Source organism: Anaerocolumna xylanovorans DSM 12503 (genome assembly GCF_900143645.1).
Taxonomy (GTDB): Bacteria; Bacillota; Clostridia; order Lachnospirales; family Lachnospiraceae; genus Anaerocolumna; species Anaerocolumna xylanovorans.
Map to the genome: position 1 here is coordinate 143,438 of NZ_FRFD01000007.1, position 53,331 is coordinate 196,768.

78 protein-coding genes (1 of these 78 running past the window's edge) are annotated in these 53,331 nt (G+C 43.2%); 5 read left to right on the plus strand and 73 right to left on the minus strand.

Translation table 11 applies throughout. The features are described from left to right. Positions 1–274: 274 nt before the first annotated feature. Positions 275–502, minus strand: a complete 228-nt coding sequence (locus BUF11_RS12705) for a helix-turn-helix domain-containing protein (protein WP_073589236.1) — start codon at positions 500–502, stop codon at positions 275–277. Between the two features lie 175 nt (positions 503–677). Here BUF11_RS12705 and BUF11_RS12710 point away from each other — a divergent pair, with 175 nt between their 5' ends. Both BUF11_RS12710 and BUF11_RS12715 read left to right on the plus strand, forming a co-directional pair. Beyond that, a complete protein-coding gene (locus BUF11_RS12710; protein ID WP_073589237.1) occupies positions 678–1,124 on the plus strand; it encodes a hypothetical protein in 447 nt (148 codons plus the stop codon). A gap of 49 nt (positions 1,125–1,173) precedes the next feature. Continuing rightward, the gene (locus BUF11_RS12715) at positions 1,174–1,401 is read left to right on the plus strand and encodes a hypothetical protein (RefSeq protein ID WP_073589238.1); all 228 of its coding nucleotides are present in this window, start codon (positions 1,174–1,176) and stop codon (positions 1,399–1,401) included. 299 nt (positions 1,402–1,700) lie between these two features. Here the strand turns inward: BUF11_RS12715 and BUF11_RS12720 are convergent, their stop codons facing one another. The 64 genes from BUF11_RS12720 to BUF11_RS13025 form a co-directional block, all read right to left on the minus strand. Next, positions 1,701–2,468: a glucosaminidase domain-containing protein gene (locus tag BUF11_RS12720; protein ID WP_073589239.1), complete on the minus strand. Its 768-nt coding sequence runs from the start codon at positions 2,466–2,468 to the stop codon at positions 1,701–1,703. A 68-nt stretch (positions 2,469–2,536) separates the two neighbouring features. Beyond that, on the minus strand, positions 2,537–3,382 hold the full coding sequence (locus BUF11_RS12725; protein ID WP_073589240.1) for a peptidoglycan-binding domain-containing protein: 846 nt from the start codon (positions 3,380–3,382) through the stop codon (positions 2,537–2,539). A gap of 224 nt (positions 3,383–3,606) precedes the next feature. After that, positions 3,607–3,978, minus strand: coding sequence for a hypothetical protein (locus BUF11_RS12730; RefSeq protein ID WP_073589241.1), 372 nt, complete (start codon positions 3,976–3,978; stop codon positions 3,607–3,609). A 16-nt stretch (positions 3,979–3,994) separates the two neighbouring features. Then, the gene (locus BUF11_RS12735) at positions 3,995–4,312 is read right to left on the minus strand and encodes a hypothetical protein (protein WP_073589242.1); all 318 of its coding nucleotides are present in this window, start codon (positions 4,310–4,312) and stop codon (positions 3,995–3,997) included. Between the two features lie 12 nt (positions 4,313–4,324). After that, on the minus strand, positions 4,325–4,591 hold the full coding sequence (locus tag BUF11_RS12740; protein WP_073589243.1) for a hemolysin XhlA family protein: 267 nt from the start codon (positions 4,589–4,591) through the stop codon (positions 4,325–4,327). 62 nt (positions 4,592–4,653) lie between these two features. Further along, on the minus strand, positions 4,654–5,769 hold the full coding sequence (locus BUF11_RS12745; RefSeq protein ID WP_073589244.1) for a reverse transcriptase/maturase family protein: 1,116 nt from the start codon (positions 5,767–5,769) through the stop codon (positions 4,654–4,656). Between the two features lie 340 nt (positions 5,770–6,109). Continuing rightward, on the minus strand, positions 6,110–6,529 hold the full coding sequence (gene avd, locus BUF11_RS12750; RefSeq protein ID WP_073589245.1) for a diversity-generating retroelement protein Avd: 420 nt from the start codon (positions 6,527–6,529) through the stop codon (positions 6,110–6,112). An 86-nt stretch (positions 6,530–6,615) separates the two neighbouring features. Then, the gene (locus tag BUF11_RS12755; protein ID WP_073589246.1) at positions 6,616–7,662 is read right to left on the minus strand and encodes a hypothetical protein; all 1,047 of its coding nucleotides are present in this window, start codon (positions 7,660–7,662) and stop codon (positions 6,616–6,618) included. Continuing rightward, complete coding sequence (locus tag BUF11_RS12760; RefSeq protein WP_084558632.1) at positions 7,655–8,017, minus strand: hypothetical protein; 363 nt, start codon at positions 8,015–8,017, stop codon at positions 7,655–7,657. Before BUF11_RS12760 ends, BUF11_RS12755 begins: the two co-directional genes overlap by 8 nt. Then, complete coding sequence (locus BUF11_RS24355) at positions 8,014–8,184, minus strand: hypothetical protein (RefSeq protein WP_175562054.1); 171 nt, start codon at positions 8,182–8,184, stop codon at positions 8,014–8,016. Before BUF11_RS24355 ends, BUF11_RS12760 begins: the two co-directional genes overlap by 4 nt. Next, entirely contained in the window at positions 8,184–8,675 is a 492-nt protein-coding gene (locus tag BUF11_RS12765) for a hypothetical protein (RefSeq protein WP_084558633.1), read from the minus strand. The genes BUF11_RS24355 and BUF11_RS12765 overlap by 1 nt, the downstream gene beginning before the upstream one ends. A 16-nt stretch (positions 8,676–8,691) precedes the next feature. After that, positions 8,692–9,024 carry a hypothetical protein gene (locus BUF11_RS12770; RefSeq protein WP_073589247.1) on the minus strand — a complete coding sequence of 111 codons (333 nt, stop codon included), beginning with the start codon at positions 9,022–9,024 and terminating at the stop codon, positions 8,692–8,694. Positions 9,025–9,038: 14 nt separating this feature from the next. Next, a complete protein-coding gene (locus tag BUF11_RS12775; protein ID WP_073589248.1) occupies positions 9,039–10,055 on the minus strand; it encodes a phage tail protein in 1,017 nt (338 codons plus the stop codon). After that, a complete protein-coding gene (locus BUF11_RS12780; RefSeq protein ID WP_073589249.1) occupies positions 10,048–11,205 on the minus strand; it encodes a baseplate J/gp47 family protein in 1,158 nt (385 codons plus the stop codon). The genes BUF11_RS12775 and BUF11_RS12780 overlap by 8 nt, the downstream gene beginning before the upstream one ends. Then, positions 11,195–11,509 (minus strand): hypothetical protein, encoded by a 315-nt coding sequence (locus BUF11_RS12785; RefSeq protein WP_073589250.1) that lies wholly within the window; start codon positions 11,507–11,509, stop codon positions 11,195–11,197. The genes BUF11_RS12780 and BUF11_RS12785 overlap by 11 nt, the downstream gene beginning before the upstream one ends. Before the next feature lie 15 nt (positions 11,510–11,524). Beyond that, positions 11,525–11,914 carry a phage tail protein gene (locus BUF11_RS12790; RefSeq protein WP_073589251.1) on the minus strand — a complete coding sequence of 130 codons (390 nt, stop codon included), beginning with the start codon at positions 11,912–11,914 and terminating at the stop codon, positions 11,525–11,527. 18 nt (positions 11,915–11,932) lie between these two features. After that, positions 11,933–12,439: a phage baseplate assembly protein V gene (locus BUF11_RS12795; RefSeq protein WP_073589252.1), complete on the minus strand. Its 507-nt coding sequence runs from the start codon at positions 12,437–12,439 to the stop codon at positions 11,933–11,935. A gap of 12 nt (positions 12,440–12,451) precedes the next feature. After that, positions 12,452–13,717, minus strand: coding sequence for a LysM peptidoglycan-binding domain-containing protein (locus BUF11_RS24750; protein ID WP_073589253.1), 1,266 nt, complete (start codon positions 13,715–13,717; stop codon positions 12,452–12,454). A gap of 3 nt (positions 13,718–13,720) precedes the next feature. Continuing rightward, positions 13,721–13,930, minus strand: coding sequence for a tail protein X (locus tag BUF11_RS12805; protein ID WP_073589254.1), 210 nt, complete (start codon positions 13,928–13,930; stop codon positions 13,721–13,723). A gap of 14 nt (positions 13,931–13,944) precedes the next feature. Further along, complete coding sequence (locus BUF11_RS12810; RefSeq protein WP_073589255.1) at positions 13,945–17,310, minus strand: phage tail tape measure protein; 3,366 nt, start codon at positions 17,308–17,310, stop codon at positions 13,945–13,947. Positions 17,311–17,439: 129 nt separating this feature from the next. Further along, the gene (locus BUF11_RS12815) at positions 17,440–17,853 is read right to left on the minus strand and encodes a phage tail assembly protein (RefSeq protein WP_073589256.1); all 414 of its coding nucleotides are present in this window, start codon (positions 17,851–17,853) and stop codon (positions 17,440–17,442) included. 19 nt (positions 17,854–17,872) lie between these two features. Continuing rightward, complete coding sequence (locus BUF11_RS12820; protein ID WP_073589257.1) at positions 17,873–18,388, minus strand: phage major tail tube protein; 516 nt, start codon at positions 18,386–18,388, stop codon at positions 17,873–17,875. Next, complete coding sequence (locus BUF11_RS12825) at positions 18,388–19,860, minus strand: phage tail sheath family protein (RefSeq protein ID WP_073589258.1); 1,473 nt, start codon at positions 19,858–19,860, stop codon at positions 18,388–18,390. Before BUF11_RS12825 ends, BUF11_RS12820 begins: the two co-directional genes overlap by 1 nt. A gap of 5 nt (positions 19,861–19,865) precedes the next feature. Continuing rightward, positions 19,866–20,135, minus strand: coding sequence for a hypothetical protein (locus BUF11_RS12830; RefSeq protein WP_073589259.1), 270 nt, complete (start codon positions 20,133–20,135; stop codon positions 19,866–19,868). After that, the gene (locus BUF11_RS12835) at positions 20,128–20,595 is read right to left on the minus strand and encodes a hypothetical protein (protein WP_073589260.1); all 468 of its coding nucleotides are present in this window, start codon (positions 20,593–20,595) and stop codon (positions 20,128–20,130) included. Before BUF11_RS12835 ends, BUF11_RS12830 begins: the two co-directional genes overlap by 8 nt. 9 nt (positions 20,596–20,604) lie before the next feature. Continuing rightward, positions 20,605–21,192 (minus strand): phage tail protein, encoded by a 588-nt coding sequence (locus BUF11_RS12840; protein WP_084558635.1) that lies wholly within the window; start codon positions 21,190–21,192, stop codon positions 20,605–20,607. Continuing rightward, positions 21,189–21,515, minus strand: coding sequence for a hypothetical protein (locus BUF11_RS12845; RefSeq protein ID WP_073589261.1), 327 nt, complete (start codon positions 21,513–21,515; stop codon positions 21,189–21,191). The genes BUF11_RS12840 and BUF11_RS12845 overlap by 4 nt, the downstream gene beginning before the upstream one ends. An 8-nt stretch (positions 21,516–21,523) precedes the next feature. Next, positions 21,524–21,919, minus strand: a complete 396-nt coding sequence (locus tag BUF11_RS12850) for a hypothetical protein (protein ID WP_073589262.1) — start codon at positions 21,917–21,919, stop codon at positions 21,524–21,526. Between the two features lie 13 nt (positions 21,920–21,932). Then, positions 21,933–22,970, minus strand: coding sequence for a major capsid protein (locus BUF11_RS12855; protein WP_073589263.1), 1,038 nt, complete (start codon positions 22,968–22,970; stop codon positions 21,933–21,935). An 18-nt stretch (positions 22,971–22,988) separates the two neighbouring features. Next, complete coding sequence (locus BUF11_RS12860) at positions 22,989–23,366, minus strand: hypothetical protein (RefSeq protein WP_073589264.1); 378 nt, start codon at positions 23,364–23,366, stop codon at positions 22,989–22,991. After that, positions 23,366–24,619, minus strand: coding sequence for a head maturation protease, ClpP-related (locus BUF11_RS12865; protein WP_073589265.1), 1,254 nt, complete (start codon positions 24,617–24,619; stop codon positions 23,366–23,368). The genes BUF11_RS12860 and BUF11_RS12865 overlap by 1 nt, the downstream gene beginning before the upstream one ends. Next, positions 24,552–26,222: a phage portal protein gene (locus BUF11_RS12870; RefSeq protein WP_073589266.1), complete on the minus strand. Its 1,671-nt coding sequence runs from the start codon at positions 26,220–26,222 to the stop codon at positions 24,552–24,554. Before BUF11_RS12870 ends, BUF11_RS12865 begins: the two co-directional genes overlap by 68 nt. A 20-nt stretch (positions 26,223–26,242) precedes the next feature. Then, a complete protein-coding gene (locus tag BUF11_RS12875) occupies positions 26,243–26,476 on the minus strand; it encodes a DUF6148 family protein (protein WP_073589267.1) in 234 nt (77 codons plus the stop codon). A gap of 12 nt (positions 26,477–26,488) precedes the next feature. Continuing rightward, positions 26,489–28,414: a phage terminase large subunit family protein gene (locus BUF11_RS12880; RefSeq protein WP_084558636.1), complete on the minus strand. Its 1,926-nt coding sequence runs from the start codon at positions 28,412–28,414 to the stop codon at positions 26,489–26,491. Then, a complete protein-coding gene (locus BUF11_RS12885; protein WP_139243408.1) occupies positions 28,404–29,000 on the minus strand; it encodes a hypothetical protein in 597 nt (198 codons plus the stop codon). The genes BUF11_RS12880 and BUF11_RS12885 overlap by 11 nt, the downstream gene beginning before the upstream one ends. A gap of 317 nt (positions 29,001–29,317) precedes the next feature. Further along, positions 29,318–29,878, minus strand: a complete 561-nt coding sequence (locus BUF11_RS12890; RefSeq protein WP_073589269.1) for a site-specific integrase — start codon at positions 29,876–29,878, stop codon at positions 29,318–29,320. Positions 29,879–30,117: 239 nt separating this feature from the next. Next, complete coding sequence (locus BUF11_RS12895) at positions 30,118–30,573, minus strand: hypothetical protein (protein WP_073589270.1); 456 nt, start codon at positions 30,571–30,573, stop codon at positions 30,118–30,120. A 141-nt stretch (positions 30,574–30,714) separates the two neighbouring features. Further along, positions 30,715–31,056, minus strand: coding sequence for a hypothetical protein (locus BUF11_RS12900; RefSeq protein WP_073589271.1), 342 nt, complete (start codon positions 31,054–31,056; stop codon positions 30,715–30,717). A gap of 2 nt (positions 31,057–31,058) precedes the next feature. Next, complete coding sequence (locus tag BUF11_RS12905) at positions 31,059–31,523, minus strand: hypothetical protein (RefSeq protein WP_242952373.1); 465 nt, start codon at positions 31,521–31,523, stop codon at positions 31,059–31,061. 197 nt (positions 31,524–31,720) lie between these two features. Then, complete coding sequence (locus BUF11_RS12910; protein ID WP_073589273.1) at positions 31,721–32,011, minus strand: hypothetical protein; 291 nt, start codon at positions 32,009–32,011, stop codon at positions 31,721–31,723. A 5-nt stretch (positions 32,012–32,016) separates the two neighbouring features. Next, positions 32,017–32,238, minus strand: coding sequence for a hypothetical protein (locus BUF11_RS12915; protein ID WP_073589274.1), 222 nt, complete (start codon positions 32,236–32,238; stop codon positions 32,017–32,019). After that, positions 32,190–32,567, minus strand: coding sequence for a hypothetical protein (locus tag BUF11_RS12920; protein ID WP_073589275.1), 378 nt, complete (start codon positions 32,565–32,567; stop codon positions 32,190–32,192). The genes BUF11_RS12915 and BUF11_RS12920 overlap by 49 nt, the downstream gene beginning before the upstream one ends. Next, positions 32,564–32,863, minus strand: coding sequence for a hypothetical protein (locus BUF11_RS12925; RefSeq protein ID WP_073589276.1), 300 nt, complete (start codon positions 32,861–32,863; stop codon positions 32,564–32,566). Before BUF11_RS12925 ends, BUF11_RS12920 begins: the two co-directional genes overlap by 4 nt. Further along, positions 32,860–33,642 (minus strand): HNH endonuclease signature motif containing protein, encoded by a 783-nt coding sequence (locus BUF11_RS12930; RefSeq protein WP_084558637.1) that lies wholly within the window; start codon positions 33,640–33,642, stop codon positions 32,860–32,862. The genes BUF11_RS12925 and BUF11_RS12930 overlap by 4 nt, the downstream gene beginning before the upstream one ends. Next, the gene (locus BUF11_RS12935) at positions 33,642–33,887 is read right to left on the minus strand and encodes a hypothetical protein (RefSeq protein ID WP_073589277.1); all 246 of its coding nucleotides are present in this window, start codon (positions 33,885–33,887) and stop codon (positions 33,642–33,644) included. The genes BUF11_RS12930 and BUF11_RS12935 overlap by 1 nt, the downstream gene beginning before the upstream one ends. Positions 33,888–33,906: 19 nt before the next feature. Continuing rightward, positions 33,907–34,191: a hypothetical protein gene (locus BUF11_RS12940; protein ID WP_073589278.1), complete on the minus strand. Its 285-nt coding sequence runs from the start codon at positions 34,189–34,191 to the stop codon at positions 33,907–33,909. A gap of 18 nt (positions 34,192–34,209) precedes the next feature. Further along, positions 34,210–34,401: a hypothetical protein gene (locus tag BUF11_RS12945; RefSeq protein ID WP_175562055.1), complete on the minus strand. Its 192-nt coding sequence runs from the start codon at positions 34,399–34,401 to the stop codon at positions 34,210–34,212. Positions 34,402–34,427: 26 nt separating this feature from the next. Then, positions 34,428–35,243 carry a hypothetical protein gene (locus BUF11_RS12950; RefSeq protein WP_073589280.1) on the minus strand — a complete coding sequence of 272 codons (816 nt, stop codon included), beginning with the start codon at positions 35,241–35,243 and terminating at the stop codon, positions 34,428–34,430. After that, a complete protein-coding gene (locus tag BUF11_RS12955) occupies positions 35,240–35,440 on the minus strand; it encodes a hypothetical protein (RefSeq protein ID WP_073589281.1) in 201 nt (66 codons plus the stop codon). The genes BUF11_RS12950 and BUF11_RS12955 overlap by 4 nt, the downstream gene beginning before the upstream one ends. Before the next feature lie 10 nt (positions 35,441–35,450). Further along, positions 35,451–35,654, minus strand: a complete 204-nt coding sequence (locus BUF11_RS12960; protein WP_073589282.1) for a hypothetical protein — start codon at positions 35,652–35,654, stop codon at positions 35,451–35,453. Positions 35,655–35,664: 10 nt separating this feature from the next. Further along, positions 35,665–36,090, minus strand: a complete 426-nt coding sequence (locus BUF11_RS12965) for a single-stranded DNA-binding protein (protein ID WP_073589283.1) — start codon at positions 36,088–36,090, stop codon at positions 35,665–35,667. Beyond that, a complete protein-coding gene (locus BUF11_RS12970; protein ID WP_073589284.1) occupies positions 36,083–36,697 on the minus strand; it encodes a hypothetical protein in 615 nt (204 codons plus the stop codon). The genes BUF11_RS12965 and BUF11_RS12970 overlap by 8 nt, the downstream gene beginning before the upstream one ends. A gap of 8 nt (positions 36,698–36,705) precedes the next feature. Continuing rightward, a complete protein-coding gene (locus BUF11_RS12975; protein WP_073589285.1) occupies positions 36,706–37,023 on the minus strand; it encodes a hypothetical protein in 318 nt (105 codons plus the stop codon). Next, entirely contained in the window at positions 37,013–37,714 is a 702-nt protein-coding gene (locus BUF11_RS12980) for a DUF2786 domain-containing protein (protein WP_073589286.1), read from the minus strand. The genes BUF11_RS12975 and BUF11_RS12980 overlap by 11 nt, the downstream gene beginning before the upstream one ends. Beyond that, on the minus strand, positions 37,707–38,048 hold the full coding sequence (locus BUF11_RS12985) for a hypothetical protein (RefSeq protein ID WP_073589287.1): 342 nt from the start codon (positions 38,046–38,048) through the stop codon (positions 37,707–37,709). Before BUF11_RS12985 ends, BUF11_RS12980 begins: the two co-directional genes overlap by 8 nt. Continuing rightward, positions 38,045–38,830, minus strand: coding sequence for an ATP-binding protein (locus BUF11_RS12990; protein WP_175562056.1), 786 nt, complete (start codon positions 38,828–38,830; stop codon positions 38,045–38,047). The genes BUF11_RS12985 and BUF11_RS12990 overlap by 4 nt, the downstream gene beginning before the upstream one ends. Further along, the gene (locus BUF11_RS12995) at positions 38,790–39,818 is read right to left on the minus strand and encodes a phage replisome organizer N-terminal domain-containing protein (RefSeq protein ID WP_073589288.1); all 1,029 of its coding nucleotides are present in this window, start codon (positions 39,816–39,818) and stop codon (positions 38,790–38,792) included. The genes BUF11_RS12990 and BUF11_RS12995 overlap by 41 nt, the downstream gene beginning before the upstream one ends. A 12-nt stretch (positions 39,819–39,830) precedes the next feature. After that, positions 39,831–40,862: an FtsZ/tubulin family protein gene (locus BUF11_RS13000; RefSeq protein WP_073589289.1), complete on the minus strand. Its 1,032-nt coding sequence runs from the start codon at positions 40,860–40,862 to the stop codon at positions 39,831–39,833. A 39-nt stretch (positions 40,863–40,901) separates the two neighbouring features. Beyond that, positions 40,902–41,252, minus strand: coding sequence for a hypothetical protein (locus BUF11_RS13005; protein ID WP_139243409.1), 351 nt, complete (start codon positions 41,250–41,252; stop codon positions 40,902–40,904). Between the two features lie 355 nt (positions 41,253–41,607). Further along, a complete protein-coding gene (locus tag BUF11_RS24365; RefSeq protein WP_175562057.1) occupies positions 41,608–41,781 on the minus strand; it encodes a hypothetical protein in 174 nt (57 codons plus the stop codon). 12 nt (positions 41,782–41,793) lie between these two features. Beyond that, positions 41,794–42,306 (minus strand): hypothetical protein, encoded by a 513-nt coding sequence (locus BUF11_RS13010; protein ID WP_073589291.1) that lies wholly within the window; start codon positions 42,304–42,306, stop codon positions 41,794–41,796. A gap of 66 nt (positions 42,307–42,372) precedes the next feature. Continuing rightward, on the minus strand, positions 42,373–43,332 hold the full coding sequence (locus BUF11_RS13015) for an SUMF1/EgtB/PvdO family nonheme iron enzyme (RefSeq protein ID WP_073589292.1): 960 nt from the start codon (positions 43,330–43,332) through the stop codon (positions 42,373–42,375). 4 nt (positions 43,333–43,336) lie between these two features. Further along, complete coding sequence (locus BUF11_RS13020) at positions 43,337–44,203, minus strand: hypothetical protein (RefSeq protein ID WP_073589293.1); 867 nt, start codon at positions 44,201–44,203, stop codon at positions 43,337–43,339. A gap of 87 nt (positions 44,204–44,290) precedes the next feature. Then, entirely contained in the window at positions 44,291–44,485 is a 195-nt protein-coding gene (locus BUF11_RS13025; protein WP_073589294.1) for a hypothetical protein, read from the minus strand. A 161-nt stretch (positions 44,486–44,646) separates the two neighbouring features. Between BUF11_RS13025 and BUF11_RS13030 the strand changes: the two genes are divergently transcribed. From BUF11_RS13030 to BUF11_RS13040, 3 genes are all read left to right on the plus strand, one after another. Then, complete coding sequence (locus tag BUF11_RS13030; RefSeq protein WP_073589295.1) at positions 44,647–45,171, plus strand: helix-turn-helix domain-containing protein; 525 nt, start codon at positions 44,647–44,649, stop codon at positions 45,169–45,171. A gap of 202 nt (positions 45,172–45,373) precedes the next feature. Next, on the plus strand, positions 45,374–45,706 hold the full coding sequence (locus BUF11_RS13035) for an SWIM zinc finger family protein (protein ID WP_207665483.1): 333 nt from the start codon (positions 45,374–45,376) through the stop codon (positions 45,704–45,706). Between the two features lie 614 nt (positions 45,707–46,320). After that, positions 46,321–48,318, plus strand: coding sequence for a recombinase family protein (locus BUF11_RS13040; protein WP_073589297.1), 1,998 nt, complete (start codon positions 46,321–46,323; stop codon positions 48,316–48,318). Between the two features lie 232 nt (positions 48,319–48,550). Here the strand turns inward: BUF11_RS13040 and BUF11_RS13050 are convergent, their stop codons facing one another. From BUF11_RS13050 to BUF11_RS13085, 8 genes are all read right to left on the minus strand, one after another. Next, positions 48,551–48,784, minus strand: a complete 234-nt coding sequence (locus BUF11_RS13050) for a hypothetical protein (protein WP_073589299.1) — start codon at positions 48,782–48,784, stop codon at positions 48,551–48,553. A 10-nt stretch (positions 48,785–48,794) separates the two neighbouring features. Next, on the minus strand, positions 48,795–49,301 hold the full coding sequence (locus BUF11_RS13055; RefSeq protein WP_073589300.1) for a hypothetical protein: 507 nt from the start codon (positions 49,299–49,301) through the stop codon (positions 48,795–48,797). Positions 49,302–49,365: 64 nt separating this feature from the next. Further along, positions 49,366–49,530 (minus strand): hypothetical protein, encoded by a 165-nt coding sequence (locus tag BUF11_RS24035; RefSeq protein WP_175562058.1) that lies wholly within the window; start codon positions 49,528–49,530, stop codon positions 49,366–49,368. A gap of 140 nt (positions 49,531–49,670) precedes the next feature. After that, a complete protein-coding gene (locus BUF11_RS13065; RefSeq protein ID WP_073589302.1) occupies positions 49,671–50,915 on the minus strand; it encodes a glutamate-5-semialdehyde dehydrogenase in 1,245 nt (414 codons plus the stop codon). Between the two features lie 58 nt (positions 50,916–50,973). Next, the gene (locus tag BUF11_RS13070) at positions 50,974–51,540 is read right to left on the minus strand and encodes a 5-formyltetrahydrofolate cyclo-ligase (protein ID WP_073589303.1); all 567 of its coding nucleotides are present in this window, start codon (positions 51,538–51,540) and stop codon (positions 50,974–50,976) included. Further along, complete coding sequence (locus BUF11_RS13075) at positions 51,541–51,750, minus strand: DUF896 domain-containing protein (RefSeq protein ID WP_073589304.1); 210 nt, start codon at positions 51,748–51,750, stop codon at positions 51,541–51,543. A 45-nt stretch (positions 51,751–51,795) separates the two neighbouring features. Further along, positions 51,796–52,653: a glutamate 5-kinase gene (gene proB / locus BUF11_RS13080; protein WP_073589305.1), complete on the minus strand. Its 858-nt coding sequence runs from the start codon at positions 52,651–52,653 to the stop codon at positions 51,796–51,798. 55 nt (positions 52,654–52,708) lie between these two features. Next, positions 52,709–53,331, minus strand: partial view of an NAD(P)/FAD-dependent oxidoreductase gene (locus BUF11_RS13085; RefSeq protein WP_073589306.1) — the end only. It continues 994 nt past the right edge of the window; 623 of the gene's 1,617 nt are visible here — the last part of the coding sequence; the start codon falls outside the window, past its right edge; the stop codon is at positions 52,709–52,711.

Consider the following 53,331-nt stretch of genomic DNA (forward strand, 5'->3'; position numbering starts at 1 on the left):
CGTTATTTTCACTCATTTTTCACACTTTCCTTTCCAGGAAAAGCCGTGTATTTATTGACTTCTTTCAATATCTATTTTACTTAAACGGTAGGACACCCGAATGTTTGAGTAAAAAAGGTCGGGCGACGTCCTAGCTTCTTTTCAAGTTCCTTCACGTACACCCGGCATTTTGCCATAAAATAATACTGTCTTTCTGGCTCATGTTCTGGCGGCGCGACCGTCAGATCTATTTTATCTAAGTCAATATTTTTCACTTTTCCTTTTACCTTTCGATTTATAATTCTTTTCCGGTTTCGTTGTCGATGAACGAAATCTTAATACTACAATTCAAGATTTCGGCGATCGAACGAAGTTCAGATTCTTTAAAATCGCCCCTTTTCATTTTGTTCGAAAAGTTCTGGCGTGTCTGATCTGTACCTTCGGCAATGTCGCCCATGTTCAAATTGCGGCGTCCGGCGATCATTCGGATCTTTTCAACTGTTTCCAAGTTCATTTGTTCCATTCAATCACTTCCTTTCTTTGTTTTCTTATTTTACTTTTTACACTTTAAAATGTCAATAGTAAAATAATACTTTATTTTTCAATCGTTTCCTTTACATTTTTGCTTGACATATTACACTTTAAAGTGTATAATGTAATTACAAGGTAAGGAAAACAAGAAAGCGAGGAAATGAAAAATGTTAGATAAAAACGGTGTAGAAATTAAAACGGGCGATGTAGTAAAAATAGAAGGTGCTTACTTCAAAAACGACAATGGTTTCTGGTATGTAGAAAATTCAGATGGTGATCCGAACTGGTGCGGCAAGGATCACAGCCTTCGCAAAATCTCAAAGACTGGAAAGATCAGCACAGCTTCAAGAAATATTTGCTTCTGGCCTATCATGGTTTGTACGAATAGCTGGGTGAAAAGAATTGAAGCCAAAACATGGAACGAAGAACACGCAACGATCGAAGTTGTTTCCGGAATCAATAGAACAGAAATCGGAAAGCATTTCGAAGAACTAGCCGGAAACATGGATCCGGAAATCGAACGTCTTGAATGGAATTTTGGGAAAGAAAGTAAATGTGTTACGGATCAGGTGAACATTCAGAATCATTATAGAGAAGTAGCAAAAACATTTTAACAGCATAAATCACAAGGGCCGCCGCCCTGGCGGCCGGAAAGGAATTAAAATGACAAAGGAATTTGAAGAAGCATTGAAACAAGCCTTTCAGAAGGCAAGCGCCGCACAAGATAAGGCGCTGGAAGCTACCGCCGCCGGCGATCAGGAATCATCGAAACACTGGTGTTCGGAATACGGTCGTTATTGCGAATTATTCGGTCGGGTGTTAGGAATCAGCGAAGAAAAGTTCAATGAACTTGTGAACGCTTTCAGAGAAAATCAGAATAAATCAGAGTAAATCAGAGTTCGTCAGAGAAAATCAGAATAAATCAGTGTAAAAAAATAAACCCACACAAGGCCGTATTTTCGTTTTAACGGTTTTGTGTGGGTATTTCTTCGCCTTTCGTCTTTAAATGCGAATATGGGGCAAATCTGGACGCGTGGAAGGCATTTAAAAGCCGTGATATATCTGTAAATCAAAAGGAAGTTTTGTTCCCCCTTAAACCCCTTCCCTTGCGCCATTGTATCACACCATCGAAAATCTGTAAAGTGTAAATGTAAATTTATATTTTACTTTCTACATTTCACAATGTATTTTTATAATAATGTGTTGACAATTTTCTGAATTGCCGCGTAGTCATAACCGGCGGAGGAAAGTCTGTTCTTTCTGTCCTGACCGTTCCCCCATTTGCCGGCGATGATTTCACGGGCGATTTCTTCGTTCGATTTCAGGTTTGAAGCCTGGGATCCGGAAAGAATCTGGTTGACCTTCTCCTGAATACTTGAATAGTCATATCCGGCGGCGGTCAGATTTGCCTTTCTGGCTTCACCATTGCCCCATTTGCCGGCGATAACCTCACGGGCGATAACTTCTTCGCCTTTCTTCGGTTCTGCCGCTTCTGTGGCGTCGTAGGCTGTCAGATTGTACGTTCTAATGCAATTCATAATAGTATTGACATAGGTTGAACTTGTAGCGTAGCCGTCGGCTTTGATATTCTGGACGTACTGTTCCGGATCTGTGACACCCTTCAAATTTGCGTATCTGCTATAACTGATAAAATCGAAATAGCCTTTGACGCCTTCGTCCAGTGATCCAAACGCGCGGAAGTTGTCGCTGATCTGTGTCAGGACGCCAGGTTTATATTCTTCCTGGGTGTTCATGTTCACACTAGCACCCTTCCAGGAACTTCCACATTTCAGCCCGAAATAATTGTGATACTTTGCGGAAAGCTGTGATTTTCCCCAGCCTGATTCGATAATCGCCTGGGCGATGATAGGGGAAGCAACCTTGATCTGATAATTTCCCATGTGCTTTTTTACCGCGTTCGCGATACTTTCAATAAAATTCTTCTGTTCTGTTGTCATAATAAACCTTCTTTCAAACTATAAAACAATTGGGCCACCGCATAAGCGGCCGCCCGTGTTCTATTCCTCTATGCAAATAAAGACTTTAATTTTTTACGGCTTCCGGATCCGCATTTCCCGTCCGGCTTGTTGTTTGTGCCGGTGGAAGGATATTTCGTTTGAAATGCCTTGAATGCGGCTTCTGTTTTGCTTCCCCAGTCGCCATCGACGCCAAGTCTTGAAACGCCGGCGATGATTCCCTTGTCGATCAAGGTGTTAAGGTGCCACTGTAACCAGGAAACGCCGCTTCCCTTGCTCCCCTTCTTCAATGTGGCGGAAGGTTCCTTGTAAGGGCAAGCGCCGCCGGATCCGCCAGAATTAGCGGAAGAAGAACCGTTTTTATATTTCTTTCCGGCCGTTCCGTTAATAATGACATGGTGGCCGGCGCGGTTTGGAATCCAGCCAGGCCCCCACAAATCACTTGAAGTCAGATATTTCGATTCTTTGTGTTCTTTCCAGCCAGCCGCAACCAGGCGCGCGCCGATCGTGTTTGTGGTAGGGCAATTCGAAGAACCGTTCATCATGTTCGCGTCGGTGGATCCGCCACCGGCCACAACACAAACGGCCGTCGAAGAAGAACAATCCGCTTCGCATGGTGTTTTTATTGCCGCAAGGTTCCAGTTCTGTTTCTTTGCTTCGGTTCGAAGCGTGTTTCGCTGTCCCTGGTCGTAACCGATCGCGTTGTTATTCGCGCCGGCTTTTGCCTGGGCGGCCACATTGTTTCCGATTGCTGGTGTCGGTGGCTCATATACCGCCGTCCAGCCTGGGAAGTAGTCGGCTCTTGCGTACCATTCCGTTCCGGTCTGATCTCCGGCTTTTCCGCCAGAATATCGTCCGTTTTCATCGTGTCCGCATGAATAGATTACTGTACTCATTTTTGAATATCTCCTTTCTAACTTTCAAAAAGAAAGGCCAGCAACGCGCCGCAAAGGAAAGCGACGATCGTTACGGGCCAAGCGATGGAAAACAAAAATAATAGGATTGCAAAAACAATCAGGTGTTTATTCGTGAATGTCAATTCGACCGCGTGGATCCGAAGAATGACAATCAGCCCCGTAAGAAAGCAAAGGGCCGCCACGATAAAATAAAAGATCTTCAACTAGGCGGATCGTTCCGCCTTGTTTATTTTACAAGCTGATTCGATCTTCGACACGATCCACGCTTCGGCGTCGTTGAATTCTTTGTCCAGGAATTTAAGCATTCGCTCATTCATCATTGATAAGGATTTCTTTAATGATTTTTCAAGCGCTTCCTTCTGGTGGTATTCGTCGAACTTTCCGTCGGCGCGAAGCTGATCGGCGAACGTCTGGTTCGTTTCGTCCACGGCGTCAAGTACAATGTCGATTGCTTCTTCGATCTGGCTTCCTTTTACTTTTTCGCGAACGAATGCGATCGCCGCGGTTGTCACTACTGGAATGACAACGACAAGAACGCCGTTGATAATGGTTTCTAAAATTGGTTGTAAGTCCATAAATCTGTACTCCCTTCTAATAATTTGATTGAATTTCTTCGTTCATGCTACTTTCAAACTGTTCTTTCGCTGGTTCCGAATCAAGTCCGGCCTTCTCGTATGCTTTGCGAAGTTTGATCGCGTTTTCGGCTTTTGCCTTGTTGTAGTAAAAAGCCCTGGCGATAGCATATCCGCCCCAGGAAACCGGAATCAGATAACTAAACAGTGTCACGTCAAGGCCTTTCCAGGCGAAGAATACACCGATCGCCGTAATAACCCAGCATTCAGTTTTTGCTTCATTCATGATCTGCTTTGAAAATTCTGGTTTTCTTTTTCTTCTACTTCTCTGTTTCATGTTGCCGCCTTCCTACATTCCAGCGCCCATTTTCACAAATGCAAATAACAACCCGACAAGCGCCGAAATTAAAGCGGCGGCGATTGCGCGTGTAAGCCATTTGTTACTATCTTCAAGCCCTGAAATTCGTTTCTGATATTCGTCAAGATCCCCCTTGATTTCGATGATTTCTCTTTCGTTTTCGTATGTTCTGGCTTTCATCTGTCTATATCCGTCAAGTTTCACTTCAATAGTTTTCAGACGATCAAGAACTTCGCGTTCGAATGGTACTTCTGGCATAATTGGAACCCCCTTTCCTGAAAATTAGACAATTAAAAAAGCCGGGTTTCCCTGGCTAATTGTTAAAATATTCGGAAAGAAAATTCGTCAATGATCTTTCTTAACAGATTTCCGGCCGTGAAGTGCTGGATCAGGCCGAAATAACTTTGCATTGTATTATTTACCTTTTCGAAGGTAATCTGACCGGCTTCAAAAAGTTTCTGAATGAACTTGATTCTTTTGAACATTCTTTTCCTGGTGCTTCTACGCATTCGGATTTTCTTCGCCGTGATCTGCGCGCCGACGAATGTAACCGGAAGGAACGCCGGGCGAATGCAAGTCTTGTTATTCAGTTCCAGGTGAAGGACTTCATCAAGGAACCGTTCGATCTCTGATAAGATCTGTTTTAATTCTTCTTTATCCGGCCACAAGATAACAATGTCGTCCATGTACCGGATATAATATTTAATCTTTAAATCATGCTTACAATACTGATCCAGTTCGTTCAAGTAGATATTCGCGAACATTTGACTTGTCAGGTTCCCGATCGGCATTCCGCGATTATATAGCCAGTCTTCAGATTTGCATAATTCCGGTTGTACGCCGGCCGGCAATCCGAAGGCGGTTTCTTCGCAATTTATCAATTTATTCAAATCTTGAAGAATCAGTTCGTCCTTGATATGTTTCGAAAGAATATTCATCAGGACGTCGTGATCGACGCGATAAAAATATTTTGCAATGTCTAGTTTTAAGACATACCATTTTTTCGGGCTTCTGTTCGCCTTTCTGATCCATGTTTGAAGCTGGGCGCGCGCTTTTGTCGTTCCCTTATCATCACGACAACCGTAACTATGCGTTATAAACTGTCTATCGAATAAAGGATTTAACTTTTGATAATACGCCCATTGAACTAACCGATCGCGATATTGAAGGGCCATAATAACCCGTGGTTTCGGTTCGTAGATCTGTTTTCTTCTGTATCTTCCCACGTGATAAGACGAAACAAGCGGTTTGTCCGGATCGCCGTCTTCGTGAAAATAAGTAAGTTGATTCAGTAAATCAATGATCCCTTCTTCCCTATGTGCCGAAAATTTCAAGTTTTCATCGCGGTAATGTTTGCCTTTCGAAGCGTTCTTGTCTGCTTCCAGAAGGTTTTCAAAGTCCACAATGTCGGCGTGTGATATGTCAAAGGTTTTCATTGTGTAATTCCTTTCTTTTGGAATTATGCGCCTGGGCTTTCGGCCGTTGGCGCGGCGCTATCCGTTACACCCTTCAAATTTTACTAACTGCATTGATAGCGACGTTAATTCTTCCGGAAATGTCACCGGAACGGAAATAGATCCCTTTCCCTTTCTTGCGCTGTGAAAAGTCCTTAGACTTTCCCGTCTGGCTCAAAGGGTAAGCGGAAAAGAAGCCGATGTTCGTGTTCACGTTGGAACGCGGATTGTTCAAGTTCAACGCGGAAGGCCCAGCGTTCGAAGTGTTGTTGTAACTGCCACCCACGATCGGCAAGCGTTAATGACCTATTCCCACCGGATTTTACTTTCCGGTTGCGCTGGTTTCTTTCTGTGATTTGATCCAGCCGCCGAGTAGCCTTCCGATCTCACACAATTTTTCAGAAACCAATTTGTAACGCTTTTCATCAATAAATTTCATGTCATACGACAAATCATTGAACAGCCGCAACAATTCAAGCTGGACGTCCGCGTCTTGAAGCGTTGTCTTCTTGAAATATTTCTTTTGCGCCGTAATGATGTAACCCAGGAACGCGAACAGACACTTTTTGTAATCTGCGACAAATCCTAGCTTTTCACTTCGCGGATATTTTACGAATGAAGTATATAAATACTGCATAAGATCTTTCGTTTTCTGTAAAATAATCAGTCCGTTTCTTTGATCCCTTCCTTCGTCGGTTTCTGGATCGCCTTTCGGTTTCTGATAATATCGTTGTGTCCCCATGTATAACTTCCCTTCGCTGTCGTTGTTGTAAAAATATAGGGGCTACTATCGTAGCCCCAAACAGAACACTGTTTTCAGATTTCAGATTACAATTCCATGAAAGCGGAAAAGAAGCCGACGTACGCGCCCACGTAGGAACGCGGATCGCTCAAGCCCAACGCGGAAGGCCCAGCGTTCGAAGCGCCGTTGCAACTGCCACCCACGAACGGCAAGCGTTCACCGTCGGTATTCAAGTAAACGGTTCCCTGGTAAGTTGTGATGTCCGAACATGGTAACAAATGAAGTTCTTTCAAGATCTCCGGCATTGTTACGCCAGAAGCGGCCGCAACGTCTTTGAATGCTTTTGAAGTTGAAGTCGCGGCGACACGATCAGTTCCAATAGTTCCGGTTGAAGTGAACTTCAATGTTCCAGTTGTTCCAGGTGCCACAAGCGAACCGTCTGGTTTAATCGCCTTCCAGTAAGTGGAAGCGTCAACGTGTGAAACTTGTTTCGCCGCCTGGTTGCCGACGAAGATCTGGATTTCGCCGTTTACGATACGAAGTCCGGAAGTCCATTTCCAAACATTTCCCACCCAGTCAGCGATTCCGCTTCTGGTTCCGTCGTGTGTCCATGTAGCCGGGCCGGATCCGGTCGCCGTTCTTGTGATTCTGGTTCCGCCGGCGCCGTCGCTTTCGCTTGCGGTTCCGACACCAGCTTCATAGGTGTAGGAATGACTTTTTCCAAATTGTGTGTTTCCGCGTGGGATAACACCAGACTTATAAATCAAATGGTCGATAACGGCGCGTTCTGCGATACTTGCAAGGTGCCAGCCGGCGCCCTTCGCGTTACATGCCTTGTGTGAATCGTCGTAATTGATGGACGCTCTAGGATCCATGTTAGGCCAGGAATAAGCAAGTCCGTTCACCATACAGTTAATAAACATGCTGTGATAGAATTTTGAATATTCCACGTCGTCAATTACAAAGGCGGAATGTGTCTTTTCAGATCCACCGGTGAATAACTGGGCGTTTGTTCTTTTTGCAACCGGAACCATGAAGGAAGGAAGCCCAGCGTCGTCAAGAAGAACAGTTCCGCCGCCGCCGGTGATTCCTTCGGCCGCAAATTTTAAAGCGTCAAAATTATAATTATTCATTGAATACACCTTCTTTCAGCGCGTAAAGGGTTAATGTTACATTATCCATAGAAAATGGAACCGGATCGCGTTTCAAAATTGTTTTGCTGGAATTTTCGACACTTTCGTCGTAGTCAGGGTTTTCGACCTCTGTTTCCGTGTACTGTCTGGCCGGAATAAGAATCTGGGCCACATAATAAATGCCGCCGCCGGTTTCCAACTGGCCGAAGGCGTCGGAAGTAATGTCGATGTTCACATCGTTGTCGGCCTCTTTTGCTTTCAGATTCAACATGATCTGATCGTCAAAGGAAAGCCAGGTCTTTGTTACTTCATAAGGAATCTTTGTTCCTTCGTTCGCTTCAATAACTTTCATCATCGAATACCTACCTCTCTTTTTACTTCATTCATGCGCGCGTTGATCTCTGCGGCATATTCCCGGTTTTCCTGGGAAGAATTTCTTTCAGAACCACCGCCGAAGGCTCTTAACATTTCGCTTTCCTGGTGTCTTCTTTCGTCTGATTTAATAATTACATTTGCCGCCATTAGTACAATCCCCCGATCACATGAAGTTTTACAGTTACATTTTTCGCACTACCGTAATAATTTACTTTGAAGGCATTTAACGCCTTTCCGTAGACTTCCACGCGTTCGACTGGGCCGTCTGCCGTTACGACTTCGGCTGTCACTTCGTAGTCGGTATTGTTTACCATCTGCGGAAGTGCGATCGTCTTTTCAGCGTTTGAAGCTGGGTATTTCAAAGTATTTGTAAGCGCCACGTTCAAGATCTGACCGCGTAAATTATCAACGGTGTCCTGGACGTATCGAAGATTTGTTCCCAAAAGTCCGACGATCAGCGCATTTTCTACAAGTCCGAAATCCATGTTTCCGAAATTTGTGGAACTCTGTTGTGTTCCTCTCTGAATTACTTCGCCAGGATCAGGCGCCCATTCTTTCACGCCGTTTCCTAAATCCGTAACAGCTACCCTTCTAGGGTGTTCGACAATTCTATCTTGCCATAATACTGGAATATACATTTGCTTTCACTCCCTTCTAACTTTTGCCCGAAGACTGAACAAGTTTCAAGGTGTATCTGTAAAGAACGCCTTCTTCGAATTCCTCTTTGTTCAGGCTTTCGTTTCCGCCGGCCCACAAGAACCCGTTTCTATGATAGAATCTGATTCCTGAAATCTGATCCGGTGCGTCATGGTCGAACAAAACATAAATAGCGATTCGACCGTCTGTCAGTGTTTCCACCTTGTAAATTGGAATTTTTGTCCAGGTGTTCCCGGATTTGTATTCCGCATGTGAAATAGATTTCTTCATGTATTCCTTCAAGTCTTCCAGTGCTTCGGAAGTCATGGGAATATAGCTTGCTTCTGTCATGCTTCGAACTCCTTTCATTCTTCCGCGGCGTATTTGTCCGCGTCAGTGTTGTAATATAAGTTAAAGCCGTCACTTTCAGGTGTTGCAGAAACGCCGCTTTCCGCCGTGGATAGCCCCGTCGAAATATCCGGATATGTGCCGGATTCCAATTCGCTGTCCGATGGATAGACGATTTCGTCTGATCCAGAAACGCCTTCAAGGTCAACTTGAACCTCGTTTAATTGTGCGCCGATTGAAACGTCTGGCGCGGTTCCTGATTCCGTTTCGCTGTCCGATGGATAAATTATCGTGTTAGCGTCTGAAACGGTCTGAATGCCGATCTGGCTGTCTTCCAGGGCGGCCCTGACGGAAATGTCCGGCGTGGTTCCTGATTCCGTGTAAATCGTGCTTGCGGCTTCGCTCTGGCCTTCCAGGGTGATTTCTATTTCCTGGCCTTCCATTCCGACCGAAATTTCCGGGTACGTTCCACACTCCATATCGCCGCAAAATGTATAAACGAATTTCGCGTATTCAGATTTCGAATTTATGGTTAATGTGATCCCGTTCTGAAATACCATGTAATCGAATCGGGATCTTGCATTTTTTACTTTGTTTAGATAGCGCAAGAATTCTTTTATTGAAGTTTGCGTTACCTCTGTACCTACTGCGATTCGAAAATGAAATGCTTCGCCGGCGTATGTGTACCATTCTTCGACGGAAGTGTTTTCATTCCCGAATACAATATCAATCATTTCTTCCATTGCCTGGCGTGTTCCTAATTTCATATACCAGTAAATCGAATTCAGGATCAATTTTCTTTTTACATCAGGCGTCAGATCTGAATTGTAAAATAACACGCGGTTTTCTACCGCCAGGAAGTCCAGCTTGTCGTCGCTGACGTTATCCAGGTCGGCCCATATATGAACACGTTTTATTCTATCAATGAACTTTTTCTTTTGCTGATCGAACGCGTAACACATAGCGATTCTTTCAGGTGTTTTCATTTCAGGCGGAAGCGCGTTTTTCGTCTGAAAGTCTGAAAGTTTAATCATCTTCAACACCGCCATAAACAAATTCGATTGTTTCTTCGTTTGCGACGGAAGTTTCCGGAACCTTTGTAAATACTGGCGACGTAATAACGACGCGCTTTCCGCCAGCCGCCCGGACAAACTCTGTCAATGCGTCCGGGTTAATATCCCGGCCGATTTTTGTTCTTTGCCAGTTGATGAATGTATCTTTTGCCGCTTCAATAGACGACTGAATCGAAGCGATATTGTTCACGTCGCTTCTGGCGATGTAATACGTCGCTTTCAGGTCGTATTTAACGACGTCAGGCGCCTTCACGGTTGTTTTGTCTGTCATTGGAACAATCGGGTTTTCTTTGATGTATTCCAGGGCGCCAGAACAGAACGTTTCGGAAGGAAGTTCGCCGTTTAGTAGTAAGATTCGAATATCGACAACCGCGTCGTCTGGTTCGTAGATTTTGACGTCCTCGATTGAAGCGCTGTTGTACTGTTTCACCCAATATTCGTAAGCGTCAGAAGGGCCAGCCGTCGAATAAGAAGAAGGCGCCATGAAGATATTTTCGCGGAAACTTTCTTCCGTTTCTTCTCCGGCTCCGCCGGTTGACTTTGTGACATTGGAAACAGAAGCCACATAAGGAACCGGATCGACTATCGTTTCGATTTGACCAATTATGTAGTCATTGCCGACCGTTCCGACCGTCTGACATGTGCAATCAATATCGACGAATGAATCGCCGGCTGTGATTTCTGCGTAGTCGTCAGTTTCGAAATAAATTCCGTCGCCGGCTGTGATTCTTGTTCCCCGGGGAATATAGATCACTTCCCTTCGAACTTCTGAAAGCGTGAATCGTGCCGTAAGGATTGCGGCCTTCGGTTCCTGGATAAACGTCTTCTTGAACGCGCCCAGGTGTTTCAGGAAGTCGCCCTTTGAATATTTCAGAAGGTTCATTTTTGCCGCGTTATCCAGTTTTAAATACATTTGATAATATTGTGCGGCTTCGATCCTGATCTGAATGTGTTCTTTGTCGCCAGGACGAAGAACGATTGACTGTCCAGTCTGGTTTTCATATTCTGTTTCGTAGTCCGAAACCATTTCCGCCAGAATATCGTCGAAGGTTATGTCGTCGATAAAGGAAATGTCCGGTAAATCATAAAGTTTTTGAATTTCATTCGCCATTGTAAACTAACACCACCTTCGGGATCATATTTCCGCTTGTTCCGGATTCTGTAAATTCTATTTCTTCCACCGCGACACGTGTTTCAAATTCTTCGATTAACTCGATCGCGCTTATTGTATAAAGATTTTGCGCCTGGAAGCTGGGCGCCGATATAATATCCGGATCCAGGCCTATATCTCGATTCATCGGAATAGTGCCTTTCACGCAAGATAAAAGAAAAGAAACCTTGTCAAGAATTTCCTGACGAAGATTTCTTTCATAAGTTCCATTTATTTCAATTTGTACGCCGTCTATTACAATCATTGTCGTTTCACCGCCTTATCTGTATTCTGTCGCGGTTATGGAAATTGTGACTGACACAAGTTCGCCGCGATTCCAAACTTCATCGAAAGTCGCGTCTACGCTGTCAATCGTCCACTTTCCGCCGCCGATTTTGTGGCCGCCAATGACAAAAGGACAAACGGTTCCATTTTGACAGTATTTAATCACTTTCGTTTTCATTTTCCGTGGGCTTACGCCGTGGCCGGCCTTGATTTTCATTTCAAAAGAAGCGGTCTGATTGTTTGGCGCTTCAAATTCTCTTTGCGGTTTCTTTTTATACCGCTTGTGATCCGAATATGTGGCCGAAGCCGCCTGTTTTAAATTCCTGAATGTTCGGATCTTGTCTTCGCTTGTTTCGAAGATAATATCGCCGAAATAACCGATCATTTAATATCACCGCCAATCTTACGGGTGACTTCCATCTACTGTCAGATTTCCGCCGACATGGACGTTCCCCGTTGTTTTAATGGAACCGGCCGAAATAGAACCGGCCGACAAACTTTTTGTCGTTTTAATAGTTCCGGAAACCGTAAGATCTCCGGAAACTGTAAGATCTCCGGAACAATTCATCGCTTCAACCTTTGTAAGATCGCTTACAAGATCAAGCTGTTTTGTTTCCCGATCATAACGGATATAGCTTCCGTCGCCGAAATCCTTTCGCCAGATTCCTTTTTTACCTTCCGGCGGCCGATTGCCGTTCGTGTAAGGCGGTACAAGAATCATTCCCCTTGTTCCACCGTTTGGAAGGTGTAAGACATAGACAAGCGTGTCATTTTCTGGCGGATCCCATTCATTCGACCACAAAGGCATGAAGGGCGAAACAGAATTATCACGGTCTTTATATACGACTTGCGCCGTTCCGTCCGCGTAATTCACGGCCGCAATATATCCAACTCTTACCATATCCGACATTTTATTCGCCCCCTATCCTGGAATTGTTAATGTTGTACCCGGATAAATCCAGTGTCCATTGCTGGAAGAAGATTTTCCGTGTGATTTTGCCGCTGATTCGATAACACCCGAATTCGCGTTGTAGATCTGCATATACTTAGCGCCAGATCCTAAATTTTTTGTACTGATTTTCCATAACGTGTCGCCGCTTACGATTGTATAAGTTTTTGAAGCCGCCGAAGATTCCGCCGCTTTTTTGACTGTATCGCCCGATTGAACGGTCGCAACCGTTACGCCTTTTACTAAAATTGTAAGGTGCATATCCAAGTTGCAAGTATAGCCTGATCCGGCGTCCTTGTTATGCGTAACTGAATCAATGTAATATTTCCCGTTCAGTTTCCCGAATCCGTCCATTTGTACGCATTTACTGGATATATATTTTGTGTCGCCCTTTACTGATATACTCATAGTCTGGCATTGTCTGTTATGTTCTAACAGCTTCGCCTTCGCTTTGATTTCCGCGTCCTGAAGACTTTCGGCCGTTTCGTTTAATTTAAGGATCCGGTTTCCATTTTTCAGAAGGAATTTATAAGTAAGGGTTTGATTTTTGCTTGCGTCGGTGTAACTGATTGTTACGCCGTCATATTCTCGCGTCATGCTTCGATTAACTGAATAAGATTCTACATTTTCGCGATTTATTGTGTAGCTTGCGTCTTTCTTTTCATAGTCCGTCTGGTCGAATACAACAATTTTCTTGTTGTATAGTTTCATTGCCAGATTGTAGGATTTGCAAAGATTGAACGCGAATGTAACGTCTTCCTGATCTGATTGTTCCAATTCTTCAATCGGGTAATCTTGACCGGAAAAGAAAAGTCCTACACCGGCATTCTTCGCGATTGTTTCAAGGATTCCTTTCACGCTCGTAGATTTCCAGGTATTGTTTTTCTTTGTGACATTAAAATCTGTATTGATCGGCGTAGATATTCCGCCGATGGAAGCCTGGGAAGGCGGCCCCGAATAACTCAAATCGTCAATTAAAAAATAACCGCAATTAAATTTTCGGTTATCGCCTTCTTTTTTCCAGTTTGTTAATTTGATAATTGCTTCTACATAATCGCCCTGAATAGGGATCCAACTTCCCGACCACTTTCCGCTTCTGTTATTCAGCTTCAAAGTTACCGTGTCGGCCGTTCCGCTGGCGTTGTCTTTGTATTCAAATCCTTCGATATAGTCAGTGATGGTTTTTGTAATGTCTTTATCATTGTATTTTACAATGACGGAAGATTGTCGCGCTTTCACGTCTTATAATCTCCATTCTGGAACGTCTTCTTCGTCTTCTTCCGGTAATTCTGGAATATAAACAGAAGTTCCGGCCGAAAAGACGAATGCGTCCAGTAAATCAATATTATTTTGTAGAAGAAGGCCTATATACTTCGTATCGCCGTAAAATTGATAAGCGATAGAATCCCACATGTCCCCTTGTACGGTTGTGTAGTATCTTTTTTCGTCCATATTTCAGCCCCTTTCTACGCGAAAGAAGTTCTTCCCTTCTGTCGCTGATATTCCGCCATCATCTGATTAAATTTCGCCTGGGACATATCCAGCGCACTTTCAACGTCTTCCTTGCTGGCGTTGCCCTGGATCACCACATTCGGCGCATATACGAATTTCGAAGAATCAGCCGAAGTTTTATTTTCGGTCTGTTTGTTCACGGTATTATTGTTATTGATTGTGTTGTAAAGTTCTTTTGTTGCCGATTCGGTCGGCGCTGTTGCTGTTTGTCCGCCGATAAGCTGTTTTACTTTTCCGAACATGTCTGTCGCGCCGTCTGGCTGTTTTGAAACAACACCGGAAACAACGGTTTTCATATTCGACCATAATTCAGAAAGCGGAAGAACCGCTTCTTTTCCAGCTTCACCGCCACCAAGTAGCGACGATCCGTTTGATCCGAAGATTGTCGGGCCGGTAAGAATACCGCCGTCTTTGTACCAGTCAACGGAAAATTTCGGCATGGTTCCTTTTCCAGCTATTCCCCACGGCGCTTCGCCGCCTGAAACGTTGAAATGTGGTAATTTGATACTAGGAAATTCCAGCTTGCAACCAGAAAAGAAGCCTTTGATCGCGTTCAGGCCATTTGTTACGACCGTCTTCGCGCCTTCCAGCTTCCCAGAAATAGCGCTTTTGATTCCTTCGAATTTCTCCGAAGCCGCCGTCTTTGCCGCGTCAAGTTTTGTAGAAAAACTCTGTCGTATCTGATCCAGCTTTCCGTCTGTCAAATTGTTAAGAAATGAATATCCGGCCGTGTAATAGCCTTTCACTCCCTCGATTGAAGCCGCGGCGATTCCTTTAATTCCGCCGCCGTTTTGTTCATAGGCTGATTTGATATTCGATAACTTTTCGGCGATTGTATCTTTTGCCGCGCCCATGATTTCGCCGGCTTTGTCCCTGATATTTCCGAAGGCTTCCACCGCTTTATTTTTGATACTTGTTAATTTTCCGCCGGTTGCCGTGTCGATCGCCGAAAAGATTCCCGTCACGACGCCCTTTAAATGGTTAAGTGGTGCCATCGCCAGGGAAGAAAGCGCCTGAAAAGCGCCTGAAAAGATATTTTTCAATCCGTCAAGGGCTTTTTGCCAGTCGCCAGTGAATACACCGGTAAAAAATTGAATTATTCCAGTAAAGAAAGTTTTTACACCGTTGAAAATTCCGGAAACCGTCTGTCGGAAACTCTCGAAGACGGAAGAAATAAAGGCGAACGCAACCGGGAACCGATTCGCGAATTCCTGAATCGCGGCCGACGCTTTTTCTTTTAGGCTGTTGAATACATTGACAACCCAGTCGCCTAATTGTGAAGCCTTTTCCTTCACGGTGTCCCAGTTTTTGTATAGCAAAACGCCGATAGCAATAACCGCGGCGATAGCCAGGACAACCAGTCCGATCGGGCTAGTTAAAAATGTGAATGCGGCTCCAAGTGCTGTCGTCACCGCTGTTCCTACCGCACAAATCGCGTTCCACGCTGTCATTGCGGCTGTTTGTGCCCATGTTGCCGCGGTGCTTACGCCTTTTACAATGGCGTCTTTTGCATATAAGCCGTAAATATAGGCGGTTTCCAGCTTGTCCTTTGCCTTCAATGCAAGATTCGCAAGCATGGCCTTTTTCTGCGCGAGAAGTACAGTGACTAACGCCTTAACAGCTTTCACGCTGGCAATAGTATCTTTTGCGAATTTTATCATTTTCAACGCCGTAATCGCGCCGGAAATGCCGACAATGATCGGAATCAAAAGATTCCATTCGTCTAATTTCTGGTAAACTGTGCCAGCCGCACCTATCACTTTCATAATTGCCCCAACCACCGCCGGAAGCGCTGTTGTTGCAATGAAGGTTATTGTGGGTTTTGAATTTTCCCATGCGTCATATAGCTTGCTTTTTAAGTCGGCGGCTACTGTTATTACCTGGTCAATGGTGGGTTTGTTTTCTGAAATCTTAGCTTTGAGGTTTTCAAAAGCTGTGATTCCGTTTTGCTTTAAAAAAGAAATTTCGTTGCCAATTCGTTTGATTGAATCTTTGAACTTATCCGGTACGGAAACGCCTAATGTATCTTTTATTGATTCTTCAAAAGACTGTATAACTCCCTTTCCGGAAGCGATATTGTCAAGCGCCGCGGAAATGCAGTTCGAAAAAACAGTAAACTTATTTGTTGCCGCTTCTGCTCCCCCTTTTGCTTTTCCGGTGAACCTTTCAAGAATGGATATTCCAGAATTTAAAATTTTCACTCCGCCAGTCAATACGGGTATAAGCATATTTCCTATTTGTATTTTTAATGCTTCAAAAGCATTTTTTAATAATTGAACGTTGTTTTCGGAAGTGGCCGCCCTGGTGGCGTATTCCCCTTCCATGCTTCCGGCATATGCGGCGGAATCCGCCACTTTATCAAACTGTTCCTTTAGGTTTCCGAGATTTCCGGCAAGTACAGAAACCGTCGAAAGAGATTCTTTTCCGAAATAATTTGATATTGCCGCGGCTTGTTCTGCTTCTGGTAATTTATTGATTCCTTCCAGCATATCCACAATCATAGATTGCGAATCGCTTTGCATACGTTCAGCAACTTGTGACGATGTGAAGCCAAGTTTTTCAAGAACCTCTTGTTGTTTCTTCGTCGCGGAAGTTCCGGCCGTCATTGCGACAAACATATTTTTCAGTCCCGTTGCCGCGACGTCCGAATTTATTCCCGTTGTGGCCGCCCCCAGGGCGGCTAATTGAGATCCGCTAACTCCTGATATTTTCGCAAGCGATCCGATGTTTGTAACAATTTCGGATAATTTCATAGCGTTTTCGGAGGACGTATTTCCCAGGTAGTTAATTTGATCGCCCAAGACTTCTACTTCGTCCTGTGAAAGCCCAAGGGCCGTCCGCCAAATTGCCATCCATTCCCCGGCTTGTTCTGCCGTGCTGTCAAAGGCTATTCCCATTTTCGCCGCTGTTTCTGTGAATCTTTGCAAGTCTTCTGTCGCGATTCCAGCAGTTCCGGCCGCGGCCATAATGGACGACAGTTCACTTGTTGTCATTGGAATGTTTTTAGACATTTCTATTATGGCGTCCGACATGTCATAATACGATTGTGTCAGATTTCCATTTTCATCTTTTAGCCCATCTACCACCTTTGCAACATCAGCCATAGAAGATTCAAATTCCATCGAAGCGTTTGTGCTGTTAGAAAGAAAAGCCGCTATTCCAATTCCAGCAAGGGCGGCCGTTGCCGCCTTTGCCATTTTTTTAGCCGTATTTCCTATGGAGTCCAGTTTTTTATTTGCATTGCTCACGCTCTTGTCTAGCGAACTTTGAATTTTGCCACCGATTTCAAGAGCGAGTTCGTAGGTTGTTTTGTTTGCCAATTTCGCTCACTTCCTTTGCTATGTCGATGAATTCATCAAAGGGAAGGTCGGTAAAAAAATCTATTCCGGTATTCGTAGACATAGCCAAATAAACCGAAGTCTTCTGAATGTCGGAACCGGAATCAAATCTTATTCGTCTTTGTAGAAAAAACCCACTACGGCGTTTTTGATTTTTTCGATTTCACTTACCGGAAGATCTTCGAAGTATTCGGCCGGAAGCCCGGTCACTTTGGTAGCAACAATCTTTGCGTATGTCGTTGTTGTTTCAGGCATAACAGAAGAAACGCCGGTTTTGTTGAATGCTTTTTCAATAGCCGTCAAGTCGCGTCCTCTTAAATCTTCCAGTCCGTGAAGGTCTAATTCTTTATGAACTTCGCCTTCGAAACTGAACGGTTTTCTGTATGTGATAACCAGTTCGTCGGTTTCTTCTTTCTTTGGAAGAAGCGAAATTGTCGCTTCTTCCGTTGTTGTTGCAACTGGGATCATATCTTCCCCGATCATGTCTTCCCTTTTGATTTCAGTGTTCTTTGTGTCTTTTTCCATCGCTTATTTCCTCTCTTTCCTAAATCTGGCTTCTGATTTTCTGTAAACGGTCAACGCCGTTCAGCTTCCAGATCATGTTGAATTTATCAAGTTCAAGGACGTTTTCGCCGCCGATTGTGATCTTGATATAAGTAACTTCGCGGACAACTTTCGGTTCACCCTTTCCGCCTTTTTTCAGGCTTCCAAGTTCGAAGGATTTCACCTTTCCCCTGGTAGTAACAACAAGGCCTTCACAATCGTTTGTCTGTGTGGAAGTGTTTAACACTTGCATAGATCCGCGATATGTAATATTTCCGGTCTGTGTAACGAAATCGAAGTATTCGCGGCTGATATTCTGGAAAGTTGTTTCTGTTTCCAGTGATCCGAAAGCGCCTTCGATAGCTTCTTCGATTTCTCCGGCGATACCGGCGCCGTCGATTGTTTCTGTCATATTTTCGAAAGATGGAAGTGCAACTTCGGACGATACGCCGACATACTTTCTTCCAGCCCCGTAAGTATTAAAGTTGTTTAAAACGGTAGGAATTTTAAATCCCATTATTCAGCACCCCCTTCAAGCGCGGCCTGGGTAATTGTAGGATCAAATTCGAATACGTTTTCAATGTCTTCGGCTGGTGTATATCCGCCGATTCTTGTATGGAATTTGATGTGTCCGGCCAAAATGTTATTGATTGGATTTTCGTCGTGGTCGAAGCTGATTTCTCCGCCGGCGATGTCGTCGGAACCTTGCAATCCGTTTAACTGGATATTGAAGCCGGAAACGACTTCGTCGATCAGGCGGTAATTTGTCAGATCATCGACGTTCTGGAAGAATGTGAGTTTGAAATTATTCTCGATGTAATCGAAAATAGTAACAATATTGATCCATCGGTCAATCGGATCCGAAGTGGAAGGATAAGCCGCCGTGTTGTTTCCCCAGCACTTCCAGCCGTTCATATTGATAGCTGTCACGACGCCGCAAGCGTTACAAAAATCGTTCGCTTCGTCCATTTCCATAAACACTTCTTCGCCGGCTTTTGTATAAAGTCCGGTGATCTTAATGTCCTTGTTGGAAGGTGATTTTGAAGGAACGCCGGAATTACTAGCGGCTAAATACTGCATGTGTGCGGCCATCTGCGCACTGTAATAATATTTGTAATCTCCAACGCCAACCATAGGCCACAAAGGAATTGTGTCGCGGTCAGAATATGCGTTTCCGTCCTTATATTCCTTTACGTCTTCCATTCCTTCGGCTTTGCCTTCGGAAGTGTCAAGATCGGACACGGCTTTCGCTGTGAATAAGCTGGAAATCAGTTTTGCTTTTGCATTCAGCGCAAGATTTACGGCTGGAATATGCGACCAACCAGGCGCAAGAAGCAAGCTAGGAACAACGCCATATTTTGGATATACCTGACCGATCAGTTCCATTCCTGTTCGAATTCTTGTCTGGAGATTGTAAGAACCGATAACGTCTTCATAAGTAACGGCGTCAGGATCAATCTGAACGAATGTCGCTTTGATTTCAGTCGCGGCCTTTGCGGTGCCAGTTTTTGAGATTGCAACGGAAACAGTACCATCGGAATTAAACGAAGTTACATAGTCCGTATCAGCTACGTAAGTTGTACCGCCATCTTTTGAAGCGATAGAAAGCTGATCCAGAAGGATTCCGGTTTCGTCGATGGTAACTTTTCCACCTACGACGTTATATTCCTTTGAAAGTTCGGCTTTCACGTGTTTTGTTGGATCCAAAACGTTAATCAGGATCAGCGGCGCAACTGCGAAAACGTCAAATGTTGCGTAAATACTCTGACAAAGTGTGTATTTCTCAAAGTCTGTTGAATATCCGACTGCGGAAATTGCGGCCGGTTTGTTATAAACAACAAAAGGCTTTCCGACCGTGTTATATGGATCTTCGGCCATATTTACCGGCGCGGTACCGATAACACACTGTAAACAGCCATCAGAAGTGATCGGAACTGAAAGCGCCGTCGCCTGGTGGCTGGTTCTAATACCATGTTTGTAATTTGACATGTTTGTTACTCTCCTTCCGTGATTGTTTTAATTTCTGCGGCCGAAATTTCGCTGATCTTATCATATGCGATCGCTTCGGCCGTTCCTTCCTGGTCGATTGCTCTTTTGATTTCTACAATTTCAGCCAGTGGAACAATAAGGTTTTTAACGATAGGCTTCTTTTCTGCAACTAAAAAAAGTTTTTTAGGAAGTCCGCCTTCGTAAACGGCGCCATTTTTGACTACGCCGCGGATTGTAGGCCCTAAATACATGACCTTTCCTTCTGTTTTAGTCATATTCTGTCTCCTTAATTTGAATTGTGTTGACAGTCCACAAAGTAGACATTCCGCCGATGTACTTCGGCCAGGTGTCTTCTTCCTGGAACTTTTTTGTTAATGGAAACGTGATTCTGAAACGATCAGCAATCAGCCGCTTTTCAAGAAGCCGGTCGGCGATCATGTTCAAAACGTTCGCGACGTCGAAATGACCTTGTTTGTTCTGATTTTCGTCTTTGATTCCAACCAGAAAATAAATTGAACAGATATTCGGATCTTCTTCACCGTTTATCTGTTCTTCGTCAAGGCACACAAGGACGTAAGGAAAATGATCTTCGTCGTTTTTCCCTTTTTTCGCCGGTAAGTTCTGCGGATATACATTGAAATCGCAATATGTACCGTTATTCATGGACGTATAGCCCTTTAAAATGTCTTTCACTTCTTCAACAAGTGCTTTTTGAAGAAAAATATCTGTTTGCACTTTCTAACCTCACCCCTTCCGCAATATGTTGCTGACTTCCGCGTCGATTCTCTTTTTCAGGGTTTCGTTCGCGTCTTTGTTGATGATTTTCATAATGTCTTCATTTTTCACCATTTGCGGAACAGAAGGGCCGTAATTTTGTTTGATTGGAAGGCCGTCGCCACTAATTCGCGTGAAAACGCCCTTGTGTCCGGATTTCATAACCGCAACGAAAGACTTCGGATCGCCGTCTAACGGCTTTGCGCCGCCGGACTTTTTGACGCCAGCCTTGTAAACCTTCGGCGATCTGCTCTTTCCACGGTAACGAACCGGTGTTCCTGGATTTACTTTGAATTTTGACAGCGCGATTCCGCCGCCCTGGGAAATTGCGGCCGCTTTCAGACGTGATTTTGTCGCTTTCGTGACATTTACCGTCTTCTTTACTTCTCCGGAAGTAATGAAATAACGTGAAGAAGTTTCCTTCCCCATATTTTTCTTTACGTTCTGGATTGCCCGGTTGATTGCTCTTGAAACAACCGCCGGCGCTTCCTTTTTCATATTTCCCAGGCGTTTTTCGACGTCCTCAATTCCCGAAACCTTTACTTCTGAATAGATCAATCTTCGTTACCCGTCAAAACGATCGTGTAGCCGCCGAAATCTTCCACGACATTCGAAACGACATAATATTCGCCGTCGAATTTCATGTGTTGACCGGCCACCGGTTCGAAATAAAGGTCTTTTTTCTGAACGAAGAACATTTTATCGTCCGTGAAAATTCCGTCCGCGTCGGCGTTTTTGCCTAGATTTAATTCCATAATCGTATCGTTGTCAACGACAACAAGAACACTTATGTCATTTATCAAATGCGTTTCTGCGAATTCGGCCGGATTGAAGAAGGTGCTGTCAAAATCTTCTTCTAGCTGTTCTTTGAAACTTTTCATTCGATCACCTATTCTTCTGAATCTGCGCCAGCTTCGACTTCTTCCTGGTGGTTAATAACCATTTCTTGAAGGTCTGTAAGTGCTTTTTCCTCGAAATCTTCGCCAAGGTCGAAACCAATAGAAGCGGCGTATGTGTAAACGTCCTTTTTCTTGCGGATTTTTCTAATTTCTTCCGCTGTTTTGTAATCGCCCGGATCCATTTCGTCGAAACCGTCGTCGAATCCATCGTCTTCGGAATCGTCTTCTGGATCTTCAAGGACTGAACCGGGAACTTCCACAACTTCAACGAATTTCTTCATTTTCAGGAATGAAAGATCTGATTTTGAAATATCAGAAGGAAGAATTGAACCAGGTTTAAAAACCTTTCCGTTCGTTCTTACCTCGACTTTTGTTCTATAAGCCATAATTTACCCCCTTCTATGCTTGTGTGCCGTTTACATATAAAACGGCCCATGATTCAACGTCAAAAGGTCTAGGAAGCGGTCTGGAAGTAAGTCTTAACATCTTTGTTTCGTTCTTTTCGTCGGCGTACTGTTTAGGAACAAGTTTTCCTTCGTAAGTAACGAATTTCTTATCTTCCATTTGTGTAACGGATCCGTATTCAATCTGACCTTCTCCTTTAGAATGTCCAAGAAGGACGGTTCCGGAAGGGATCATTGCTTCGTCTTCTCCGTCGTCATTCAAGAACCATTCGTCGTATGTGTAAATATCAAGGTCAAGTTCTGCGATTCTTCCGTAGAATGTAAGCGCTGGATCCACGACGCGAGGTTCGATCACAACATTTTTCATGTTTAACATGTTCATCGCTTTTTCGATGAAAGGATTTGTGATAAAGTCTTCGATTGCGTCAGAAGAAAAGATTGCAATGTCAGGCGCGGAACCTGTGTTTTTGATAATCTTCTTTCTAACCTGGCGAAGAACGATCAAAGGATTTACGGTTGCAAGCGACCATAATTCATCAGATCCAAGGACTGTAATATTATCGAATCCGAAGTCGATCTGAACGTCAACGCCTTCTTCTTCGTCCTGAACGTCAATCTTGCCTTCAAAAAGAATCTGTCTACACATCCATTCTTTTCTTCTGTCGATTGCTTCTTCAAGATCTGTTTCGTCCTTTGCCAGAAGTTCGTCTTCGCGTTCCTCTGGTGTTCTCTGACTATAAATATTTTCACCGATCGCGCGCTGTGAAATATCGTCGATTGTAAGTGGTCTTTCAGGTGCGATTTTTGGTGTTGTGAACTGGTTTGTCTTGAATCCCTGGCGTGTGATAACTTTTCCGCCTTTACGTGGGCTAACAAGTGGCGCCATCACTCTTTTTCCTTTTCGAACGTCAAATTCGACTTTCTCTGAAACGTGTGTTTCTTCTCCTGGGAAGAAAGTTCTCTGTAAGAACGATCTGACGGGTGGCGTCTGGTCGATCGCTTCCATCATTTCGCGAGTTGTATAATCAGGCATGTTCTTTTACCCCCATTCTTAATATTTCTGTACGTTGCGAAGATACATTCCGATTCCCTTCATGTCGTCTTCGTAAGTGTCGATAGTTGCGTCTGTTTTGACTGCTACCGCGTCGCGATTAAATACGCCGGTAATGTAGCAAGTCATAGGAATGTTTTCGGCGGAATCATCGGATCCGGTGTCGATATTGTCTGTTAAGATTCCGAAAACAGTCATGTCCGTGTTTGTAGTTCCGGCGATTCTTCCAGCCTTGTCTGTTCCTTTAACGATCAAAGTTCCTCTTTTCAATACGCCCTGGCCGGCTTTGATTCCGATTCCTTCTTTCAGGATAGGAAATTCGTTGCTTGCAATCAGGGAATCAGGCGTAAATTCGCCGGTATTCTGAAACATATTCATTATTTAGTCCCCCTTCTCTTATCGCCTTTTAATGCGTTCGCGAATCCGTGAACTTTGGCTTCTTTTTCTTCTTTTTTCTGACCGGTTGTATCGTTTCCAACGTTTGGAACGGATCCAACTTCGCCAGCGCCGGAATTTTTAAGATCATCAACAACGTTTGTCATTGTCTGCTGACCGGCGGCGTTGTTTGCTACCATCTGCGCATAAGCCAAATCCTGGGCTGACATAGGTTCATCGTACTTCGCTTTGTTCAGTACGTCGTCAGGAATGCCTTTTGCTACTGCGTCAATCGCTTTTAAACGCTCTCTTTCAGCTTTAACAGCTTCTTCCGCAATCGCATTGCAGAATTCAGGATAAGCGTTTCTTAACTGTACAACGTCAACGATTGCTGGTGTTGCTGGTGCCGTTGGTGTTGCTGGTGTTGCTGTCTGGTTGTTAAAATCACCCATGTTTTCATTTCCTTTCTGGTTTGATGTATTAAAAAAAGCCCCTTCTTCTTTCTGCGGCGTTCGAGAAAGATTCAGAACCTTTTTTCGAATGTTATCGGGAACGACGGCTTCAATGTAATTCGTGAAGTTGTAATTTTTGCCGTTCACCATGAAGTTTTTATGATCGCCCAGGGCGTTATTCTGGAACGATTCGCCGGCTATTAGTTCGTTGCAGAACCCGGCGTCGATAGCTTCCTGACCTACATACCAAGATTCGTCGTCCATTAGCTGGGTGACTTCTTCTTCGGTTTTGTTCAGAATTTGCATATATGCGTTAATAATGCTTTGTTTTACCTTATCAGTTACTTCCGCCAGTTTCGAAAGTTCTTTCGATTCGTAGGCGCCGTATAGTGTAACTTTTGGATTGTGGGCCATTAAAAGGCCATTGTTCGCAATTCGTCGAACGTCGCAAGCTGTCAACACGATTGTCGCGGCACTTGCACAAAGTCCGATAATTGTTCCGGTGATCTTCGCGCTATTTGTTTCAAGTGCTGTTTTAATTGCATTTGCCGCGAATACATCGCCGCCGCCGGACTGAATAAGGACGTTGATTGTGTCCTTCTTTCCCAGGGCGTTCAATTCGTTAATAAAATTTCGGTATGTGACGCAATCTTCCGACCACCAGTCTTCTTCGCTGGAAATCGTACCGAAAAGTTGTAGATCGGCCGTCTGGCCGTTGTCAATGAAGTTCCAGAATCTATTCGTCGCCGTCGCCGTTGTCGGTGCCGTCTGATTTACGATTCTGTTTCTTTTCGTTGTCTTCATCGTCGTTCTCCTTTTCTGTTTTTTCTTCCGCCGGTGAATTCATGGTCGTAGAAAGTCCGGCTTTTTCCATCAGATCTTTTTCACGGGCAAGCTGTGAAACGTTACTTTCAAAATCTCCGCCCGTCATTTCGATCGTTTCCTTCTGTCTGGTTGAAATTCCTATGTTGATACGTTTTTCAGCGGCGGAAACCTCTTTCACCGGATCAAGCATTCCCTGGGCTGGCCCGTTCCACTGGGCGCCACAATATGCTTTCTTTATCATCGGATCCAGGAAAAAACCTGGCGCTTTGATTCTTCCGGACGCGATCGCTTCCGTAAGGAATATTTCATAAACCGGCTGACATAAATCAGCGGCTAACCAGCTACGTTTCATTTTAAAAGCCTTCCAGGCTTCCAGAAGCGCCGCACGTGAAGCCGAATAACTAGAACTGAAATGTTTTGTCAGTAATTCGACCGGGATTTCAAGGGCGGCGCCGATGTACTTCGCAAGCGCGGTTGTGAATGCGTCGAAGTTTGTTGAAGGGCGCTTCGCGTCCGCGATTTCGATTTTTTCGCCAGGTTGAAGCATGTTTACCATGCCAGGGCCTAGTTCGTAAGAAGAATCATCGTTCGTCATTCTGTCTTCGTCGTCTACCACGCCAGTAAATCCGGTTTCTGTTGTTCCGTTTTCCGATGTAATAAAAACTGTGAAGAATCCGTTGATAACAGCGGCCATCATTTCAGCTTCGCTATACCTTGTTAATTGTTTCAGTGCTTCGATAACCGGCGCCAAATACGGAACGCCGCGGTATTGTTCCGGACGTTCTGTTTCGTAGATCATTAAAACGTTCGGTGTCCCGGTCTTTTCTCCGAACGCCTTGACACGTGACCACTTCTTCGCCGCCCGAAGGTTGCTGTTCGGATATGTGGAACAAACATGATAAGCGACAACCCTTCCGTTGTCGTCTACCTCTACGCCGTTAAAAATGCGATTCTTTGTGTTCTGATCTGTCGCGAACAGATTCACATTGTTTCCGGTCGAATGCGGTGTAGAAATACGATCTGATTCGATCAGGTGGACGCGTAACCCGTAAGGGAAAAAGCTGTGTTGTCTGTCGTATTCCATAAGGACGCAAGCGTCGCCATTCATAAGCCAGGACATACACGCGGTTTGTTGTATCTCGTAAAAATTGTTTGTTCTGGTTGAATCACAAAACTTTGAATCCGCCCACAACTCAAATTCACGTTCCGCCGTTCTTTGCCATTGTGCGGCTTCTTCCGCCGACATTCCAAGGAATTCAGAATCAATCGTACTTTTCAGCCGCAATCCCTGGCCGACAATGTTTGTTCGGTTTGTCTTAATTGCCGAAGCCGCGATCGGTGCCGACATGTAAAGGCTTCTTGATCTCTGTCGCAACGTCGGAAGGTTCTTGTCAATATCTTCCTGGGGCGAAAGGCTTCGCGCCGCCCACCCACGCATTGAATTTTTTGATCTGGAAGCGCCTGATTCATCGTAGCCGGAATTTTGAAACGAGCGGATCATTTCAAGTTTCATTCTGCTTTGCTGGCGTCGTAATGCCGACGTAGGACTGACGGTTTCGACCATTTTGTCAATAATATTCACTTTTAATCTTCACCGCCTTTCTAAATGTCGCGTGGAACTAGGCGAAAAGCCTTATTTTTTCCGCCGCCTTCCATCAATGTAATTTGTTTTTCAAGGTCTTTTATTGCGGCCCTGATAGAACCAAGATCAGCCCTTTTCAGGCTCTTAGTTCCGATTGTGTATTCCTGGTTAAGAAGAACCGCTTCTTCCGCCTTATAATACATTTCCAGACGGCTTTTATATCTTTCCAGCCGTTCCTTCTGTAATTGATTCATAATATCACCGCCTTACAACTGAACGCCGCGGCTTACGGTGCCAGTTCTTCGTTTTGGTTTGTTTTTTGCCGGATTCTTTTTCATGTAGTTAATGCCGGCTTTTATTTTTGTTTCCAGGACGTCCCAGTCTGGGCGAAGTATTTCCGCGGCGGCCGTTGAATAATTTCGAAGATCCAGCGGTTCGTTTCTGGTTCCTGATTTCTTCACCCATTTAATAACCGGGCGGCCGTCTTTCAAATGAACGACGCGCTGTTCGCTGTTTAGTCCTTTTATGTAGGTTTCGTTATATCCGCGATCCGCATTGATTGGAAAATGACAATAGCCCGGCCCTTCATCGACTGTTTTTAATCGCGTCATAAGGATTTCTTTTCCACTGTCAACGCCAAGCATAAAGACTTTGACTTTGTACTGGTTATTTGTTGACAATTTATGAATTAAAGGAATACCAGGGCCGCCCATTCCTTTGATTCCGTAAATCCTTTTATTCTTTTTTTCCATGCGTTTCAGGAATTTATAACATTGTGTTGTGAAATGTCCGCCGGTATCTATGCAAGTGCAAGCGATCAGAAGCGACGATCCGGAAAGAAAGAAAAATTCTTTTGCAAGATATTCTTCCAGTTTGTCCCAGGTTTCGTCTTTTTCAAGATCTCCGAAAATCTTTTCGTACTTAATACCCCAAGATTCGTAACCGTGGCCCCAGCCGGTGACTTCCACTTCGAAACGGTCGTCCTGAACGTCAACGCCAGCGGTAAGAAGAAGCGTTCCTTCTGGAAGTTCCGCTTCGTATCGTTCGCGCCTTGATAACAAAGTATCATCGTCGGCACTGGCGCCGCGTTCTTCCCAGGTTTCCCCAAGCGAAGTATTTATCCAGGTTTTCATTTTGTTTATGTCGCCGTTCACTTTAAGATCGTGTTGTGCGTCTTTGAATTCCCTGATTATTTCGTCCCAGTGTTTCCAGGGCGAAGCTAATTCGTTTAGGTGGAAGGATCTTTTTCTTTTATTTTCCGGATATTTCGCGGCGTATTTTCCTTTTCCTTGTTTCCAGTCTGTTTCGGAAATATGTTCGCCGCAAAATTTACATTCCATTGTTACATCGGAAAAGTGGATCCGCCCCCATTCGAACGGCTGATATTTGCCGCAACAAGGACACGGAACATTCCATTCTTCCATTGAACCGGTTTCGAATTCACGTTCAATCTGACTTTCGCCTTTGATTGTAGGTGTTGAAACCTTAATTTTTTTTCGATTCCAGAAGGAAGTTGTTCTTTTCTCCGCTAATTTGATCGGGTTTCCTTCTGTTCCAGCGCTGGCCGGGTATCTGTCCGTTTCGTCCATAAGTACGATTCGAATAGGACGCGACGCCAGGGACGCCGGGGAATTTGCGCCGGCTAGTGTAATATGTCCACCAGGAAATTGTTTGTGAAGAATTGTGTTTCCTGAATCCCTGGATCTGGAATCTTTGACTTTTCCGTTAAGCGCTGGCGTGTCCCTAATCATCGGCGCAAGTCTATCTTTCGAAAATGTCTGCGCCATTTCGATAGTAGGGTTTACAACCAGGATCGGCGCCGGATCATAGTCGATATAATATCCGATTATGTTCAAAATCAATTCTGTTTTTCCGACCTGTGCCGAAGACATGATAACAACTTCTTCGCATTCCGGATCGTTTACCGCGTCAAGAATTTCTCTTTGATACGGTGCGCGGTCAGTGTTCCATTGTCCAGGTTCGGCGCTACTTTCTGCCGAAAGCCTTCTTTCACTGTCGGCCCACTGGCTAACAGTCAGGATCGGCGGCGGCGAAACGACGTTCGCTATATCCTTAAACAGCTTTATTGTTTTATACTCGATCTGTAAATCCTTCGATCGCTTTTTTACGACGACCGTATCTTCCGCAATCGCGGCCGATTGTTCAACTGAAATCTTTTTATCAATACCCATCGTCTTCACCTTCTACATATTCATCGCTATAAAAGGCCTTCGGATCGTAATCTTTTAATTCGTTCAGCGCGTCGTTTACTTCTTCCGTCAATTTGTCCTTTATATATCCGGCGTCCCGATCTTCCAGGACTGGCGCAACCTTCGAAGGAATGTTCATCATTCTTGTTTTGAAGGCGGATAACATATCAGACATGACGGCTTCAACGTCTTGCGCTTTGTGAAGTTCTCCTTTCATGGTCTGTAATTTCAATTCGGAAATGTGGCGCTTTACTCTTTCGTGAAGCGCTTTTTCTTCGTCAATGTCCAGTTCACCGTCGGGATTTTCTTCGTTGTTGCTGTCAACGGCCAGTTTTAACGAAAGAATGTAATTCTTCAATGATTCAACCAGGTTGTAACGGCCTTTCGCCGCCCTGGAAATAATACCTTCTTCCGCCATCTGGCGAATTCTTCGGTCTGTTACTCCGAATATGTTTCCAAGAACCGCCGCCGATACGGTCAAACTGTCTACGTCTGTAACCTTCGCGGATTCGGTTTCACTCTTTGCCATATTATCACCCCTTTTCTGGCCCCAAATAGGAAACGGCAACTTCTAACTTTTTTTGTCTGGCTCTAGGAAGATTTTGGGCTTCGCTTACCCGCAAAGAAAAAATTTTCGCCAGAAGAACCTAAATTTTCCGGGCGCTTTTTCTCGAACACTCGTTCATTCCGGGCGTCGCCGGCTCTCTCTTACTTACTTGACATATCTTGTAATTGTGTCAAGTCACTTGTGAAGTGTTTTCTTTCATTAAAGCGCGAACTAAAAGTCTATGCTCCATTTGTCACGCGCTCATTGTGTCAAGTCATGGGCGCACGAAGATATGACTACCCTTTATTTGTCTGTCATTAAGCCAATTAAAAAGACTATCATCGGCCTGTCTTCTTGAATGATAGGTTCCTGATAGCCTTGTCTTTATTGTCCTGGTTAATGCCAATGTATCGAAGTGTGACACTTATGTCGGAATGATTGAAGATCTCCTTCAATGTCACTGCGTCGTGTGTCTGCTGGTACATGTGATAACCGAATGTCTTTCGTAGTGTGTGGGTGCCTATGTTATCCATACCGAACACATGAGCCGCGGTGCTTAATATATTATAGGCTTGCTGGCGGCTGATAGCTTTATTCGGATAGTTAGGCGATTTGAATAAGAATTCGAAATCCTTCTTCCCTTTTATGAATTCGGTGATGATAGGTTTTAATTCGCTGTTCAATGGGAATTTCTTTTCCTTCCCGGTTTTTTCTTCTCGGATATAAACAGCGTCTTTTTCCCGGACGTCCCTAACGCGGAATAAAAGAATATCTGATATTCTCAACCCGGTATAAATCCCGAACATGAACATTACATAATCACGTTCGTTATTCGATTTCAGATAATCGGCCACGTCCATAACCAGATTCATGTCACGAATTGGCTCGACTGTATTCATCACCACACCCCCATTCTTCCATAGAAAAAGCGCCACCTTGCGGCGACGCGATTTCAAAGGTTCTTTGATTCACTTATCAACGATACTATAATAACACGGAACGACACGACATTTCCACGACATATTTTACGACATAAAACACGACATTCGAAAATGTCAGTTTTTTCGATGAAATAAAGGTTTTTGTCAAATCTATGTGTTCGAAAAACGTGAAAAAATCTGTTCAAAAAACTTTCATTTTACATAAGGCCTTTGTCCTTCATATCGCTTTCAATTCTTTGAACCTGGCGAACTGATAAAGACATTTTATCGGCCGTTTTTGCTTGCGTCATTTTCAAAATAACGCGGTTTAGATAGATTTGCGCTTCATATCCGGTCAGATTTTCATAAATCTTTTGGATCTGGCGTTTACTTCGACGAAGTTCTTTTCGTTCTTCGGTCAAGGTTCGGATCCGTTCTTCGTCCAGCTTCATCATTTCCAATCCTTCAAGAAATGAAATATGTACGCCAGGCGCGGAATCTCTGGAATAGTCCAGGCCGCCGACTTCGTTCGGGCCATACCAGCCACACATTTTCTTCGCTTTTTGAATTGATCTTCGGTGATTCTTAATTTTTTCGCTACATAGCATAATTTGAAGGTCAATTTCTGTAAAAAGGTTCCTTTCTTCTCTGTCATTAGACGGTTTCGCTATCATTTCCAGCTTCCCCTTGAAATTATATCAATGTGTGATATAATTATTAAAGGTTAAGGGCGGAAAAGCTGTGAAAAGCGTTCCGTCTTTTTATTTTACGTTTTTTGTTATGTAAAGTCAACCTTTATCAATACATTTTAAAGTTTAATTTTTCACATATTCCGTTATCTTGTCACAATTCTTATTGAACTGACATTTATCACAAATTTCGTTCATTTCTTCTTCGTCTGAACATTCACAAGGCCATTTACAAATATTATCGCAAACATAGGATTTTGTAAGTTCCAGAATGTCGCCGATCCTTCTTTTGTCATTCTGTACTTGCGATAATTTTCTGGACTGGAAGAAATACATTCGTTCCAGGTTCATTCGTTGTCTTTCCTTGAATTCTCGTTTTTCTCTGATAACGCGCGCTATTCGAAGAATAATCATTGTCGTAACAAGTGACACGACGAAGCATATAAAGCCTATTTTAATATTTTGCATTTCTATTTTCCTTTCTTCCCGTTTATCACCCTGGCGGCAGATCTAAACATCATAAGCAACATTTCAGAAACCGGACGTTCTCTGTCTTTCCTGGCTGATTTCTTTACTGACTTTAAGTCGTACCATTCGCCGCAATAATGTAGCCCGTCAGGAACCAGGACGCCGACCTTGTAAGAAATTTCGTTCTTTACTTCTTCGAACACTTCTTCTGGCATGATGTAGTAGTTAAAATCTCCGATGAAGTTATGTCCGTTCTTCGAATGGAAATCTTCGACCGACGATTTTACTTCGTAGCAATAGAAATCGCCTTTTTCTATTCCTGAAATTGTATTATTTACCGGCTTAAATTTCATAAAATCAACGCGAACCGAATGTGTGGTCGCGTAGTCGAAAGTGACTTCCGCGGCCATATAGATTCTAGAATCATTATTCGGATTTATGTATTTTTCAGCCGATAGCGATAACATTTTCGTTATTTCTGGCCTTTTACTCATAAAATGGTTCGTCCTTTACCTGAATTTTGCAATCTTCCCATTCGGCGCCGCAATGTCCGCAAACAAGGAACCCTTTTTCTTCATAAGGACTTTGAACAGCGCTTGTTGAATCGCAATATTTACATTCCCAGTGATAACCAGGTTTAATTTTTATTTTATTCATCGCCATATTACACAAGTCCGCCTTCCTTCGTTTCTGTTCCGCCTTCAAGTGCTACTTCGAATAATTTTTCAAATGGTTCACTCCAATATGGATCACCGGTTTCCTGATCTGCTTCTTCTGTCAACTTTTTTGCTATCCATTCGGCGAATTCTTTTTGTTTTCCTCTTTTTACCTTCGATTCATCGTAATTGTTCGGGCTTCCCTGGAATAAAAAAGCAATGTCTTTTATGCTGATTTCCATTTTCAGCTTTTTGTCGTCTACGCTGATTTTCATTACTTGTTCATTGTTCTTATACATGATTTTTACCTTTCTTGTACTCTCGACAAATATGTTCCGTCTGTATCTTTGAATATCTCGACCGGGAAAGCCAGCGCTTCAATCGTTCCCATAAGGACGGCGCCGGCTGGTATTTCGTCAGTCGGATAAGATTTCAGGTATGCCGCTTCAAGTTCTGGATCGTTATTATTTAACGGTTTTAATTCCTGGAACGTCTGATCTTCTGTTCTGCTTGAATTCTTTCGCATCTTTCCGCCCCCTTCTCAAAACAATATTTTCTGAATTCGTTATCTGTGAACTGAATTCTTTCAGGAAGAACACATCTGACGGTTCCATCTTCGAATTCAACTATTGCCATTGTAAATTTTAATTCGCCGCCGCTATGTCCGCCAACCATAGGACTAGGCGAAATAATTTCGCTTTTATCTATCCACTTATGGAACAACGCCATTCTCTTATTTTTCCCAGGCAATTCAACAATGCAAGTTCTTAAATTTTCTTTGATCTGTAAGGGCATAAATGAAATCATTTCTTTTTCTTCTGGCTCTATAAAACCGCCTTTACTGTATTTTTTCACGTTTCCACCTTTCTAACGTAACCGAATGCCCCGTGTGACAAAAAGAACGCTTCGGTCGCTACTTCGTCAATATTTCCTTCTTCCTGGTGCTTCTGGAAGCATTCTTCCGCTTTTCGGATTGCCGCTTCCTTTCCCCGGGCTTTCACGTTCCACCCAGCGCCGCATATTTTACAATATACGATTTCATTCACCTTGATCGGGTGGCTTGTGAAATGTTTATACACTTTTTGGCGGTCTGTGTGATTATATCCGCAAACCGGACATTCGTAATAAGTGACTTGAATTGTCTTTTTCAATTATCTTCGCCCCTTTTTCTTTTCGCGGCTGTTCGATTTACTTTCGCGATCAGGATCCCCGTTCTTGTGAAGTCCGGATCATCGTATCGAAGGCCGTTTCGATTCATTTCCAGCATTTCGTCATTTGTGACGACTTCCAGATTTCCAATCGTGACATTTTCCTTGTTTCCGTCCAGGAAGATCAACTTCGTTCCTTCCGGAACTTTTCCGTTATGTTGTTCCCAAACGACATGTTGTTTCAGTCGCCAGACATTCGGTTCTTCAACCTTAATTTCGACATATCCGTCAACCGATACTCTTTCGGATCCGACCGGTCTATGATTTTTACATTTCTGGCCTTTCTTGAATCTGTATTTGAAACCGCCAGGCGGAAGATTGTCGCTTGTGAATCCATTTATCGGAATGTGACCTTTTTTAAATCTTCCATCAAGTCCGCTATTCAGCGAATGATTCGCGTAAAATTCTTTTACCTGGTCTTTCGTGTATGATCTGTCGAATATTTTATTTAATCTTTCCGACATTTCTTTCGGGCCTACGCCTTTGTAATTTTTATGAATATATAAAAATACTTCTTTCGGGAAAACGTCTGAATACGGATTTTTTCTTCCGGTTCCAAGTCCGTTTTTTATTTTATTATTCTTTGCAAACGAATACATTTGTTGTTCCGAATAATCTGTTTTGAACTTTTTGTTCACAAGATCGGCCACTTCATCGAACCGCCTTCCAGGAATAACAGACTTTATGTATTCTTTTACTTCTTTCGGGTATCGGATCGCCATTATTTTTTCATCTCCAACATTTCAGGAACCTTCACTTCTTTTCCCTTGTTATATCCGTATTCGTCCATGTGCTTCATGGTATCTAGTGCCAGCTTCCCGTTTTCAACAATAACTTTTGCAACGCTTGTTATTGCTTTGCTTCTTTGAACCTCTTTTTTTACTGCTTCTTCGTCCAGATCTTCGTCTGAAAGTCTTTCAAGTTCTGCGAATAAATGATTATTCAGGTCTGTAAGTGTGTTCTTCATTGCTTATTTCCTTTCTGGTTTATTTAAGGTCAACGCCTAATTCAACTATTCTTTTATTGTTTTTTATATCCATTGTTTCGATTTGCTTTTTATATACCTGGCCGTAAACCTGGTAATCTCTTTTTAAGGTCAGGAAGTATCTTTTGTGTGGATCCCTTAAATGAATTTTTATCAATCCATCAAGAAGGTGATCCGTTACGTCGTGATCTATGACACTGATTTCGATTCGTGCCTGGGCGCGGTTGAATTCGCGGCAAATCACAACGTATTCTGGACGTTTATTCTTTTTCTTTCCTTTCGCCATCACGGCCACCTTTCCGGACTATTCCTGAATGTTTGACTTGTCGAAGGTCGTGATCTGCATCTGACCGTTTGTCTTCTTCACTTCTGTTCCGACTGTGATTTCCAGTTCCAGCGGTTCGTTTGATCTTACATCAAACAAAACGATATTCTGTCCATGTTCCACGGCGTAGGTTATGCCGGTCTTGTTTGTGGCGTCTGTCATAAGACGCATGAATTCTTTTACTCTTTCTTCCTGGTTCATTGTTCGGTGTTCTCCTTCTCTAATTTTCCGTTGACGTAGTTGTATGTATCATAACAATTCACTTTGTAGAAGCCAGCTTCGAAGCCGTGTCTTGTGATCCATTTCTGGAACACGGCGTCAAGTTCTCCTTCCAGTTCTTCGCGCTGTTCTTTCGTCACGTCTGACAAATAGTCTTCGTCCCATTCTCCGAAGCCTTCGTCGTCCGCCTGGCAGATTGCCGCTTCGATCACGTCCCAGCCAGAAGAAGAAAGGTTCGGCTTGAACATTTCACATTCACCGATGTAAACCTTTTTCGGAACATTGTCATAATCATACTTTTCGAAACTCTGAATTTCTTCCAGTGCTTCCTTCAGCGCTTCTTCGGTGTTGTTGTAAGTCGAACCGTAAGATTCGTTGTCGAAGCTATATGACACATAGTTTCCGGTGAAATCTGAAATATAACACCAGCTTTGCGGCGGCCGATTCATTCCGACCGTTTTCACATCAAACACACGATCGTAAGCGACGGTGGATCCCTTTTTGATTATCCAGGCGAACAAACATTGATCTTTTCGCGTGGTGTTCAAATTTGCGTATCTGCTTAATTCTTCCACCGTCAGGCAACTTCGGCTTTCGAAATACTGGTATAAATTCGATTTTGTGATACATTCACAAACGAAATGTCCGACGATTCCTTTTCCGGATTGATAACAAACAACCTTGAAAGGAAATTCAATGTCCTTCGGTGCGCTCTTTCGGATCTCGATTTCCTTTTCGCCCGAAAGAATCTTTTCCCACCATTGTTTTTTAATGCTGATTAAAACTGTTTTCAATTCGCTTCACCTTCCTTTTTCGTGCTTCTCATGCCGATACTGGCTTTATATCCGGTTGACTTCGCAATCGCGCAAGCGTTAGCGAAAACTTTGTTGAACGCTTTTTCCGGGCCATCGTAAAGGATCATAAGGACGCCGTTTTCTTCGATTGCCTTGTAACCATATTCTTTTAAATTCTCGATTGCTTTTTCTCTCATGCTTACCGCCTTACTTGTATGTGATACCGGTCTTTTTATTCTTGAAGGCGACGCGGCCTTCTATTTCGTAACCCCATAGATCCGCGATCTTGCGAAGCATTTCCAGCATTTCAGTAACTTCGTAAGGATGGTGATCTGCTTTTCGAATCGCCTTTTCCGCTGTTACATCGCGAACGCCGGATCCATTTACTTTTAAATCATTGCTATTGTGCATTTGAACCCCCTTAATTGAACGGCATTTCCTGATCTATTCCTTCCGGAATTTCCATGAAACTATTGTCTGGCGCGGCTGGTGGTGGCGTCTGTTCTGTTTCTTTCCTTGCGTCTTCTTCCGCTTTTGTTTCTGCGAAAACAAGTTCTTCGACAAGTACGGTCTTCGTGTAAACTTTCGCGCCGTCTTTGTTTTTGTAGAATCCAGATTGTAACGGCCCGGTGACTTCAATCTTCTTTCCCTTGCGAAGATAATTCTTCGCAAATTCGGCGTTATGCCCGATACATTTACAGTCAACGAAATCGACCATCTGTTTTCCTTCTTCATACTTTGTATTTCTCTTTGTCATTATGGTAAAGGCCACGAACGAAGCCTTGTCGCCGTCATATCTGATAACCGGTTCTTCCGAAACGGTACCGCTTCCGATCCATTTATTCATGTTTTCTTTTTCCTTTCTTTCGTCGCATTGGATAGCCGTGTAATTTCCGCCAGTTATTCGAACGTTCTTCGGTGTTTGTATATTTTTCTTTCATTGCGTTTGATAATTTAATCAGGGCGTCGGCGGCTTCTTCCACTGTGTAGCCACAATGTGCCATTGCGTAGGTGAATTCGAACGAATCCGGCTTGTAATCAAGTAATTTATACAAGTAGTTGTCGAAGCTGATCGGAAGTTCCTTCACGCGGTCAGCGATCTTTTCCGTCAGTTCTTCTGGAAGATAAAAGATAATCGTTCCGAACTTGTCTGAAAGTACAATCACATAGACTTGTCTATTTTCCAGGCCTATTTCATGTACGAACACGACGCCAGCTTCGCCGACTGTTGGTTCCTGATCTCCGAATCCGAATTTGATTTTCTGAATGTCTTCGAAGATCTCTTTGTCCGGATCACTGGTTTCTTTCTCCGGCTTTGAAGACGAAAATCTTTTTTCCCTTACTGTACTTTGCAAGTTTTTTTCTTTTTCTTTCTGCGGCTTCGTAAGAATCGCGGATAATCGCTCTTTCGTCACCTTCCACAATGACGAAATACTTTTCTTTGCACTTTTCAAAATTCAATTCAACCACCTTCCATTTTTTCTATGCTGATCTGCCCTGGAATCTGAACTTCAGAATTATAGAATACCGGTTCCCCGTTTGTGTTCTGTCCGATGAACATATTCGCTTCGGTGCTTCTGACCGGCGCTTTGTTTATTTTTGTTTCGATGAATATTTTTATATTCTTTCTGTCCTTGTTTGGCCTAAATGTTATTTTTATCGTCAGGCACCTTCTAGCCTTCGAAGGCGTTCGATCGTCCGCGATATTGTTCAGGATCTCTTTGATTCCTTCGCGGATCTGTTTTATTAGATTCCCATTCGCGAATTTATCAATATCCATTTTCCAGCCTTTCCTTGTCGCCGGCATTCTGGAAAGTTTTTCCGTCTATGTAACCAGAACGGCGAAGAACGTCGTGTTCGCGCTTTCTTTCGTATTCGCGTTCTTTCGCTTCTTCCAGTCCAGGAATTTGTTCGACAAACGCGTTTACTTCTGGCGGTGTTACCAGGGCCAGGGCAAATTGTTGGCTTTGTGCCTTCTGTTCTTCGAAGTTCAAGTGAAGTCCAGCACAAAAACCTTCCGTGTAGTTCATTTTTTCATTTCTTCCGAATTCCCGTCCGGCGTCTGCATAGATCGCGCGCAACGTTCCGAATCTCTTTCTTACAACCTTCACGGCGTAATTGAAAATATTGATACAGATTTCGGCGTCTTCTTCAAAACCGAAGAATCTTAACTTGAACACTCCACCGGCGCCTTTATATCTGCCTATTGATATAATCAGCCTACAACGGAAATTGTGAGCGATAACACCGGCGACGTCCTTCACCCAGTCGTCACGGAACTGCGGCGATGAAAACGAAACAACCGGTCTTTCTTCTTTTCCGTCTGAAAGCCTTTCGCGGTCAATTTCATATTTCGCCATTAACTCTTGCGCTTTCATCATTGCGGCCTTCGCTTCATTCTCATTGTCCGAAGCTGATAGTTTAATCAACTTTTCGATCTTGTCTATGATCTTTTCGTCTGGCTCATTCACTTTCTTTTTCCCCCTTCTTCATTTCCTGGTATGAAACATAAACCGATTTGTCGTCTATGTAATAATCAGCCGTTATTTTCCGGCTGTTGGTGCCGTAAAGGTCTTTAATCTCCTGAATGTTATCGTTTACCGCGTCGAATTCAAGTCCATTGTTCCGACACATTTCAACGGCCTTTTCCAGTGCTTCGTCAACGCGGCATGTCCACAAAATGATTTTATGTCCGCCTTTTTTCAAACACATAAGCCAGTTAATCAAGGTTTCGTTTGGTTCTCCTACTTCCGGCCATTTTCCGCCGGCGGCAAGGCAACCGTCAAAGTCTACTGCAATTATCATTTACCCAGCAAGCGATCAAGTAGTTCGCTGTTTTCCTTTCTAGCTATCGCCGTTCTTATGGATTCGTTCGGGAACTGTACCGGAAGCGCCATTTTGACAATTCGGTTAATGATACGATCATCGAACTTTAATTCCTCTATCTTGCAATTACTTGTAAAAATCGTGATTTTCTTTTCGATCATGCGGCCGTTTAGAATATTATAAAAACGTTCGTTGATCCAATCCTTCACGCCTTCGACACCTATGTCGTCAATCACCAGGACGGGGACGGAAACAATATCGTGAATTAACTTCTGTTCTGTTTCTTCGTTCTTGCTTGCGCCGCCCCAGGTGGCTTTTATCTGATCCAGAATTTGAATCGTTGTCGCGAACTTTGCGGAAATCATTTTTTCCTGGATAATATCATTCGCGATTGAAACGGCCAGTCTTGTTTTTCCGGATCCCTTCACGCTTGAATAAAAATATAAGCCTTTGCCTGATTCCTGAATTTCTGAAAACTGTTCGACATACTTCTTCGCGATCGTCTTCGCCATCAATGCAAGTTCGCGGCCGCCCTGGGACGAATAACAATCCGTTTGAAAATTATCGACCGTGTGTCCTTCGAATTCCTTCGGGATCGAAGCGAACTTTAACTTCCCGGCTATCCTCTGGCGTTGCATATAACCACAACTACATTCACGCATTGCCACATAATTTCCGTTTTTCACTTCTTCCCAGCCGGTGTCGTGGCAGATCGGGCAATTATAAGCCGGCGTTTCCGCTATTTCTGCGGAATCTTTCAAGTGCTTCGCTCGTAGCGCTATCAGATCCGGGAACATTTTGTTCATTGTTTCCTGAATTGATTCTTCCATCATTGCCGCCCCTTTCGTTTGTGTAGTTGCCTTCTAGGATCTTCAACACGTTTGTTTTGTTTAACAGCCAGTCAAAGGAACAACCCGTCCATTTTCCATTTCTACCGGAAAGAAAGTCGCTTTCATTTGCCATCTTGAAAACAATGTGTAATCGTTCATAAGGCGTTTTGTCGCTAAACAGTTTTAATTTATCAAGTTCATTCAGCAAGGATTTGATTTTCTTTTTCCTGGCTTCTGGAACAGCCCTTATCGAAGGAAGGCTTCGGCAAGTAGAATTATAATCATTCATAATTTCTTCATAGTCGATTCGCTGTTTCGGTGTTTCCGGTAACGGATCACCGACAATATCTTCGTAAGAAGATATATTATTTATATCTTTATTCTTTCTCTTATTCTTATTCTCTCTCTGTTGCGTGACTTCACATGACATTTCTTGTGACGTCACGTGACACGTCACGTTTTCCGCGTGACTTTCTTCATTGTCAAAACACGGAAGTTCGGGAACTTCTTCTTCGCTAGATTCCAGTAATAACGCGCGTTTGCGCTCTCTTTCTCTCTGCTTGCGAAGTCGATTCTGTTCGCGAATTTTGTCCATTCCTTCGACGTTCTGGTGTTTGTCAAAGTTTGTTATGTAGATTCCTTTTTGCGTATTTTCGACCATGTGAAACTTCGAAAACGTCGAAAGTGCCAGGCGAACAACGGTCAACGACTTGTTAAAAATGACAGACAACATTTCGTCACTGTAAGGAAATTCGTCTTCCACCAAGACAAGGCCGTTCGCGTTGCATTTGCCAGCTAAAGCAATAAGGCGGATCCAGATAACAAGTATAGAATCACCTTCCGGCATTGACTGAATGATCTTAATTTTTTCATCGTCGAACATGTCAATTCGAAGTTTGATCCAGTTTATTTCCGCCATAGTTACACCCCTTTACAAGTATTTACTCATTATGTCGCGTTTTGATTGCGGCTTTTTAGGTTCTGCTTTTCTCTGTACTGGTTCCAGATCGTCCAGGAAGTTCACGCCTTTTTTCATGCCAGTTTCACGCGTTGCCGCAAGGTTCTTTTTAATCGTTTCTTCGTTGTCAGAAACTTTGTTATACACAACATCAAGTCGTGATTGTGGAAAAGTAAGTCCTGAAATACAACAAATTGTTTCTTCATCGTTGAACGTCTGGAAGTTGTCGATCGGTGTTCCGACCGCTTTTTCAAGATCTGACATTCTGACGCCGCCAGACATTGACGCCGTGATGTATTTAACGGCTCTATCAGCTTCAATCGGTGCGAAGTGGTTGTCTTTTATTGCTTTGATGATTTCGGCGCTCTCTGTGGCCTTCTGGCGAACCACAAGGGCCATTCCGTGGGCTTTTAGTGTTTCTTCGATTTCTGCCTTGTCGATGTTTCCTTTTACGCTCTTGTGCTTCTCTGGAATGTCAAGGAAGGAACAGAACGATTCGGCAAACTCTTTATTCAGTTCCAGCTTGTCGCCGGATTTGTTATCCAGAATAAAACAAGCGGCTGTTCCGCTGATTTCGGTCAGTTCAGAAAAACATTCGTAAGAATTGATATGTGATTTTACGCTTTCTTCGGTGTCAGGAATGATTGTGATTGTTCCGATCATGCGGCCTTCGTCAATCAAAAGATCTGTAAGCATAGGGCCGGCGCCTGATCCGGTACCGCCGCCGCTGGCGAAGATAGTAAAAATCAGATCAGCCTTGATCTTTGTTTCGATTTCTTCGGCGATATTGTCGAAGTCGTCCATGATTAACTGTTTCGCTTTTCGGCGGTCTTTATTGCAACCTTCGCCGTTTGGAATGTGATATTTGAATTTTGCTTTTTCCAGGGTGTCAAGATCTTCCTGGGAAGTGTTCACGTAAAGAACATTAAAACCTTTCTGTTCGAATAATTGTCCGATGTTTCCGCCAGCTTGTCCGACGGCCACGAATGCAATTTTGCTTTTCATTGTCTGATTTCTCCTTTTCTTCTAACGCCTTCCGGCGGTCTAGTTCTTTTCAGTTTCCAGGAATTCACAACCTGAATCCGTGATATAAAACGTGTCAGCGCGTCCTTCTTTCAGTCCGCGGCCAATATATCCAGACTGTTCAAATTCCTTAATTTTCTTGAATATTGTGTTCTCTTTATATTCAAGATCTTCCGTCTGCGTAATCTCACGAACAGACATTGAAGACAGTTTATTTGTTGCACTGTTCGCCCGAAGGATTGACAGAACAATAAATCCCAGTCTGTTCACCTTATCGCCCCTCTCTAACTCTGATTTATTCTGATTTACTCTGACGAACTCTGATAAACTCTGACGAACTCTGATAAACTCTGATTTACTCTGATTTTTCATAGTAAATTTTTCTAGCTTCTTCCGAAGCAAAGTTCATTTTCGGTTCGACGCGTTCAGCGATAACTTCGTCATAGGGTGTTTCGCCCAGGAATCTTTCACCGTCTGGACAACCGCACGTCGGACAATTTGAAATTGCAATACACGACAAATAGGTGTGACCGCAACCGCCACACGTAACCTTCCAAAATGGATCCGTAACGCGTGTTATACTATCGGCGTAATATTTACTAGAATTCCGATTATTCATTGACATTTCGCGTTTTATCCTTTAATATTATTAAAGGCTTGCGCTTTGCGGTGTAGGCTGTCCGGTGTAACGTCCCAAGGCTCCAATCTTTGGCGTTGCACCGCTTTTTTATGCGGTGTTTCTTACTTTCATAGGCTTTTCTGTCATAATGCCTATTGTCATAGCTTCCAGCGCGTCAGAAAGTGCGCTGTCAAGTTCTGAATTTGTATGTATGCCGAAGCCCGAAAGGATCGCTTTCAGGTTTTCGGCTTTCTCTTTGTTTGATCTCTCTTTATCTGCCATAACTCCACCACCTTAATAGTATTGATTCGGCGCGGTAACATGAAACCATTCAGAACCGCCGTTATATTTCCAATCAACGCGAAGATATTCTTTTTCGGTTGTTGCTACCTGATCGACGTCAGCTTCGCTTTTTCCTTCATCGAAATACTTCTTGAATTTCTTTGTTCTTCCGTTGGCTTTCTGTATGATCCATTCGCGGCCGATCTGATAACGAATGTTTCGCTGTTCTTCTTCGTCCCAGGTTGGCGCCTGACAATAAATATATTCTTTTACAAAATGGACTGATTTCGGCCATAATGTAATTTTTGTATTCATTCCAAGTCCGTTCATGTATGTAATGACGTAGGAAATAAATAATTTCTTCTGTTCTTCCGTCAGATCTTCGAACCCGGTTGTTTCTGTCAGGTCGAAGTTGTGAACGAAAAGAACGTCTTCGGCTGTTCTAAGACAATAATCTGTCAGTCCTCTTTCTTCGTATAACTTGCAAACTTCACGGTATGAAGTGAAATTCGTTGGTTTTCTCATGCTTCCACCTTTCCAGCCATTCTTCGGCCTATTAACCGCGCTATCGCGCGGGCAAACAGAATACAGTTATCGGGTGACGGGGTTCCCCAAACAAGCGGAAAAGAAGCCGAAGTTCGCGCTCACGCCGGAACGCGGATGGCTCAAGTTCAACGCGGAAGGCCCAGCGTACGAAGTGTAGGAGTAACGGCCACCCACGAACTCGACGGCTTCTTCCAGGTTGGCGTCTGCCGCGAACCATTCGTGACTTTCTTCCACTCCGTCGGCGTCTTTTGTAATGACACCCAGGTCGGAAAGAATTTCTGGAATCTCTTTCAAATCAATCAAAACTTCGTCGCGTTCTACGGCGTCCCAGCCGTCTTCGACTTCGCCGGTCGTAATCACGATAGCGCCATCGCGTGGGCCAATCTTTACCGGCTTATCGTCCGAAAGAAGATTGACGAACTGATCGCTTTCTTTTGAAAGATCCGCGTCTGGTGCGGCGGCGTTGTTATCTGGCATGTATTGAAGAACGCCTTTCTTCAATCTCATTCCGGAGACGGTCTTCCAAACATTCCCCACGGTGTCGGCGATTCCGGTTTCTTTGTTTCCGTTGTGGAACCAGGAAGCCGGGCCGGATCCAGTCAATGTCTTTCCCCAATCTGATTCGATTCCTTTTTCATTTCCGTCCTTGTGCCAGCTTCCGACGTCTGTGTTCCCGTGAACGCCTTTCTTCGTCTGATCCTGAATATATTTCCATTCAGCATTAGTCAGAAGGTGCCAGCCTTCACCCTTCGCACGACACGCGGTGATCATTTCGTCCATTGAAATTCCGGTCTTCGGTTCCTGGAATGGTAAGCTATACGCGCGGCCGTCGAATACAGAATTCAAAAACTGGGAAAGATAAATCGAATCATATTCAACCCCATTCACGAAGAAGATTCTTTCCGCTTCTTTTGGTGTTGGTGCCGTGTTCTCTACCTTCACCATGAAGGAAGGCATTCCGTTATTGTCGTACTTTAAAACGACCGATTCTTTTACATGCTTCATTTGCTTATTTCCTTTCTATTTTGACCGCTATTCCGCGGCGTTTTAGCTCATTGACAAGTTCCTTCGTCTTCGTTCCTGAAATCGCTTCACGGCGCTTCTGGTAATCTTCCGGAAGCCTTTCGCGCTTCTTACGTCCCAGGTAATCATCGGGCGTCAGGTCGAACAATTCAAACGAAGCGATATTTGTTCTTTCGTACTTATTTAGGATCACCCACCACATGTTATTGATATTGTGGTAAACCTTACCGCGATAGATCCGTCCGTCCCAGTGTCGAAAATACTTAATATCGCCATTGTGAAGCGTTTTCTTGTCGCGATCGCGGCCGTTATATGATTCTTGTGTCTGACCGTCTGTGTCTGAAAGATTGAAATTCATGTCTTTCTGTTCGTGGTGCCATTCTCTGACGTATGCGGCTTTAATCTTATCTTCCGCCAGCTTGTAATATTTACAAGATTCGTCTTCTAGATCTTCAAGGATATTCAAAAGATACACGATTTTATTCATGTACTTTATATATTGAAGTCGTATAAGAAATGGCATTTTCTGAAATTTACGGAAGTCGTACCGGCCGCCACACGGGTTTTCAAAGTTTATATTCTGGAAGAATTCGATCTTAAAACCGTTTGGAAATTGTTCGGCGTAGAATTCCAAGTCGCCGCGTTTTCCGATGAAATAATTGCTTCGAATGATTCTGTGAACTTTCGAATCCTTGCTGATCTGAAAGCCTTCATCGCGAAGCATGTTAAAAATGTGGTGTTGTGTTCCATAATGGCGGAATTTGTGTCCACGCCACAGGCCACCAGGATTCCGTTCCGTGTTATTCGTGTATTGAATACCAGTGTCGTAAATTCTGTAACAATCCTTATTCAATTTTCTTTACCTCTTTTCGCTTATTTCCAACATCAGGCCGCCGATTGCAGTCGGTTGTTCGGCTTTATGTTGATAAGTCGACCCTTGTTATCGTCTGGCCGCGGTTGTTGGCGTAACGTCTTTTGCGTATGCGGCGCCGGCTTCCATGCCGTTCATATATGCCAGCATAACGATTTCAAATATAGGTCGTTTTCCGCCTGGAACTCCTCTGATAACTTCGCACAAACGCTTTGCGTCTGTAATCTGTTCAGAAGTTAAAGGCTCATTATTTACTTTACCCATGAAATCACTTCCTTTCGTTTGGTGCTGTTATTTGTTGTCTATGCCGTTATTATATATTGCCAATCGCGTGTTGTCAATACCTTTTTGTTGCCTTTGCGATTTTTTGTTGACAACGCCGTTTTTGTGTGGTAATTTATAAACAGAAAGTGAGGTGAAACAAAATGGACATCGGCGACCGCATTAAGAAAATCAGGAAAGAACTTGATTTGACACAAGCTGAATTCGGGGCAAGAATTGGATCTGTCCAAAACACTGTTACCGGTTATGAAAGTGGAAGAAGAAACCCTTCGGCGCCAGTAATAGCGTTGATATGTGAAAAATTTAATGTTTGCGAAGAATGGCTTCGGAATGGAAACGGCGAAATGTTTAAGCCGGCGCCTTCGGACGTATTGGATCAATTAGCATATGAATACAATTTGTCGAACGCTTCTTATGTAGCTATTGAAAAATTTGTGAGTTTGAAGCCAGAAAAAAGAAATGAATTGATTGAATTTTTCCTTGAAGTGTCAAAGGCGATTCTGGAAAGCGAAGCAGATCCAAACGCTCCGGCATTTACGGAAGGCTGTGTTCCTACATTTTCGCAAGATTCTTTAATTCAAGCTTTCCGCGATAGCGTACCGAAAACACCAGAAGAACTAGAAAAGAAGTTTCCGCCGGTGAAGTCAGGACGGGAAGACGCCGGATAAGCACATAACTCCTTTTAGCACCCGGCGACCTCCCGTAAATTTTACATAATAGTTTCATGCCATGTAAATTTTATATAAATGCCGGGTGCAAAAATCACATGAATACATTAAAAATAATTGAAAGGTCGGTCGAATGTTAATTATTCTTATTATAATTTTTGTTCTTCTTTTCGCCATAGCTTTGAAATCAGGCGAAAAGACAGTGAAAAAAGCAATCGAAAGCGATAGGATTTTCTTTCCCTTCGACGATTCTATCCACAAAACAAGGCAACAGCAAGAACGGATAAAGCGTTCCGTTGAGCATGATTTAAAAATCAAAACAACATTGTCAAATGGTTATAGTGGGAAAATTATCGGTACAACAGGAAATACATATCTTGTAACACTTAAAAATTGCTCTTGTCAGGATTTCAAAAGAAGGAATCTTCCTTGCAAACATATGTATTTCTTGGCCGAAAATACGCTCCGGTGTAATGTCTGGCGCGATGAAAAAACCGATGAATATTGTATTGAAAAAATTAGCATTAAAAAGTAGACTGGTGCAAGCGCGATCGGATTAACCGTGATTATTTCAAAATATCTTACGCTTTGGAATATGGGTGAATGCTTGTTTTGTGGAATATGAAAGGCTTCGAAAGAATCAAAAAGAAAGTTTCCGACAGCAAATAGCGGCGGCGATGAAAAACTGATTAGATACTAAAAACACCCGGCCTTTACGGTTTTACCAGATTAGCAGATAAATTTTTGTCTTTCCGTTGAAATCTAAGTTGTAGTACATCAATTTACTTTTTGCATAATAAAGCGCATAAATGCCACTTTCGCCATATTCTATGTATTTTATTTTCATAACACCACACCTTTCCAGTAAAGGACGGGCGCTGTTATATTATACTTTTTGGAAGGAACTTCATAAACTGATAATTTACTAAGATTTTACTACAATTTGAGATAATTATTTTCAATAAACTTAATTAAATAAAAAATAGTCGGTCAATGACTGCAATCATCGATCGACTTTAACACCAGACAACCGAAAACGGCCTTCTGATATTGGAAATAAGCAACTTCTATTATATCATCGAAAGCCGCTAAAATCAATGGGTTTTCTTTTTTATACCCATTTTTCGGTGCCTGGGGAAAGGGCGTCCAATGAAATATAAAAAAGTGCGTTCAGGAATTCGAATCTGGACGAAGAAAAAGGCCGCTTTGTATGTCCGCGTATCGACAAGATACCAGGTTGACAAAGATAGTCTTCCTTTTCAACGAAAGAAACTGAAAGAATATTGTGATTTTCTAGGAATAGACGAATTTGTTATATTCGAAGACGACGGATATTCCGCAAAGAATACGGATCGACCACACTTTCAAGAAATGATGAATCGCGTTCGCGCTGGCGAATTTTCACACCTGATCGTTTACAAAGTGGATCGTGTGTCGCGAAATCTTCTTGACTTTGCGGCAATGTACCAGGAATTAAAAGATCATAAGGTGACTTTTATTTCCATGAACGAACAATTCGATACTTCGTCCGCAATCGGTGAAGCTATGCTTAAAATCATTCTTATTTTCGCCGAACTTGAAAGAAACATGACTTCCGAACGTGTAACTGGGATCATGCTTGATCGCGCCGAAAATGGATTGTGGAACGGTGCAAGAATGCCAGTCGGCTATCGGTGGAATGAAGAAACAAGATTTCCGGAACCGGATCCGGAAGAAGTCAAGATCGTTCAATTCATTTTTGACGAATACGAAAGAACCAGATCGGCGATGAAAGTTACGCGTTACCTAAATAACAATCATGTAAAATCGAAACGCGGCGGTCAGTGGACTTCGAAACTAGTTCACGACATAATCAGAAACCCGTTCTATATTGGAACGTACCGGTATAACATGCGCGAAGCTGGGCGTGGCCCATTGAAACCAGAAAGTGAATGGATCGTCCGGAAGAATAATCACGAAGGAATCATTTTGGGAGAACAATTTGACCGGTGTAATAAAATCATGGACGAAAATGCTTCGACGCGTGACAGTTCGGATCTACGCGCCAGGAAGTACATTCACACATTTTCTGGACACCTGGTTTGTGGCAAGTGCGGCGCAAACATGATCGCGTCAAAGGATCGCGCAAGAGCGAACGGATTCCGGCCTTCTATGTATCGTTGCGCCCAGCGTTCGAAAATGCTTGATTGCGACAATTCCAAGACGATAAACGAAAGTTATATCGGGCCGTTCATTTTTAACTACGTGGCGAACCTGGCGCGGATCCAGAAGAATTCCGGTCAGATTGATTCGATCGAAAAATTACAAAAGGAATTATTGAAGGGTGAAGAATTTGAAAGTGTGTCTTCGATTATGCCTGACGGGTTGAAGGAAACATTCGCCGCCTTGAAATATAGTACCAACGGTTCCTATTTGCCATCCCTGGGCTTTTCTGGTGACGACTCGGACTATTCAACCGCCGAACAACTTTCTTTACTGCGTGGTGAAAAAGACAAGTGTAAAAACGCAATCACAAGACTTACAGATCTTTATTTATACGATCCGGAATCTATGACGAAAGAAGAATTTTCTTCCAGGAAGAAAGATCTGACGAAAAAGGTTCTTGATTTCGAAAAGCAAATTGAAGAACTGGAAGACGGATCCGCGGCCGGTGATGATCTGGCCGACCTGTCATTCATCAAAAAGGCGTCGGCTTTCCTGGTGGCCCAGCGTATCGTTTCAAAGAAACATGTTGATTATATGCAAATGGTTCTTGATCTGGACAATGAAATTCTGAAAGATTTCGTCGATCAGGTTATAGATCAGATCGTCGTTGAAGATGGTCGTGTTCAATCTATAACATTCGTAAACGGTCTGAAACACGAATTTTCCTATTCGCGGCCGGCGGAAATGCCAGTGTGTAAAGTTTGCGGCGGCCGGATCGGTTCGACGATCGGTTGTAGAACAAGAACATTCTCTTTTCAAAATAAACGCTATCAGCGAATTAAAGTCGGGGATCCTGGCGACGATTTCGCCGGAAAGAAGAATCCGGTTTGTCCTGATTGCTTCGCCCAGGAAGGACGCTGGCACCATTGGAACTGTTCGGTCGAACGGTGTCCGATATGTGGCGAATATCTTTCAAAGTGTGAACACGGGCCGAATAAATAAAAATAAGCCGCTTCCCCGGTGTGGGTCGCGGCTTTTTATATGTCGTGTTATTGCGACATGTGATTCTTTTTATGTATTCCTATCGCATATCTATGGCAACGTTCTTTTGCTGTTTTGTCGTCTGGCGGTGTTCCGTAGCGGCATTCGAAACAAGCGGCGCATTTGTACGAGTATTCGTACCAGGTCGAATATTCTTTTCCAGGAATTGCAAATTGACATTTGTTTCCTTCCATCAGTCTTCAACTCCTATAATTTGATATTTTATAAGTGATACGTTACAACATGAATTCATAAGTTTTTTAATAGCATTTTCAGCCCCGGAATAACTAGAATAACGTTTCGCTTGTGAAATATCAGTTCCAACAAGGGCGGCGTATTTTTCGCCGTTCACAACATAGGTTCCGGTTCCGATATACTCTGTTTGATTCGACAAAATACTGTCTTGTGTTCTGATTACAAATTTCATATTTTCACCTTCATTCTATCTTTCCACGTTCGAATTTAGATTCCAGGAATCCGTTGATCTGCTTGTCAGAATAGCCAGCGGAAACGCGTTCCTGGCAATACGCCATTATGTCGTAACATACTTTCATGTATTTATCATTGATGTGTTTTTCGTCTTCCTCTGTAAACGTAACGCTAAATGGAATATATCGGACGATTTCAAGTCTTGAAAATGTTTTTTGAATGTTTGGGTAATTTCTGAATTCTGTTTCGTTTCTTGTATAATTATCTAATTGCGCGCGTAGAATCTGAAAATCAAAATATTCGCCTTTTGTTTTTCCAGTTTCTTTTCTGTATATTACTTTGATTTTTAATCCTGGAATTATTTTCATGTTGTCGCGAATATCATACGATTCGACGCGCATTTGATGAAGTTGTGCGTATAGATAAGCCTTTTCTTTATCCAGAAATACAGAATCGACAGCATAGTCCGAATAACAGCCACTTGTCACAAGATAAGCCACGTTATTTTCACTCATTTTTCACACTTTCCTTTCCAGGAAAAGCCGTGTATTTATTGACTTCTTTCAATATCTATTTTACTTAAACGGTAGGACAGCCAAAGGTTACGACTGAAAAGGTCAGCTGTCTGTTAAGCTCCTCTTCCTTACGTTTTACCCATTCCCTGCATTTAGCCATAAAATAATACTGGCGCTGGGGCTCGTTAATGGGTTCCTTACTATCTAAATTGACATCTTCAAGATTCATAAGTAAACTGCTCATTTTCTATTCTCAACTTTCAAAATACAATTATCAGGTACGGCCTTGCAAGGCTGCACCACTGCTGCATCATAAAATTATATCTTATGCAGCCCCAAATTACAACACTTAACCGCGCAAGCTTACGATCAGGGTCTTACCTGTCCGTTACCGAAGATAATATATTTCGTTGAAGTTAAGGCCAGCAATCCCATAGGCCCTCTGGCATGAAGTTTTTGGGTACTGATACCAATTTCCGCACCGAAGCCGAATTCTCCTCCGTCCGTAAAACGGGTAGAAGCATTGACATATACTGCTGCTGCATCAATCTCATTTAAAAACTTCATGGAATTCTGATAATGCTTTGTAATGATGGACTCCGAATGCCCGGTATTGTAATGATTGATATGCTCAATGGCTTCCTCGATGGAATCCACTACTTTTAAAGATATCAGGCGGTCCAGATATTCCTTTCCATAGTCCTCTTCTGTTGCTGCTTCTATTTCCGGGCAGATGGCTCTGGCTCTTTCATCTCCTCTGATTACTACCTGGCTGTCTGTAAGCATTTTATATAACAAAGGAATAAATGCATCTTTAATACGGCTGTGTACCACAAGGGATTCACAGGCATTGCACACTCCGAGTCTCTGGGTCTTGGCATTGTGTATAATACTCAATGCCATGTCAAAGTCTGCCGATTCATCCACATAGATATGGCAATTTCCGGTTCCTGTTTCTATCACAGGGATTGTGCTGTTTTCAACCACTGTCTGAATCAGTCCGGCTCCACCTCTTGGGATCAGTAAATTAATGTATTTATTCAGGCGCATTAATTCTTTTGCCGTCTCTCTGCTGGTATCTTCCACCAATTGTATGGAATCCTCTGTTATTTCACAGGAGGCAAGTGCTTCTCTGATTACCTTTACAATTGCAATATTGGAATGAATGGCATCACTGCCGCCCTTTAATATGACGGCATTGCTGGTTTTAAAGCATAGTCCGAAGGCATCGGCAGTTACATTGGGTCTGGATTCGTAGATAATACCGATAACTCCCATAGGAACCCTCTTTTGCCCTATAATCAGCCCGTTGGGTCTTTCCTTCATTGACAGCACTTCACCTATGGGATCTTCCAGGGCTGCAATGTCCAAAAGTCCCTCTGCCATCGCTTCTATCCTTGCCGTATTAAGCTTAAGCCTGTCAATTAATGCCTCTGACATACCGTTTGCTTCGGCATTTTCAACATCTCTTAAGTTAGCCGACAGAATTTCATCTCCATGGCTTTTTAAGGCTTTGGAAGCGGCCTTTAATCCAATGACTTTTTTCTCCTTGCTAAGCGTGTTTAAAACAGCTGCTGCCTTTCCGGCTTTTTGTCCTATTTCCACTAATTCCATGAAATCACCCTTTCCTTTCTGTTGGCAATCTTACATCCAATATATTAGGTGCTCTCCTCTAGGAGGAAAAGCTTTTCGAAAAAGTATCTGTAATTATGAAATCTATCTTTACATCATGGGGTTCTCTTGGTATGCTTTCATACACCTGAAAGTCATATGCGAAAGCAATCTTTAAAAATTCTGCCTTATGGGCTGCAAAATAAGCATCATAATAGCTCTTTCCATAACCGATACGGTTTCCTTCCATATCAAAAGCCAACCCCGGCACCAGTATTACATTTACCGTGTCTGTCAAAAGCTCTATTTTATTTTGAATATCCGGCTCCGGTATCCCTAAGCTGCTTATTCCGGTATCATTAAAAGACTCAATGTAAAAGAATTCAATATCCTTTCCCATTACCTTGGGCAGTGCTACTTTTTTACCGTCCTTTAAAGCCTGATTGATTAAGGGCAGGGTATTAACCTCCTGATTAAAGGCGGCATAGAGTATTATCTGGCTGCAATTCCTATATTCCGTTAACGCAGTGAAGTACTTGGTTATAATTTCACTCTTTGCGGCTATCTGCTCTTTGGTGAGCTTTTCCTTTTTACCCTTTATTTCCTGTCTGACTTCGTTCTTTGTCATCTAGTTCTTTTCCTTTTTAGCAAGCTCTGTCACAGTTCCATCCGGATTTAGTACGGATATATGGTTAAGGGTACCTCTTAAGTTATTCCTCACCGCCTGTATATATTCACTGCGAAGCTGTGCCTGTTCTTCTTTTTCCTGTTCTGTCAGCCCGCCTTCCTTTGATTTCTTATATAATTCATTGATTCTTGCTAATTTATTATCTTCCATTTATGCTCCTGACTTCCATCTTTCCTGCTATAATATTTTTTATCGTTAAACCTTGTTTGGATACTGCCTGGTGCTGATATAATCAAGCAATTTAAAATTTTCATTCTTATTTTCCAAAAAGAAGGTTCCCTTTTTCTCCCCTGCCATAATAGAATTGATGATATCCACTTCTTCTCCGTTTGCAATTACCATGTCAGCTCCGGAAGCAGTTGCTATCTTTGCGGCACTTATTTTAGTTGCCATACCACCTGTTCCTACAAGAGTAGAAGAATCCTTGGCCATACCCTCAAACTTCTCATCTATATGCTCCACGCTGTCAATAAATACAGCTTCGGCATTTTGCCTGGGATCATCGGTATAAAGCCCGTCAATATCGGACAGAAGGATCAATAAGTCAGCATTCACCAATGCCGTTACAATCGCCGACAAGGTATCATTATCGCCAAACTCAATTTCATCCGTTGTTACGGTATCATTTTCATTTACAATGGGTATTACTCCCATTTCAAACAGCTCATGAAAGGTATTCTGGGCATTTTCCCTGCTGATATCATTAATCATAGTATACTTTGTCATTAATATCTGTGCCGGAACCTGATTGTATTCGGCAAATAATTTTTGGTATACCATCATAAGCCTTGTCTGCCCAACGGCTGCACAAGCCTGTTTTACGGACTTTTCTGTGGGACGGTTACTAATACCAAGGGTCTCTTTCCCGACTGCAATCGCACCGGAAGATACCAGAATAACATCCTTCCCCTGATTTCTTAAATCGGTTAATATGCGTACCAGTTTCTCCATCTTTGAAAGATTAATCTTCCCTGTCTCCTGATGGGTCAATGAGGATGAGCCTATCTTAATAACAATTCGCTTTTTATTCTTTAAATGCTCTCTGCCAGCCATATTTCTTCCTCTCCTGCCTTTAAGCCATTCTCCTGTAAAATAATATTATTGTAACCTATTTGAGATTACCTGTAAATATTGGATTCTTAAATTTTGATGCGATGGCTTCAAATACCTTGATGCCGTCAACGGCAGCCGAGGTAATGCCCCCTGCATAGCCTGCCCCTTCCCCGCAAGGGTATATTCCCTTGATACTGGACTCAAAGAACTCATTTCTTTCCATCCTAAGCGGTGAGGAAGTTCTTGTCTCTACTCCCGATAAAATGGCCTCTTCATCAGAAAACCCTGTTATTTTGTGTTCAAATGCTTCTATTCCGTCTATTAAGGCAGACGATACATAATCCGGCAGACAGTCTCTAAGATTCGAAAGCTGGTATCCTCCCTTTAGGTTAGGCATCATTTTCCCAAATCCCGTACTGGTCCTGCTTCTCTTAAAATCTCCGTAAAGCTGCACCGGCACTGATCCTTTTCCGGCTGCGTAAGCTTTGGCCTCCCATATCCGCTGGAATTCAACACCTGCCAGAGGGTAATTTTCTATCTCCGATTTTGGAAAGTCCGCTGGTGTAACTGTCACTATTAAAGCACTGTTTGCATTCTTTTCATTTCTGGCATGATTACTCATCCCATTGACGGCAATACGGCCTTCTTCAGAAGAAGCATTGACTACGAATCCTCCCG

Excerpts from the sequence above, each read along its gene's own strand:
- BUF11_RS13030 (WP_073589295.1), top strand. The coding sequence starts at position 44,647 with ATGGACATCGGCGACCGCATTAAGAAAATCAGGAAAGAACTTGATTTG.
- BUF11_RS12710 (WP_073589237.1), top strand. The coding sequence starts at position 678 with ATGTTAGATAAAAACGGTGTAGAAATTAAAACGGGCGATGTAGTAAAA.
- BUF11_RS12845 (WP_073589261.1), bottom strand. The coding sequence starts at position 21,515 with ATGAAAAGTTTCAAAGAACAGCTAGAAGAAGATTTTGACAGCACCTTC.
- BUF11_RS12705 (WP_073589236.1), bottom strand. The coding sequence starts at position 502 with ATGGAACAAATGAACTTGGAAACAGTTGAAAAGATCCGAATGATCGCC.
- BUF11_RS12785 (WP_073589250.1), bottom strand. The coding sequence starts at position 11,509 with ATGATTGTAATAGACGGCGTACAAATTGAAATAAATGGAACTTATGAA.
- BUF11_RS12825 (WP_073589258.1), bottom strand. The coding sequence starts at position 19,860 with ATGTCAAATTACAAACATGGTATTAGAACCAGCCACCAGGCGACGGCG.
- BUF11_RS12985 (WP_073589287.1), bottom strand. The coding sequence starts at position 38,048 with ATGATAATTGCAGTAGACTTTGACGGTTGCCTTGCCGCCGGCGGAAAA.
- BUF11_RS12935 (WP_073589277.1), bottom strand. The coding sequence starts at position 33,887 with ATGAAGAACACACTTACAGACCTGAATAATCATTTATTCGCAGAACTT.
- BUF11_RS12900 (WP_073589271.1), bottom strand. The coding sequence starts at position 31,056 with ATGCAAAATATTAAAATAGGCTTTATATGCTTCGTCGTGTCACTTGTT.
- BUF11_RS12735 (WP_073589242.1), bottom strand. The coding sequence starts at position 4,312 with ATGAAACAGAGAAGTAGAAGAAAAAGAAAACCAGAATTTTCAAAGCAG.
- BUF11_RS13070 (WP_073589303.1), bottom strand. The coding sequence starts at position 51,540 with ATGACAAAGAACGAAGTCAGACAGGAAATAAAGGGTAAAAAGGAAAAG.
- BUF11_RS12855 (WP_073589263.1), bottom strand. The coding sequence starts at position 22,970 with ATGCCTGATTATACAACTCGCGAAATGATGGAAGCGATCGACCAGACG.
- BUF11_RS13050 (WP_073589299.1), bottom strand. The coding sequence starts at position 48,784 with ATGAAATTTGTAATCAGAACACAAGACAGTATTTTGTCGAATCAAACA.
- BUF11_RS12770 (WP_073589247.1), bottom strand. The coding sequence starts at position 9,024 with ATGACAGAAGCAAGCTATATTCCCATGACTTCCGAAGCACTGGAAGAC.
- BUF11_RS12740 (WP_073589243.1), bottom strand. The coding sequence starts at position 4,591 with ATGCCAGAAGTACCATTCGAACGCGAAGTTCTTGATCGTCTGAAAACT.
- BUF11_RS13040 (WP_073589297.1), top strand. The coding sequence starts at position 46,321 with ATGAAATATAAAAAAGTGCGTTCAGGAATTCGAATCTGGACGAAGAAA.
- BUF11_RS12850 (WP_073589262.1), bottom strand. The coding sequence starts at position 21,919 with ATGGCTTATAGAACAAAAGTCGAGGTAAGAACGAACGGAAAGGTTTTT.
- BUF11_RS12975 (WP_073589285.1), bottom strand. The coding sequence starts at position 37,023 with ATGGATATTGATAAATTCGCGAATGGGAATCTAATAAAACAGATCCGC.
- proB (WP_073589305.1), bottom strand. The coding sequence starts at position 52,653 with ATGGCTGGCAGAGAGCATTTAAAGAATAAAAAGCGAATTGTTATTAAG.
- BUF11_RS12905 (WP_242952373.1), bottom strand. The coding sequence starts at position 31,523 with ATGTTATCGCTATCGGCTGAAAAATACATAAATCCGAATAATGATTCT.
- BUF11_RS12890 (WP_073589269.1), bottom strand. The coding sequence starts at position 29,878 with ATGAATACAGTCGAGCCAATTCGTGACATGAATCTGGTTATGGACGTG.
- BUF11_RS12995 (WP_073589288.1), bottom strand. The coding sequence starts at position 39,818 with ATGGCGGAAATAAACTGGATCAAACTTCGAATTGACATGTTCGACGAT.
- BUF11_RS24365 (WP_175562057.1), bottom strand. The coding sequence starts at position 41,781 with ATGGCAGATAAAGAGAGATCAAACAAAGAGAAAGCCGAAAACCTGAAA.
- BUF11_RS24035 (WP_175562058.1), bottom strand. The coding sequence starts at position 49,530 with ATGAATCTTGAAGATGTCAATTTAGATAGTAAGGAACCCATTAACGAG.
- BUF11_RS12895 (WP_073589270.1), bottom strand. The coding sequence starts at position 30,573 with ATGATAGCGAAACCGTCTAATGACAGAGAAGAAAGGAACCTTTTTACA.
- BUF11_RS12875 (WP_073589267.1), bottom strand. The coding sequence starts at position 26,476 with ATGAATCAATTACAGAAGGAACGGCTGGAAAGATATAAAAGCCGTCTG.
- BUF11_RS13065 (WP_073589302.1), bottom strand. The coding sequence starts at position 50,915 with ATGGAATTAGTGGAAATAGGACAAAAAGCCGGAAAGGCAGCAGCTGTT.
- BUF11_RS12910 (WP_073589273.1), bottom strand. The coding sequence starts at position 32,011 with ATGTATAAGAACAATGAACAAGTAATGAAAATCAGCGTAGACGACAAA.
- BUF11_RS12860 (WP_073589264.1), bottom strand. The coding sequence starts at position 23,366 with ATGAATATGTTTCAGAATACCGGCGAATTTACGCCTGATTCCCTGATT.
- BUF11_RS12715 (WP_073589238.1), top strand. The coding sequence starts at position 1,174 with ATGACAAAGGAATTTGAAGAAGCATTGAAACAAGCCTTTCAGAAGGCA.
- BUF11_RS12965 (WP_073589283.1), bottom strand. The coding sequence starts at position 36,090 with ATGAATAAATGGATCGGAAGCGGTACCGTTTCGGAAGAACCGGTTATC.
- BUF11_RS12745 (WP_073589244.1), bottom strand. The coding sequence starts at position 5,769 with ATGAAAACCTTTGACATATCACACGCCGACATTGTGGACTTTGAAAAC.
- BUF11_RS12780 (WP_073589249.1), bottom strand. The coding sequence starts at position 11,205 with ATGGCGAATGAAATTCAAAAACTTTATGATTTACCGGACATTTCCTTT.
- BUF11_RS13010 (WP_073589291.1), bottom strand. The coding sequence starts at position 42,306 with ATGAGAAAACCAACGAATTTCACTTCATACCGTGAAGTTTGCAAGTTA.
- BUF11_RS24355 (WP_175562054.1), bottom strand. The coding sequence starts at position 8,184 with ATGGCGGCAAATGTAATTATTAAATCAGACGAAAGAAGACACCAGGAA.
- BUF11_RS12815 (WP_073589256.1), bottom strand. The coding sequence starts at position 17,853 with ATGGAAAAAGACACAAAGAACACTGAAATCAAAAGGGAAGACATGATC.
- BUF11_RS13005 (WP_139243409.1), bottom strand. The coding sequence starts at position 41,252 with ATGAAAAATCAGAGTAAATCAGAGTTTATCAGAGTTCGTCAGAGTTTA.
- BUF11_RS12930 (WP_084558637.1), bottom strand. The coding sequence starts at position 33,642 with ATGGCGATCCGATACCCGAAAGAAGTAAAAGAATACATAAAGTCTGTT.
- avd (WP_073589245.1), bottom strand. The coding sequence starts at position 6,529 with ATGGGGACACAACGATATTATCAGAAACCGAAAGGCGATCCAGAAACC.
- BUF11_RS13025 (WP_073589294.1), bottom strand. The coding sequence starts at position 44,485 with ATGGGTAAAGTAAATAATGAGCCTTTAACTTCTGAACAGATTACAGAC.
- BUF11_RS12795 (WP_073589252.1), bottom strand. The coding sequence starts at position 12,439 with ATGTCGGATATGGTAAGAGTTGGATATATTGCGGCCGTGAATTACGCG.
- BUF11_RS13075 (WP_073589304.1), bottom strand. The coding sequence starts at position 51,750 with ATGGAAGATAATAAATTAGCAAGAATCAATGAATTATATAAGAAATCA.
- BUF11_RS12730 (WP_073589241.1), bottom strand. The coding sequence starts at position 3,978 with ATGGACTTACAACCAATTTTAGAAACCATTATCAACGGCGTTCTTGTC.
- BUF11_RS12940 (WP_073589278.1), bottom strand. The coding sequence starts at position 34,191 with ATGGCGAAAGGAAAGAAAAAGAATAAACGTCCAGAATACGTTGTGATT.
- BUF11_RS12805 (WP_073589254.1), bottom strand. The coding sequence starts at position 13,930 with ATGGACGAAAAAAGATACTACACAACCGTACAAGGGGACATGTGGGAT.
- BUF11_RS12960 (WP_073589282.1), bottom strand. The coding sequence starts at position 35,654 with ATGCACAATAGCAATGATTTAAAAGTAAATGGATCCGGCGTTCGCGAT.
- BUF11_RS12765 (WP_084558633.1), bottom strand. The coding sequence starts at position 8,675 with ATGTATATTCCAGTATTATGGCAAGATAGAATTGTCGAACACCCTAGA.
- BUF11_RS12790 (WP_073589251.1), bottom strand. The coding sequence starts at position 11,914 with ATGATCGGTTATTTCGGCGATATTATCTTCGAAACAAGCGAAGACAAG.
- BUF11_RS12830 (WP_073589259.1), bottom strand. The coding sequence starts at position 20,135 with ATGACTAAAACAGAAGGAAAGGTCATGTATTTAGGGCCTACAATCCGC.
- BUF11_RS13000 (WP_073589289.1), bottom strand. The coding sequence starts at position 40,862 with ATGAAAAGCAAAATTGCATTCGTGGCCGTCGGACAAGCTGGCGGAAAC.
- BUF11_RS12820 (WP_073589257.1), bottom strand. The coding sequence starts at position 18,388 with ATGGGATTTAAAATTCCTACCGTTTTAAACAACTTTAATACTTACGGG.
- BUF11_RS12760 (WP_084558632.1), bottom strand. The coding sequence starts at position 8,017 with ATGATGAAAGTTATTGAAGCGAACGAAGGAACAAAGATTCCTTATGAA.
- BUF11_RS12755 (WP_073589246.1), bottom strand. The coding sequence starts at position 7,662 with ATGAATAATTATAATTTTGACGCTTTAAAATTTGCGGCCGAAGGAATC.
- BUF11_RS12945 (WP_175562055.1), bottom strand. The coding sequence starts at position 34,401 with ATGCGTCTTATGACAGACGCCACAAACAAGACCGGCATAACCTACGCC.
- BUF11_RS12725 (WP_073589240.1), bottom strand. The coding sequence starts at position 3,382 with ATGAGTACAGTAATCTATTCATGCGGACACGATGAAAACGGACGATAT.
- BUF11_RS12955 (WP_073589281.1), bottom strand. The coding sequence starts at position 35,440 with ATGAGAGAAAAAGCAATCGAGAATTTAAAAGAATATGGTTACAAGGCA.
- BUF11_RS13015 (WP_073589292.1), bottom strand. The coding sequence starts at position 43,332 with ATGAAGCATGTAAAAGAATCGGTCGTTTTAAAGTACGACAATAACGGA.
- BUF11_RS12880 (WP_084558636.1), bottom strand. The coding sequence starts at position 28,414 with ATGGGTATTGATAAAAAGATTTCAGTTGAACAATCGGCCGCGATTGCG.
- BUF11_RS12775 (WP_073589248.1), bottom strand. The coding sequence starts at position 10,055 with ATGATTAAACTTTCAGACTTTCAGACGAAAAACGCGCTTCCGCCTGAA.
- BUF11_RS13055 (WP_073589300.1), bottom strand. The coding sequence starts at position 49,301 with ATGAGTGAAAATAACGTGGCTTATCTTGTGACAAGTGGCTGTTATTCG.
- BUF11_RS12720 (WP_073589239.1), bottom strand. The coding sequence starts at position 2,468 with ATGACAACAGAACAGAAGAATTTTATTGAAAGTATCGCGAACGCGGTA.
- BUF11_RS12915 (WP_073589274.1), bottom strand. The coding sequence starts at position 32,238 with ATGCGAAAGAATTCAAGCAGAACAGAAGATCAGACGTTCCAGGAATTA.
- BUF11_RS12865 (WP_073589265.1), bottom strand. The coding sequence starts at position 24,619 with ATGAAGACAACGAAAAGAAACAGAATCGTAAATCAGACGGCACCGACA.